Here is a 57,671-nt window from a genome sequence, read left to right on the forward strand (position 1 = left end):
CCTTCATGGTCATCATGTCCTTCATGGTCATCATGTCCTTCATGGTCATCATGTCCTTCATGATCATCATGTCCTTCATGGTCATCATGTCCTTCTTCAGAAAATTCTATCGGGTCTATACTTTCACCAATTTCAATTAGAATATCCTGGGATTTGGCTGAATTTTCTAGCAGTTCTACTAGACTTGTTGATTCATATTTCAATCCAACATAAAAAATTAGATCTGCATCTGCAATTTTTTTTGCATCTTGTGGGGAAGCCTCAAAACCATGTGGATCGACAGAATAAGGCATCAAAATATTTAGGTCAATATTATCATTACCTACCTGCTTAACGTATTCACCAATCATAGGTGTAGTCGCTAAAACGTTTAGTTTTTCTAATTCTTCGCTTTCAATTACAACTTCTGTACTATCATCTGGTGATACAACATCGGTTATTGCCTCTTCTGCACTTTCACATGCGAAAAAGATCATAACTGAAATGCTGATCAATGCTAGCTTTGATAGATGTTTAAGAAACATTTATTTTTCCTCCATAACTAAAATCTTTGGTAATTGATACTTTGTATCAAATGTTTTTTCAATTTATATTATTATAAACAAGTTTAAGGTGCTAAATATATAAAATTTATATCAATAATTTTTGATATGTAATATCAATAAATATAATAGCAACCTGTCAATTATACATTATTAATTTTTGATTTGCATAATTAATAATAATGATATTATGTATCAATTAAATTTACTATACATACATTGATTCCAAGATAGTAATATGATTTATAAATGAATTTGAAGTTACACATTATTGATACCTAGTCTCAAATATTATCAGTCTTGAATGTTTCTAATAATATCCTCTGGATTCATCTTTAATTGAATTATATACAAACCAAATTGTGTCTAGAGCTCTTACTTGACCTGGTCTATTGAACAATCTTTGTAGAAACCCTCCATCTGTGTCTTGATCTGGGAAAAATAATACTATCATAGGCGCTTCATTAGGATTATTAGCTGAGTTTCCGTTTGCAACACTTGCAATTGATACTTCAACTTCTCTCATACCATTGCACTCAGCTTTAGCATACCCTATTCCATTTTCACCATATTCATAACCTGTCATAACGCTATTTACATTTGATCTAAAAGACTCTTTTATCCAGCTAATATCCGTTATAGTTGTTCCAACAGGACATATCAAAATATATATTTCATCAAGTATATTACCATCACCATCAAAATCTATTACAGGGAATCCTTTTTCTAAGCTGAAAGTAGGGGCATCGCCAATACTTGGATCAATTAAGGTTTGAGAATATGTTGTATAGGCCCAATTTTCAATAATTGCTATAGCAGTAGGTGTAGCAGTAGCAGTAGGTGTAGCAGTAGCAGTAGGTGTAGGTATAGGCGTAGAAGTCATGGTAGCATTTGGTTGGGGTGTAGGAGTCATAGTGGGAGTAGGAGTCATAGTAGGAGTAGGAGTCATAGTAGGAGTAGGAGTTATAGTAGGTGTAGGTGTCATAGTGGGTGTAGGTGTCATAGTGGGGGTAGGTGTTGGTGTTGGTATAACAACGTCACAACTCACTTTATCTGACCAGCAGACTGGTCCAAGTCCTCTTATGTCATTTATCGGATTATCTTCTATTTTTATAGATTTTAGGCTATTCAATGTAAATATTGGCCTTACATCTCCAATATTATTATCATTCGCAATTAAGATGCTTAGGTAATCTTTATTTGATAAGGCATAAATATTTGAAACTTGATTTTCAGAAAAATCTAGTAACTCTAATGAGTTAATATTTTCTAATGAAGAAATATCACTAATATAATTAGAATTTAAGTTTAACTGCTTTAGATTAAATAATCCTGACAGAGGTGCAATTGACCTAATATCGTTTTCAAATAAATTTAAGTTTGTTATTTTAGTTAGATTGCTCAATGGTGTCAGATTCAAGATTTGATTATTTGGTAGGTCTAAACTAGTGATATTGTAAGCAAATTCTATTCCAGTTAAGTCCGAAATTCCTCTTCCTGACCCAGATAAAGAGTTCAACTTTTGCATATCACTTTCTGTTATATTTCCATCTATTTTATTTATCTCAAATCGAATGATTTTTTCTAAATTAATGTCTGGTATAAATACATCAGGTGAAGTCGGAGTGGGTGTAGATGTTGGGGTGTTGTAGACATAAGCTTCTCTATATTTTGAAGAATCAGATGATTTACTTATGGTTGGCAAGATCTTTCTCTCAAAATTTCTAGTATTCTCTTTCTCTTCATCAATAATTTGAGTAGGAATTGGATTTTGAGATATAGGATCGAGAGGACTTTGAGTAGGTAAAATAATATTATCCACCATATTTGGTGATTGATTTTCAGCTTCGGCACATGCTGAGAGCACAATTATAGAAAGAATAAATATATATTTTTTCATTAAATTACTTTTTTTTAATTATAGGATTTTTTTTTGGTATTCCATTTCTTCTTGGATAACCTTTTGGCGTTTTGCTATTTTTTTTCCAAATTATAAAATTATCTTTTGGTAAATATTTGGGGGCTTCAATGAGAATGATATCAGTTTTTTTAATACCTAAAATTTTTGTAATATATTTAGACTGTTCAAGTTCAATCTTTGGGAATTCACCTTTTGCAGTTATTACAAATCCACCAACCCTTAATAAAGGAACTGATAGTTCAGCTAGAGTTGGAAGCTTAGCTAATGCCCTTGTTAGAACAATGTCATATTTTTCTCTTTCTTCAGAAACTCCCAACAATTCTGCTCTATTGCACTGTGTATTTATTTTTCTTAATTCCATTATCGAAATAATTTCTTCGATAAATTCGCATTTTTTTTCCGATGAATCAACAAGTTTTAAGTCTAAGTCTGGGTAGATAAACTTAATTGGTAATGAAGGAATTCCCGCACCAGTTCCTAAGTCTAATACATGTAAGTTTTCTTTCAGATATAAATTATTATTTTTATAATTCTTAATCGCTTTGATGTATCTAAATGACCTTATAAGTAAGAAGTCAACTATTTCATCAATACTTTTATATCCTGTAAGATTAAAATTTTTAGATGTTTCGAATAATTTATTACTAAAAAAAATTAATTTCTCTATTACTTCATTTGAAAAATCAATATCTAATTCAAGTAAACTTTTTTTTACTTTTTCCAATTTATCTTTCGTATAATATAACTAAAGTTATAATATATTACCTTCAATAAAATTGTTATGAAAATATGTGTTTGTATTAAAGAAGTACCTGATTCAGATGTTCCTTCAAATAAACTTAAGATAGATAATGAAAATCTAGAAATAAAGCCAACTGAAAATATTTCAAATATAGTAAACACATTTGATCTTAATGCAGTTGAACTGGCATTGAGGTTCTCTGAAAATTTTGAAAATTCTTCTATATCAATAATTTCGGTAGGTCACAATCTTACAAGTGATGTAATAAAAAAGCCTATAGCCATGGGAGCAGATGAAATAATTACTTGCGACGAAGAAGGCTTAAATAATCTCGATATTAATGCAATTTCTCATATTATTTCTAAAATTATTGAAAAAACAGGACCATATGATGTTATTTTTTCAGGTAGACACGCCTCAGACTTTGATATGGCAACTGTACCATTCGCACTTTCTGAAATTTTGTCAATTCCAATTGTGAATATCGTGAAAAGCATCAAGATTGAGGGTGAAAACCTAATTCTAGATAGAGTTATTACTGATGGCCTTCAAGTCATAGAAGCTAAATTACCATTAATTATTACTGCTGGGAATCAAGTAGGAGATCCAAGATATCCTACTCTAAAAGGTATAATGGCTGCATCCAAAAAAGAAATAAAAAACTTCACTTTAGATGATTTAGAAATTAGTAAAAATGAAATAAATTCTAAAGTAAATCTTGAGGAAATATATTTTCCAAAAAATGATAATCAAGTAGAAATTATTGAAGGAAAAGATAATAAAGAGAAAGCTGCAATCTTGATTTCTAAGTTGAGAGAAGAGGGAATAATATAAATGAATATATTATCGATAATTTTTAATGAAAATGATAAGTTTGATGATTCTTGTTTAGAGATATTTTCATTTATAGATATTTTAAGTTCTGATAGTAATATTTCATCACTATGTTTTGGTGGAGATAAAAAAATAATTTCTAAGTTGCCAACTGATGAAAATTTTTATATTGATATAAATTCTGAAACAGAAAACCCCTCTCATATCATTGATACTATTGAGAAATTTCTTGAAAATAAATCGTTTGATTATATATTGTTCCAAAAAGATGATTTTTCAAATTATATTGCACCTGCAATATCATACAGGAAAAAATTTCCCTATTTACCAGATGTAAAGGCTTTAATAAATAAAAATTCAGATTTGAAATTTATAAGACCAATTCATGGTGAGGCAGCCGAAGGTGTTTACAGCATAAGTCAAGAAACAACAATTGTTCTTAAGATAAGAAAAAGTTCCTTTGAGAAGAAAGAGTTGTTAGATACTTATAATGATGTTAAAGATATTATCCTTACTGAAGCCAAAAATAATACTTTTAGGATACTTGAAACACAAAGATCAAAACCTCAAGGTATTCAACTTGAGGAGGCCGAAATAGTCATTTCTGGAGGAAGGGGATTAGGTAGTAAAGATGGTTTTAACTACATTAGAGAACTTGCCTCGATATTGAATGGGGCAGTTGGGGCATCAAGAGCTGCTGTTGAGTCAGAATGGATAGAGCCTACTAATTTAGTAGGACTTACAGGTAAATGGATTAGCCCTTCGCTTTATATGACTTTTGGTATATCAGGGGCTAGTCAACATTTAGCAGGGTGTTCAAATTCAAAAAATATAATTTCAGTTAATACAGATCCTGATGCATCTATATTTAATCATTCTAGATTTGGTGTGGTTGCAGATTGCAATGAATTTATAAAAGAAATTATTGAAGAGTTGAAAAATTCAAATTAGTAAATTAAAAAATATTTTTATAAGTTTTCTAATTTCTGTAATTTTTCTTTTCTCAGGAGATCGTTCACATATCTCTTATGTTGATAAAATTACTTCTGGAGTTCAGTTTGATATTATTTCATGGGAATTTAAGAATTTTCCAAAAAAATATTTTACTATTTTTAGCTCTGCAGATCTTAAAGAGGATCAAGTTCGTAAAGCCCTTTTGGGTGATAATGAAATTAGTCTAAACGAAATTGAGTTATTTTTAGAAAAAGAAGTCTCAAAAAAAATAAAGAATAAACTAAATAAAAATTTTTTATTTCCACCTTTAGATTTTACTTTTCAAAAAACACCTAAAGTCTTAATTATTTCTCCAAGAGATAGGATTTATCAAGAATTTGCGATGTTAATTTCTCCTGAAATTACTTCTGAAAGAATTTCAGATATAGAAAGGAAAATTTATGAAAAAAATTTATCAGGAATTATAGTTAACACAGGTGGATTTGCTGCTTATCCTAGTCTCATAAAGAAAAGATCAGATTATGACTATATTGTTTCAACAATAGCTCACGAATGGCTCCATCAATACTTATTTTTTTCTCCTCTTGGTCAGTCATATTTCCAAGGAGGTGAAATGATATCTCTTAATGAATCTTTAGCTGATATTTTTGGAGAAGAAATATCAGGCTCCAATGAAAAAAATATTTTTTATCCCGATGATTTTTATAACAATTTCATGAAAGAAACAAGATTAGAAACAGATAGATTATTATCTAATAATCAAGTACAAGAAGCTGAAATTTATATGGAAAATAGAAGGCTTATGTTGAATAAAAATGGTTATAAAATAAGAAAAATTAATCAAGCCTATTTTGCATTCCATGGTAACTATGGATCTTCACCATCTTCAATTTCAGATTACGATCAAAAATTAAGATTATTAAGAACTGAATACAAATATCTAAATGATTATATTGATGATCTAAAAAAAATAGACTCAATTGAAGAATTTAACAGATTAATAATTCTAAAAACGACTGAAAATTAATAAAATAATATATAATTGTAATTATGGAATTTCTAAAGAGGACATTTGGTATTGCTAAATCATATAGACCCCCTTCAGGAGGAGGTCGTGAGGAATATGATATTTCCTTTCAAGAATTTTTTGATAATCTCAAAAAAAATATACCTTTCTTAAATAATTTACCCAATGGAAATAAATCGTATATTGTTATTGGATTAGTTATATTGTTAATTATTTGGGCAGCATCAGGAATATATACAGTTGGCCCTGATCAACAAGCAGCTACAAGAATGTTTGGAAAATTTCAGTCAATTCAAGGTAATGGATTGCATTGGTGGTGGCCTTCTCCTATAGGTAAAACAGATACAGTTGTTGTTACTGCTACCAGACAATTAGAACTAGGATTTAGATCCGAAGGCCAGGAAATAACTAAACCTGTCAGATATGAATCAATGATGATCACAGGTGATGAAAACCTTGTAGATGTTCAAACTGTAATTCAATATAAAATTATAGACTTAAGGAAATATTTATTCTTTGTTGATGACCCAGGAGAACAAGACCGTGATGTAAGCCCTGGAAGTCCAGATGGAGTTACATTACGAGATATAACTGAGACTGCTCTTAGACAAGTAGTAGGTAAGAGAAATATCGATGATGTTCTAACTACTCAAAAAGGTGAAGTTCAGGATGAAGTTCTCAGGCTAATGAAATCCCTTGCGGAAAATTACAATACAGGTCTTGAAATAATTGCAGTAAGATTACAAAATGTTAACCCACCTGTACAAGTTCAGGATGCTTTTGATGACGTAACCCGTGCTAGAGAAGAAAGAGATCGTATAATTAATTTGGCTCAAGCATATCAAGAATCAGAAATTCCAAAAGCTATCGGTGAAGCAGCTAAAATAACTGAGTCTGCAAATGCTTTCAAGCAAGGAAGGATTGCAAGAGCAGAAGGTGAAGCAGAAGGGTTTAAAAAACTGCTTGAAGCTTATGAAAAATCTCCAGATGTTACAAGGCAAAGACTTTATCTTGAAATGGTCGAAAGAGTCTTTCCAAATTTTAATAAGTACATCATTAATGATTCCAAAATTTTACCTCTATTAGATATAGAACCAAACTAATAAATTATGAAAAAAACAACTCCAATATTAATAGGATTAGCAATACTAGCAGTAGTAGGGTTTCAATCAATATTTACCGTTGATGAAACAGAAGTAGCTATCGTAACAACTTTTGGTGAGTTTAAGGCCTCATACACTGACCCTGGATTAAAAACAAAAGTTCCATTTATTGATTCTGTTACTAAATTTGATAAAAGGCTCCAGAGAGTTGATGTGCCACCTGAAACGATTCTAACAGAAGATAAAAAAAGAATTAGAGTCGACGCATATGCTAGATATAAGATCATAAACCCATTGCTATTTTTCAAAAATCTTACTAATGAAACTACAGCTGATTCTCGAATTGGAAGTATTGTTGCTTCTAGATTAAGAGAAGAAATTGCTCAAGATACACAAGATGAGGTAATTTCAGAAAAACGTGAATCTGTAATGAAAGCAGTTACAAATACATCTAATTTATTTGAAATTTCCGAGCCTGAAGCATTATCTATGGATAGCGGTTTGCAAAGTCCTGATTTGTCATTTTTTTCAAAATCACCTGGTGATAATTCTTTTAGTCCTGTAACCTCTGATATGAAGGCTGCTATCTTAAATAATACCTTAGATGCAACCATAGAGCTAAAATATTTTATCCCCTTGCAAGATGTATGGGGAGTTGAAATTATAGATGTAAGAATAAAACGAGCTGACTTCCCAGATGAAGTTGAAGCCTCAATATTCGAAAGAATGGTAGCTGAGAGATTTAGAAAGTCTAGTGCATTTAGAGCTGAAGGAGAACAACAAGATAAAGAAATTCGAGCTTTCGTTGATAGGGAAGTGGAAATAACACTTGAAACAGCAAATGGTCAAGCTGCTATAACTCGAGGTGAGGGTGAAGCTCTTGCTATTGAAGCATTAGCTGAAGCTTTGAAATCCGACCCAGAATTCTATGGATTTGTAAGATCTTTAGAAGCATATGAAAATTCTTTAGATGGATCAACAATTATTTTGGATCCAACAAGTGAATTATTTAAGTACTTAGAAACATATTCAAACACTAAATAGTTTTAGTCAAAACTTGTATTTCTATTAGCCTTGAGATCTTCCCAGACATCATTTATTGAAACCATATTAGTGCCTAACTGTTGACCTGTGGTTCTCTTTCCTCCAGCAGATTCAAGGAAACCATAAACTATACCAATAGCATATCCGTCCTTATCAAGTATAGGACCTCCTGAATCTCCGGGATCAGCAGCAGCATCAAAGACTACAATAGAAACTTTTGAATCAACTTCATCTCCCCTATAATATGATTTGCCTTTCTCAAATTGAAGTGTTGTATCAGCTAACTTTACATAACTTATAATACCTGAATGGCTTGAAGGTACCCCTGGGTTCCCAGCTGAGTATCCTAAAGTAAAAACATCTTTTCCAATATCTCTAACATCAACCTCTCTTGTTTTTATTGGTTCAATGCCATGATCTAATTTTATGGCAGCTAAATCTCTCTTCCTATCAACTCCAAATACATTACCTGCAAAGCTTGTATATCCTGCCGCTTCGCCAGACATTGGTATATGAACTATCACATTTTTATTTGAACCAACTACGTGTTCATTAGTTATAATCCATCCCTCTTCTATTACCCAGCCTGTTCCAGTGCTATTTCCAACCTCAATCATCAATACTTTTTCTCTATTCTTTTGATAAATATCATAAGCTGCATCGAAACTATATATACTTTGCGGAGTAGGTGTAGGTTGTGGGGTTGGCATAGGTGCTAGCTGAGGAACTACTTCTGGTATAAATTCTTCTATAATAAAATTATCTCTTTCTTTAGAAAACTCATTAACATCATTAGCATAAACTTCTGCAATCTCTTTTGCAATCTCCTTAACACTTTCTTCTTGAAAAGGTATAACTGTAGGTGTAGGCTGAGGAGTTGAAGTTGGTAATGGAGTCGGAATAGGTTGTGGGGTAGCTGTACTTATATTATTTATATTATCCATTGAAATTCTTAGTGCTCTTGCATCAATAGTAGCTTCTATATCAACTGCTTCACCACAGGAAAATGAAATTATAATAATTAAAAAAAATCTTTTCATAATTTCATTTTATTCAAATCTAAAATTATTGCTGAAATTAGTTGTGTCATTCTATACTCATTTAATTCATCAGATAATAATAGGTTGTTTAGTATCGCAATTGAAATATTTTGTTCAAATGAGCCTAATCCAACACAAGAAACTAATCCTGAATGACCAAAAGTCTCTGAGTTATCATTAGAACTTATATTTATTATCTTACTATTTAATCTTACTCCTAGGCCTAGTTTAGTAAACTTTAGTTCACTATTATAATCATTTCCTTCTATATGAGATCTCAAAATATTCTTTTTAAATTTTCTTCTTAACCATTTATTATTATTTATAAGTTCGTTATAGAATTTTGCTAAATCATAACTATTTGAAATACAAGTTCCTGAAATTAGTGGAATCTGATTCGCATAAAAAATATTAAATATTGTTGGAATAGTTGTAAGTTTCGAAGAGTTATGTCTAATTATTTTTTTTGGATATTTTTGTGTTCTTGAATTGAAAGATATGCTACTTAATCCCAGAGGATCTCCTACTAAATCTTTGAAATTTTCTTCAAATGTTTTATTGGTAACTCTATAAATGAGTTCTCCTAATATCCAACCATAAGTTACCTCATGATAAGCAATTCTTTCTCCAGGTTCTGATTCTGGAATGTAATTTTCTATCCATCTCGATACCCTATTTAAGTCTGTGTAATCTCTATCAGACAGACTTGAGGTTAGTGAGACTCCTGAAGAATGTGTGAGCACATGTTTTATAGTAATTTTATCTTTATTTTTCTTTCCAAATTCTGGCCAAAATTTACATATAGGATCGTTAAAATTTATAATTTCTTTTTCAACAAGCTTCCAAATTATTGCAGCTATTAATGGTTTTCCAGCAGAAAAAATATAAAAAGAACTGGTTTCACCTATTTTTTCAAACTCTTTTATAAATTTATTTTTACTAAATACAGATATAGATAAATCTTTAATAAAGCCCTTTTCAGTAAGTTCCTTTATTACTTTTTCAGTATTTATGGGAACCATTTATGATTTGAAAGGAATAGTTTGTGGACCCTCTGGTAAAACACATATTGAAGGATTACTAATTTTAGTTTTAATTTCTTCAATAATTTTTTCAACATTTTCTATTTTTGAAAGATGAGCTTCTGAAGTATCTAATTCATTAAGTTTTGAATATAAAAACACTTTATTTTTTTCTTGTAATTGAGCTTGAATTTGTAACTGCCATTGATCAGGCTCTAATGTGTCACTATTTCTTAGACGTTCAATATATTCTTCAGGATTATTTACAGATTTCAGTAATTTTTCATAAGGGCTATTAAATGGAATTCCATCTGAGCACTCTGAGATTGCAATTATGTATCCTCCCGGTTTTGTTATTTGGGAAGCAGCAGAAACACCCTTAATTGTTTGGTATAGATTTTGATCCAAAGGATATCCGGAATTTGAAGTAATAACTAAATCATACAGTTTTTTAGTTTCTATCATTGAATCTTTTCTTACTTCATTACAAGCAATACTATGTTCTGAAAATAAATCACCTGAAAAGATCCCAGTGATGTGGTTTTCTCTATTCAGAGTTAGATCAACTGAAAAATCAGGTTTTAATACTCTTGATATCTCACTTATTTCTTCATGAATAGGATTACCTTCAATAATTCCCCAAGAAGATTTGAGATTATTTATTCGATCATAATCATGTAAGTTCATAATTGTTTCTATTCCTGCAAGACCTGGAGCTGTCATTTTGGGACCCCCTGAAAATCCCGCAAAAAAATGTGGTTCTACGAATCCTGTTGTAATTCTTAAATCGCAGGAAATCCATTCTTTATTAATTAAAATAGGAGTTTTTTTTGATGTTTTACCTAAATTTTTAAGATTAGAGCTATCCTCTGAATCATGGATTATAATTGTAGTATTAGAAATTATTTCAGTATTAAATATTTCATTAATTTCTTCTTTTGTAGTTGCTCTATGGCTTCCAGTAGCAATGAATATTATTAGATCTTCTTTTCTTATACCATCAAAAGTTTTTAGTAAAGAATTAATTATTTCATTTCTAGGTTGAGCTCTAGTATGATCACAAACTGAAACCCCAACTTTCATTCCCTTTTTGTAAAGAGATCCTAATGGGAGTGAGTCAATAGGATTTTCTAGTGACTCAATAATTTTACTTACTGGATCAGATAATTTTTTTTTATGATTAGGTAATAAAACATCTGAATTATCAGGCAACTCAAAATACACACCCTCCTTACCATAATCCATCTTAATCTTCATTTTTACTCCGTTTAATTAAGATTCCTACATTATTAGATATTTTTAATGCCTCAGGTTTATTAATCTTTACTTCAACTTCCAATACCTTTTCATTTCTTAGGCATAGAAAAGCTATCTCTTTACCCATTGTTTCAATTAGTTCAAAATTATTTTTTTCAACTAATTCTTTGATTGAATAACTTATATTTTTATAATCTACAGTTTCTTCTATCTTATCTCTATTATTTTTCTTAATTTTTTCAATAAAAAGACTTAAGTCAATTATGACTGGCTGTTTTGTATTCTTTTCCCAATTATTTATTCCTATCACAGAATAAAATTTTAGACCCTCAATAAAAATCTTATCGTAGTTTTTCATAATCAATAAATATGCCTTCCTCCATCTAAGTAAATTTTTTCACCTGTAATAAAATCATTTTTTAGTAACATTTCGATACATTCATTTATTTCAGACATTTTTGCAATTCTTTGTATAGGTCCAAGATTGATTTTTTGAGGTATACGATCTGGCTCATCCGCAGGAGGCAACATAGCTCCAAAAGCTATTTCATTAACTTGGAAATTTGGTGCCATAGATACTGCTAAAGATTTAGTCAGTCCAAATATTCCTGATTTAGAGACTCCATATGAAAACCTATTAGTTCTTGCTGTTTTCCAGTCACTAATATTAATTATTTTTCCCTTACTTAGATTTTTATTTTTGAAAATATTTTGAGCTAAAATAAAAGGTGCCAATACATTTACAAAATAGTCTTCTCTTAACTCATTAATTGTAGTATTTTCTAAATTATTTTTTCTAAATGTTGATGCATTATTTATTAATATACTTATTGGTCCTAAAGATGCATTTACTTTTTTGTAGAGTTCTAAGCATTCAGACTCTACTGAAAGATTTGCATTAAAGATTTCTGATTCAACATTATTACTCATAACTTCATTTAAAGTTCTAATTGCATTTTCTTTAGAATTATTATAATGAATTGCTACATTAACCCCAAGTTTAGATAAATGAATTGCTATTTCTCTACCAATTCTATTCGCAGAACCCGTGATCAGGGCATATTTACCTTTAATTTCCAAAATAAAAGCCTTACCTTATTAAGTCAAGAAACTCGTTCCTTGTTCTACTATCTGACTTAAAACTTCCAAATAATGAGCTGGTTACCATTTCTGTTCCGGGCATTTTTACTCCCCTCATACTTGAGCATAAATGTTGAGCAGTAATTACAACACCTGCTCCTAAAGCATCAGTTTTTTCATAAATAGCCTCACCAATTTGTTCTGTCAATCTTTCTTGTACCTGTAATCTTCTTGCAAACATTAATGCAATTCTAGGCAATTTTGAAAGACCTATAACTCTATCTTTAGGCAAATATCCAATATGAATTTTTCCAAAAAAAGGTAAAAGATGGTGTTCGCATAAAGAGTAAAAACTTATATTTCTTACAGTTACTATTTGGTCATGTTTTACATCAAACAATGCATTATTAATAATTGAATCTATGTCAGCACTATAGCCTTCAAGAAGTTCTTCATACGCTTTTGCTACTCTCTTAGGTGTATCTTCAGTTCCTTTTTTATCAATATCATCTTTAAGACTATCTAAAATATTTTTAAAAGATTCTTCTATGATTTTTTTATCTACTTTACCTATTTTATCCTCCTGCAATAGATGGCAAAAAATGCACTTCTGTTTCTGGTTCTAGTTCTTGTAAAAGGCCTTTTCTTGTAGCAGAAAAACCACAAATGGCAGCTAAACCTGGCTTTATTCTCTCTTCTTCTACAAGATGCTCTTTAGTTCCAGGAAACATTTTTTCTAGATTATCTATAACTTCTCTTAAGGTTTTTCCTTGAACTTCTATGAAGTCTTGATTATTTGTAGCCTTTTTTAATTGGTAAGGCAAAAAAACTTTAGCCAATTTATAAAACCTCTAGAATTTTTCTTGGATTCATTGGTGTTTCAAATAATCTTTTCCCAATAGCATTATTAATTGCATTTCCAACAGCTGCTAATGGTGGAACTATAGGTACCTCTCCAACACCTCTTACACCAAAAGGATGAAGTGGATTAGGTACTTCTACAAGTATCACATCTATGTTTGGCATATCTAAAGCTGTTGGCATTCTATAATCTAAAAAACTAGTATTTGCCATACTTCCATCATTTTCAATATAGTACTCTTCATTTAAAGCCCATCCAATACCTTGAACAGCACCACCCTTAATTTGTCCTTCCACATAAGCAGGATAAATTGCTTTTCCAACATCTTGGATAGCTGTGTATTTAATGACATCTGTTTTTCCTGTTTGGGGATCAATTTCAATATCACAAATCCCTACCCCAAATCCGTTTCCTGCTACAGATAAATTAACTGAAGCAGTCGATGTTACTGGTCCTCCAGTAGGATTTATTTTTGATGCTAATTCTGAAATATCTATTTTTCTTTTTGAATCTTCAGAAATAAAAATACCTTTATCAAAAACAATTGCAGATTCAGGTTCTTCCCAAAGTATCGAAACTCTTCTTTTCATTTCTTCAATCAATTTATTTGCTGCTTGCCAACCTGCATATCCTGTTGCATATGTAGTTCTAGAACCACCAGTAGTTTGAGTAAATCCAATAGTATCAGTATCTGGAATTGATGGGTGTATACTTTCTGCGGGTATTCCAAGAGTCTCTGCAACTTGCATAGATATTGAAGTTCTTGATCCTCCGATATCAGCTGAACCTTCATTCAATGCTATATTACCGTCATCCTGAAGCATTAGATCTACAGTTGATCTACCTCCTCCATTATGCCAGTAACCACAAGAAAGCCCTCTACCATAAATCTTATTTTTATTTCTTTTATTAATTTTTGAATTCCAATGCTCACTATGTTTTGCGGCTTCTAAAGTTTGGATAAAACCTATCTTGTGAAATAGTACTCCATCAGGTTTTCTAGTTCCTTCTTTAGAAGCATTATTGATTCTAAAATCAATTTTATCCCAAGTCATTTTTTCGCATATTTCGTCTATAACACTTTCTACTGCAAATGATACTTGAGGTGAACCAGGAGCCCTATAAGCAGCAGATTTAGGTTTATTAACCAAAACGTCAAATGCATCTACTTGTATGTTAGGGATGTTATAGCATGCAAGGCAACAAACAGATCCGGCTGCTATTGCAGAACCTGGAAAGGCACCTGCTTCAAACTTTAGATCTACCAATCCAGACTGTATTTTTCCATCATTACTTACACCCATCTTAACTATGACTTTACCACCTGGAGCAGGACCTGATCCTTGAAACACTGATACTCTATCCATAATCATCTTTACCGGTCTATAACCTGATTTTTTTGATAAAATAGCCGCAATTGGAGGTAGGTATACTTTAGTTTTACCTCCAAATCCTCCTCCAATTTCAACTGGAAAGGTTGTCACTTTTGAAACTGATAAATCTAGAAACCCAGCTGTTAGATCTCTAACTGCAAATTGTCCTTGAGTACTAGACCATAATGATAAATGATCATTTTCGTCCCAATGAGCTGTAGCATTATGAGGTTCAATATATCCTTGATGAACCATTTTAAGATTGAATTCTCTTTCAATTATAAGATCGCTTTTTTCAAATCCATCTTTTATATTTCCTAATGCATGTCTAAAATGTTGAGCAATATTGCTGTTTCTAACTTTCTCTCCTAAATGATCAGATTCTAAATCTTCTAAGATTATTGGCGCATTTTTAGCTATGGCTTCATCTACATTTTTTACGGGATCTAAGACTTCATATTCAACTTTTATTAATTTACATGCTTCCTTAGCAGTATTTCTATCTTTTGCTGAAACTGCAGCAACTGCATGACCTTTATAAAGTACCTTTTTACTAGCTAAAATATTATCAGCGTCTCTTTTAATAGATTTATTTCCGTCAGGCTTTTGATTAATTGGTATATCTTTTGATGTAATCACAGAAAAAACACCTTCCATTTTTTCTGCCTTGGATGTATCTATTGAAATAATTTTTGCATGAGCATACGGACTTCTTAATGTTTCTGCCCAAATCAGATTAGGTAGCTTGACATCTGCTCCATATATAGCTCGCCCTGTAACCTTATCATAACCATCATGCCTAATAGGATTGGTACCAATTACCTTATAATCCTTTTTTGATTCAAAATTTATTGTCATACTTATTATGTTCCTTTCAAAAAAAAACCGTGATACTAAATTTTATAATTATGTTAATAAAACTCACAGATCACGGTTTTAATTTTCAATTTTTTTTTGTCTTGGGATTAGTCAGATATTTTCCCTAACACGTTTAGAATTTTTCCTGGTTTCATTGGTGCATCATAGAATCTTTTACCAAGAGCGTCGTGAAGAGCATTACCAATTGCTCCAACAGGAGGACAAATAGGTACTTCTCCCACACCTCTAACTCCAAACGGATGTCCTGGATTTGGTACTTCTACTATGATTGTTTCAATGTTTGGCAGGTCTAATGCTGTAGGCATTCTGTAATCTAGGTAAGAAGTATTAGCCTGAGACCCATCATCTTTCATATAATACTCTTCATTTAGAGCCCAACCTATTCCTTGTACTGCTCCACCAGCCATTTGACCTTTTACGTATGCAGGATAAATAGCTGTTCCAACATCTTGTACTACAGTATATCTTGCAATATCTGTTTTACCTGTTTCAGGGTCAACATCTATATCAACAATGTGAGTCCCGAATGCACCTCCAGCTGATTCAAGGTCTACGCTACCTGTTGATGAAGCGGGTCCTCCTGTATTATCAAGATTGGATGCTAGTTCTTTGAAAGAGAACTTCAATTCTGGATCTTTTGTTGCAAAAAATGTTCCATCTTCAAAGTCAATATCATTTTTATCTAGTGACCAAATTATTGAACATCTTTCTTTTAGAACTTCAATTAGATTTTCTGCTGCTTTGACAGCGGCAAACCCTGTAGCATAAGTTGTTCTTGATCCTCCTGTTACATCTGCATAACCAGCTGTATCTGTATCTCCAACTGATGGTATGAAATTCTCTACTCCTATACCTAAAACTTCAGCAGCTTGCATTGAGATTGATGTTCTTGTTCCTCCAATGTCAGTTGAACCTTCAACTAGTGCGACAGAACCATCATTATTCACTGTGAGTGAAACAGCAGATTTTAATCCTACATTAAACCAGTACCCTGAAGCTACTCCTCTTCCCCTTACTCTTCCTTGAGGGGGTGTACCTAAATCAGAATTCCAATGGTCACTTGATTTTGCTGCTTCTAATACTTCAACATTTCCTATTTTAGGGAATACGACTCCATCAGCTCTTCTAGTATCCTCTTTAGAAGCATTTCTGAGCCTAAAGTCAATTGGATCCATATTATGTAATCTGGCTAACTCATCAGAAACAGTTTCTGCAGCAAAAGCAGCTTGAGGTGAACCAGGTGCCCTGTATGCAGCTGATTTAGGTTTATTTACCACAATATCATATCCATCTATTCTAGTATTTGGAATATCATAAGGAGCAAAAATACATTGAACAGCAGCTCCTACCGCTGCTCCGGGGAAACCACCAGCTTCCAATTTTATTGAAGTTTCAGCAGCAATAATATTAGCATCTTTATCTGTTCCCATTTTTACAGTTATAGTTCCTCCTGGAGCAGGTCCTGAAGCTTGAAAAACGCTTGACCTCTCCATTACAGCTTTAACTGGTCTTTGAGATTTCTTTGACAGGATTGAAACAACAGGTTCCAAATAGACAGGTATCTTACCACCAAATCCTCCTCCAATTTCAAGGGGAGTTACCTTTATTCTTGATACATCCATGTCTAGTATAGCTGCCGTTGAAGTCCTTACAGGAAAAGCCCCTTGTGTAGACGTCCATACCTTAATTCTGTCATCTTCATCCCAATGAGCAGTTGCATTATGTGGCTCAATATAACCCTGGTGAACCATTTGGAGAGTAAATGTTTTTTCTACTACGTGGACAGCATCCTTAAATGCTTTATCTGGATCACCAAATTCATGCCTTGTTATAGAGGCAATATTAGTATTGCTTACTTTTTCACCGATATGGTCTCCTACAAGATCTTCTAGAAGAATTGGAGCATTTTCTTTAGTAGCATCTTCTACATTAGTTACAGACTCAAGTACTTCATATTCGACTTTAACTTTTGAAGCCGCATAATCAGCTACATATCTATCTACCGCTGCAACAGCTGCAACAGCATGACCTTTGTATAGAGCTTTTTTTGTTCCCATTATATTTTCTGAAGACCATGATATATTCTCGGTACCTTCACCATGATCAATCCAACTATCTGCTAACTTAGGTAGATCCTTACCAGTCATCACTGCAAAAACACCATCAACCTTTTCGGCTTCAGATGTATCTATATTTTTGATTACAGCATGTGCATGTGGACTTCTTACAATAGATGCCCAAATCAACCCTGGAAGCTTTATATCTGCTCCATAAATTGCTCTTCCAGTAACTTTATCGTATCCATCATGCCGTATTGGATTAGATCCAATTACTTTATAATTTTTTGAGTCTGATACATTTACCATAATATTCTCCTTTTATTATGAATTCTTTGCAGCCTTCTGAACTGCTTTAATTATATTTTCGTAACCTGTACATCGGCATAGATTGCCTGCAAGCCAATGTCTAATTCTTTCTTCACTAGGATCAGGTTCATTATCTAGCAATCCCTTTGCAGCTACTAAAAATCCAGGAGTACAAATTCCACACTGCAAAGCAGCTTCTTCTAGAAAAGCTTGTTGCAGAGGATGTAACCCTTCAGGTGTAGCCATTCCTTCAACTGTTTCAATATTTTGTCCATCAACTTCAGCTGCAAGCACTAAGCATGAATCAACGATTCTATCGTTTACTGATACTGTACATGCACCACAGTTACCATCCAAACATCCTTCTTTACTACCTGTAAGACCTACGATTTCTCTAAGTGCATCTAACAAGCTAACGTATGGATCAGTGAGAAATTCTTCGGGTCTACCATTTATAGTAGTTTTAACATGAATCTTTTCAGTGGCCATTCTATCCTCCTATTCTTTCTAGTGACTTAGTTAGAGTTCTTTTAGTTAGAACTTCAACCAAATGTTGTCTTTGTTCAACTGTACCTCTCATATCTTCAATAGGAGAACATTCAGTTTTAGCAATACTTGCAGCTTCACTGAAAGATGACTCATTAGCATCTTTTCCTATTAATGACTCAGAGGCTTTTTTTGCAAATACTGGAGTTGGACCAACTGAAGCTAATGCTATTCTTGCATCCTTAATCTTTCCATCTGACCCTAATAAAATACTTGATCCGACGGCTGCCACTGCAATGTCCATTTCGTTTCTTGGTATAAATCTTTCATAAGCAGAACCGAAGTTTTCTCCTTGATTAGGTATATCTATTGAAACTAACATTTCACCCTTACCTAGTGCATTAGCTCCAGGTCCTGTACAAAATTCTTCAACAGGAATATCTCTTCCACCAGAAGGCCCTTCAACATGTGCAACAGCTGAATGAACTATTAGTGGGCAAATACCATCAGCAGATGGGGTTGAATTACATAAATTTCCTCCGAATCCTGATCTAGACTGAATTTGTATGCCTCCAATTAATGAAGCGGCATCTATTAATCCCGGGAATAATTCACTAATTTCTTTATCTTCGTAAAGCATATGACAAGGGACAGCTCCACCAATTTTTAAGTTATCTTTGCTATTTTTTACCTCAGTCAATTCAGGTATCTTTTTTACATCAACTACAACATCTAAATCAAATCGTCCGCCTCTTACTTGAACCAATAGATCTGTTCCCCCTGCCATTGGCCTAGCTTTATCTCCATGTTTAGTTAATATCTCCACAGCCTCTTCCACTGTTGAGGGTGCAGCATATGCAAATGGTTGCATCATGACTCCTTTCGAGTTTTATCTCTAGTTTATCTCTTTCTTCTTCTTATTATTTTATAACTCTTTACTCAAGAATCAAAGAGTTATAAAAATTTTTTAAGGTTATTTAACTTTTCCTACTCTATTTAAAGAGCCAATCAAGAGTAATGCTCCCATAGCAATAATAATAAAACTCGTAAATCCTATAAACATAAAAGTGAAAGATATTGATATAAATTCTCCTAAATAACCTACTAATATTGCACCCAAAGCTACTGAACCCCAACTAAGTTGGCTAATACTCATTACCCTTCCTCTAAACTTTTCTTCAACATTTGATTGGATTATAGTTGAACTCATAGTATTAAATATTACTTTTGAAAATGAAAGTAAGGAAAATATTATAAATACGTTCTTTATACCAAAGCTTGTACCCAAAAGTATAAGAGAAATAGATAAGATTATTCCAAATAAAAAATAGAATATATACATATTTATTTTTTGGCCAAAAATAATCAAAAAAGTCGTTGATAATAAGCCTGAAATACCTCCAAATAGTAGTAGCTGTCCGTAGGTTTCAGAATTCCCATCTAATAAATCTGTCGTAAGCGCGGGTAGGAGGACTTCATTTGACCCAGCAGTTATGCCAACTAGTAAACCAATTAATGTTATGTTTCTTATAGTTTTGTTAGAAAATAAATATTTTGCCCCAGATATAAGATCATTTTTTATGCTTTGTCGACCCATATCTTTAGGTACGAAATGTAGAGAAGAATCCATTTTTAATAAAGTGATGAAAGTTAATATATAAGAGCTACCAATTATAAAAAAAAGTCCTTCTAGCCCTAGCTTCATAACAATTGGATGAAATAGAGAAGGACCAATTATTCCCGATACCCCAAATACTATTGAGTACATAGATATACCTACTGCAAGAGATTCTTTTTTTACTAATTTTGCAATCATGGATGCTCTTGATGGAATATCTATTGCTAGTAAGCAACCTGTAAAAAAACTAATAATAATCAAAATCAGTGGATTCATCAGATTTATAAAAATTATTATCCCTGTTAGAACGGTTAAGATAGCAAAAAAGAATCTAGTAGTTTGAAGAATTCTTAATCTATTATATTTGTCTGCTATTACTCCGCCAAAAATACTAAATAGTAATACAGGGGTTAAATTTGCACTTGATACTAGGCCTAGTAGCGCTTCTGAATCTGTCATGGTTCTCATTAGCCAAAGTCTTCCATAAATTAATGCCCACATTCCTATATTTGAAAATAATGCAGCTACCCAAAATAAAGAATATTCTCTAGAAAAAAATAATTCTACAAAAGGTTGATCTCTAATTATCATCTGGGTAAAGTCTTTTAGAGTGAAACTCTAAATCACCACCTAAGCTTTTGTTAATTAGGATTTTTTTTGTAAGTAAGTGTAAACCATAATCCCAAGTGAAACCAATAGCACCATGAAGTTGATGGGATAACCATGATAATTTATCTAGTTCGGTGTCACATTTGATTTTTGTCATAGATACTTTTTTTGAAAATTCCTTGGTATCTATGTTTTTTGATGTATTTCTAATTAATTCTCTAGTTTCATTAATTGAAATAAATATTTCTGAGCATTTATGTTGTAATGATTGGAATCCACCTATTTTTTTACCAAATGCCTCTCTGTTAGATATATATTCAATAGTTTTATCGAATATTTTTTGACTTAAACCTATTGATTCTGAGCATTGAGCAAGGAGTGATAAATTAAAAATTTGTTCTAAGATTTGTTCAGAGACATCGAAATCAATGATATGTTTTTTTTCTACTTCGTAATCATTGAAAACCAATTCAACAACTTTGTCTCCTATAAGACTTATTTTTTCATTTCTGGGAATTAATAAATTATTTGGAATAATAAATAACTTAATTTTGCTATTATTTTTTCCTACGATAATTGTATCTGTAGAATCATTAAAAAATTCTAAATTTACAATTTTTCCACTTAATATAAAATCATTATCTTTCATTTGAAAATTAATAAATTTCTTTGATTCAAACTGATTTGATATAGAGCTGGTGATAATTTTTTTAGATGAAGATAGTTTTTCGATTAGTTTTGAAGAATTTTGTTTGTCAATATTTTGAAGATTAAAAATACCTGAAATCAAGTTATTTATGATTGGTCCATTACATAGATAATATCCCCATTTTTCCATAAATAGGCAAAAGTCAAAAAAATCTAATCCAAATCCTCCGAATTTTTCATCTGTTAGCATACCTAAATAACCTAATTTTGAAACATCTTCATAACCATATCGATATTCATTTAAATTTTCAGCTTTTTGATTCAATTTTCTAAAGTCTACTTTGTCAGAAAATGCATTATCTAATGATTCTAAAATCATTTTTTGTGACTCATTTATATTGAAATCTATCATCTTGGTAGTCCTAATCCTCTTTGAGCGATTATATTTTTTTGAATTTCATTAGTTCCTCCAAGAATACCTCCTGAAACAAAAAAGAATCTATTTTTTATTATTCTTTCTGCAAATAAATCATTATTTTTAGTATCAAGAAAAATAGATTTGGATTTCAATAACTTGAATGCGTAATCATGAATATCAATATTTATTTCGGTTGCTAATATTTTGCTCATTGATGGTTCCATATGAATTTCGTTGCTTTGTTCTTTGATCCACAAGGCTTTATAGGTCATTATTTTCGCAGACTCTAAATTAGCCCTTAGTATTGCTAAGTTATTTTTAATTTCAGGATTTTCTATAAGATTATTTTTATAGCAATAATCTACAAGATCATCTAGGCATCTTTCAGCCCATCCAATGTAATCAATTCCAGATCTTTCAAAATTTAACAAATCTAGAGCAATCATCCATCCATCATGTAATTTACCGATAACATTATCTGCTGAAACTTTTACCCCTTTAAAAACGACTTCATTAAACGAAGATTTACCAGAGATATTCTTGATGGGGTTAACTTTTATTCCAGGGTCGTTCATATCTAATAAAAGTAATGATAGCCCTTTATGTCTTTTAGTATCTGGTTGAGTTCTAATTAATATGAACATTCTATTTGCTCGATGGGCGAGTGTGGTCCAAATTTTAGATCCATTAATAGTAATGGTATTTGACTCTTCATCATAATCACCTTTGGTTGTTATTGATGCTAAATCTGATCCTGAATTAGGTTCAGAATAACCTTGACACCATTGGGACTTACCCGATGTTATTTCTGTAAGAAATTTTTTCTTTTGATATTCAGAGCCATATTTCAATATCGTGGGCCCAATCATTCTAACGCCAAATCTATCATTGCCAGGAGCCATCCTATATGCCATTGTTTCTGAAAGTATTATTGACTTAGAAAAATCATCACCTAATCCACCATACTCTTTTGGCCAAGAAGGTGCTATCCATTTTTTTTTAGATAATGCATTCTTAATTTTATTAGATATATCCCAATGGCTATCTAAACTTTCATCAGGATAATTTTGCCAATTATTAGGCAAAAAGTTATCTAGCAAAGAGTTTAATTCTTTTTTGAATGATAAATCTTCTTCTGAAAACATTGAAATTCGAAATTATATTAAAATATTCTAATTATACTTTAAATTGGTATTTCATTATTCCTTTTTTCAAATTCGTCTATAGAATTTAGACGCTTAATTTTTTGCCTCGAAGCTAAATTTGATTTTATGATATTTTTTTCATCCTCAGACTTAGCGGATTCAAATCCAAATCTCTCGAAAGATAGTTGTGATTTTTTCTTTGGGTATTTTTGAAATGGGAACCCAGCAGTTCTTCCCAAAAGATTAAGGAGAGTTATAGATGCTCCTCTTGGTTTGTATTGACCTTGTTCCCATTCACTAATAGTTTGCTGCCTTACACCTAATTCATTGGCAAGCTTTGTCTGAGAGTTTCCAATATGATCTCTGAGTGCAAGAACTGTTTCAGAATTCCACTCAAAATTATTAATTTTATTGATGTTATTTATAACCATAGAAAAAGGTTATTTTAATTTTTTTATCATCGCATAGGATTTTTTAATCGAATTTTTATAACTTTAGAAATTAAAGAAATTTAATTTTAGCCAATTTTTGAATAACGTTAGAGATAGTTTAGTTTGTCATAAATGAATAAATATTTTTTCTTATGACATAAAATAATTATGATAGATGTTTCATCAGCAAAAAATATTTTATGAATCTTTTATATAAGAATAAATTTTATACTAATTATTATTTCGGATTGTTATTATTATTTTTATTTTCTTTTTTTATAAGAATAATAGGTCTAAATTGGGATGATGGGTTTCTTTTTCATCCTGATGAAAGAGCAATTCTTATGCATACATACGAGATTAGTTTCTCTTCTTTATCAAGGGGATTTGAAATTTTTGATGCAAGTAAAAGTTCTATAAATCCTCAATGGTTTAATTATGGTTCGTTACCTATATATTTCTTAAAATTATCTTCAATACTTATAGGTTTTTTTTATAACTTAGATATTTATGAACTAAGATATCCTGGTAGACTTTTTTCCATAATTATAGATTCATTATCAGTTGTTTTTATAACAATTTTATCTAGTTTTTTTGTTGGTAGAAAATGGAGCTTTTTATCAGGAATATTTCTTACTTTTTCAGTAATAAATATTCAAAATAGTCATTTTTATACTACTGATATTTTTATTACATTTTTCATAATTATTTTGATTATCACAAGTTATAAGAATATTGAAAATCCAACAACTAAGATATCAATTTTTCTTGCCCTATTTTTTTCAATGGGTTTGGCTTTCAAATTTTCTTTTTTACCATCTATTATTCCAATATTTTTTTCTTATTTTTTTGTTTACAGGTCAAATTATCTTTCTAGATATGAATTCCTAAAATTATTATTAATTTTCTTTTTTTCTGTAATATGCTTTTTGGCTATTTTTCAACCTTATATGTTTTTGGATTACTCTACCTATATTTCTCATATCTTAGAACAATCTAAGATGGTAAGAGGTATTTATGATTTTCCTTACACAAGGCAATACGAAAATACTTGGAATTATGTTTATCAATTTGATCAATTATTTAAATGGGGACTAGGACCTATACTTGGAACTATTTGTTATTTAGGATTTATTTATTTTATTTTTTATACTTACAAATATAAATCCAAATTAGGTTTCATGATCCTGTTATGGGTTATTATTTATGTAATTATAAATGGCAACTTTCAGGTGAAATTTATGAGATACTTTTTACCTGTAGTTCCTTTTTTAGTTCTTTTTGGAACGGTTTTATTAAGAGACCTAAATAAAAAAATATTACAATTCTCAAAAAAATATTTTTACGTAAGATATTTATTGTTATTGTTGTTACTGGTTCCAATAATTCACTTCTCAATCTCATTTATAAATGGAATATACCTTACTGATCATCCAGCTGTTTTAGCATCTAAGTGGTTAGAGGAAAATAATAGCTCTAAAATTTCTGTAGTTCAGGACCATTGGGAAGAATCTATTCCAAACTCTTCAAAAATAAATTTAGTTCACGAACGTTTGGAGTTATATAATATGGATTCTGAAGATAAGTTCGATAAAATTTTTTCAAATTTATCATCAGCAGATTATTATGTTATTTTTTCAAATAGGCTATATGGAACAATTCCTCGTTTAGAAGAAAGATATCCTGCCTCTTATTTATTTTATGAAAAATTATTTGATGGATCTTTAGGTTTTGAAATAGTTAATTTTCAAAAACAATCTATGAATTGGTTATCTATAAATTATTCAGAAAATTATTTTGAAAGGATAAATATTATTAAGCCTGAAAAAATTTCAAATTATGAGGATAAATTCCTAATAAATATAGATTTAGGATTTTCAGATGAAAGTTTTTCTGTTTATGACCATCCAAATGTGATAATTTTCAAAAATAATAAAAATTATACTAAGGAACAGCTATTTGAAATCTCCAATATTACAAATTCAAATGATAACTTCCAATTTAATTTTTTCTCTGAGGATTATTATAAAAAATACCCCAAAAATAATTCAATAAATGAAAAAAATATATTTAATTCCCAAATGTATCAAGATGGTAATACGGATATATTAAAGGTTATTTCATGGATAGTTATAATTAGTTTACTGGGATACTTGTCTGTGCCTATTTTTTATAAGTTATTTATAAATTTTCCGGATTTTGGTTTTTCTTTTTATAAATTTTTTGGATTACTATCTTTTTCTTACATTATTTGGATTCTTACATCCTATGATTTTATAGATTTTAAGCTTACTGATATTTTATTTGTATTAATGATTACATTTGTAATTTCTTTTTTCATTTATTTTAGAAATAAGCAAGAAATTAATTTTTATATAAAAAGATCCTATAAACAAATTCTTACAGTAGAGTTATTATTCTTATTATTAATTTCCTTAGGAATAATAATAAGAATCCTAAATCCTGATCTTTGGCATCCTCATAGAGGAGGTGAGAAGCCAATGGACTTAGCTTATTTGAATGCTATTGTAAGATCTTTTGATATGCCTCCTTTTGATCCATGGTTTTCAGGCTACTCCTTAAATTATTACTACTTTGGACAATTTATTGTTTCAGTCTTAGTTAAATTAACAGGAATACCAACTAATATTAGCTACAATTTAGCTATTCCAACTTTTTTTGCTTATACAGGTTCAATTATTTTTGGATTTTCTTCAGGTTTTGTATATCTTTACAAAAAAGCAAGGGGTATAGATGCTAATTGGTTTAAGACTCCTCTATATATTGGATTCTTTGCTCTTTTTTCTGTTCTTATCTTTGGAAATATTGATGGATTAATTCAGCTAATAAATATAATTTTTGATAGACAAGATTTCTTTGACTATTGGAGAAGTACTAGAATAATTTCTATGAATTCTTCTGGATTAGAAATAAATGAATTTCCTTTTTTTACATTTTTATTTGCAGATTTACATGCTCATTTGCTTAGTATACCTTTGTTAATTTCATTAATTACAGTTTCATTTATTTTTTATTATGAGTTTTTTAATAATAATTATGTGTATAAAAATTTAATCATTCTAAGTTACTTAGCTCTAATAACCGGATCAATTCAAGCAACAAATACTTGGGATTATCCAATTTCAATTACAATTGTTTTCATTTCTATAATATTTTCAACTTTATTTTCAGGAGCCCAGAAACTAGAAAAGTTTAGGTTTCTTGTTATTTATGGATCATTTTACTTTTTTATGACTAAAATACTTTTTTATGATTTTGAGAAAAATTTTATTATGCCAAATTTAGGTATTTCTTTTTCAAGCTGGCAAACACCAATTTTTTCAATATTTCAAATATCATATTTGCCTATAATTATAATATTTTTATTCTCTTTTATTTATCTAAAGAATTTATTTGGTAAGAGAATATTTTTTCCTAAAATAAACTTAAAATTTTTAAGATATAAAATTTTAGCTCTGTCTATTATTTTTATTCTATATTTTTCAATACTAATTATTCTTCAGCTTTTTACAATTCTGCTTTTTTCAATTTTAATTGTTTTCATTCTATCGATTGCAGTAATAAAGCTGGTTTTATTTGAAGGCGATTCAAAGTTATTTCTCTGGATAAGTTTGTTGATTTTTCTAGGATTATCTTTACCAATATTTACAGATATTTTTGTTATTAATGATGATATCAATAGGATGAATACTGTATTTAAGTTTCATTTCCAGTCTTGGATACTACTTAACTTAGGAGTATCTTTACTAATTCCTATTATTTTTCAGGAAATAGATAAAAAAGTAATTAAGAGTCTAACTTTATCACTTATTTCTGTTCTAGTTTTTGTAGGAATGATTTATCCTATTTATTCAATTAGGCCAAGAATTTTAGATAGATTTAATAATGATTATAAGGGTCTTGATGGAATAGATTATATGAAGACTTCTACTTACTTGCAAACTGGAAGTTCAATAGATTTATCTAGCACATATTTTGCTACACAATGGATTAATAATAATGTTCAAGGTAATCCAATAATTATAGAAGCTTCTAAGGATCTATATACCTGGTCCTCGAATATATCTATAAATACAGGACTCCCTTCTGTTTTAGGTTGGGATTGGCATCAAAAACAACAAAGATCCTTAAGTCCTGATATGGTAAATTTAAGAAAAAAGCAGATTGATGAATTTTATTCAACAAATTCCTTACAATACTTAGAAGACTTTTTAGATTATTACTCAGTAGAACTGATCATATTTGGACCTATTGAAAGAATACATTATCCAGATTTCAACATAAGATTTAATCAAAATATGAAGAATAAAATTAATGAAATTTATAACAGTAGTGATTATATAATTTATGAATATAAACAATAAGTCTATATTTTTTGATATTTATGGAACTCTCGCGGGTTTTTACCCTGAAAGAGAAAAAATACAAAGAAAAATTTTGAGTAAACATAATATTTTCTTATCTGAATCTCAAATCTTAAGTGGTTATAAAGAAGCTGATGAGTTTATGGTTTATCAAAAGAAGGTTAAGCCTCTTAGATTAATGAATAAAAATGAACTTCAGATATTTTTTTCCGCTTATGAAAGCAAAATATTAGAAAAAAATAATATATTTATTGATAAAAATAAAACTTTAGAAATATGGGATGAAATATCTAAAGAAAAGTATGAATTGAAAATTTTTTCAGATGTGTATGAGAACCTTGAGTATCTACGAGACAAAAAGATTATTTGTGCAGGAATTACTAACATGAATATATCAGGTAAAAAATTAATTCAGGACCTAAAACTTCAAAAACACTTAGAATTTATAATTACCTCTTATGATTGTAAATCAGAAAAACCTAATCCAAAGATTTTTGAATATTGTCTTAAAAAATCAGGAGCAAAGAAAAAAAATTCTTATTTAGTGGGAGATCAAATTGAATCTGACATAAAAGGAGCTAAAGATTTTGGAATTACTCCCATACTGATAGATAGGTATAATCACTACAAAGAGTTCAATTTATCAGAAAAGATTTCTAATCTTGATGGTCTAAAAAAAATATTTTAGACCATCAAGACAATAAATTTACGCGTCGAAAGATAGATAGAACTCATACGGATGAGGTCTTAATCTAACTGGATCAACATCATTTTCTCTCTTAAAATCAATCCATGATCTTATAATATCCTCTGTAAAGACTCCTCCCTTAAGTAGAAAGTCATGGTCTTCTTCTAGAGCATTTAAGGCTTCTTCAAGGCTTGAAGGTACCTGTGGTAACTTTGCTTGCTCTTCAGCTGGCATTTCAAATAAATCCTGTTCCAATGGATCGCCTGGATCGTAACCATTTTCAATACCATCTAAACCTGCTAATAACATCGCTGAGAAAGTTAGGTAAGGATTACAAGTAGGATCAGCTGATCTAAATTCAATTCTTTTTGCTGCAGGATTTTGGAAATACATAGGAACCCTACAAGCAGCCGATCTATTTCTAGCAGACAAAGCTAAAATAGTTGGAGCTTCGAAGCCTGGTGTAAGTCTTTTATAAGAATTAGTGGTTGGAGCAGCTAAAGCCATTAGTGCTTTTCCATGCTTTATTAATCCTCCCGTATAATTTAATCCTAATTGGGAAAATCCTCCATAAAGATCTCCAGCAAATAAAGGCTTTCCATCTTTCCAAATAGACTGATGTGTATGCATACCCGTACCATTATCTTCGAAAATTGGCTTAGGCATAAATGTTGCTACTTTTCCATGTCTTTTAGCAACATTTTTTACAACATACTTATATGCCATTACATTATCAGCTGTTTCTAGTAAAGTATTGTAAACTATATCAATTTCACCTTGACCACCTGTAGCAACTTCGTGGTGCTGTTTTTCAACTTTTATACCGAATGAATCCTGCATAACTCTTATCATTTCGTTTCTAATACCTTGTTGAGTATCAACAGGAGAAACAGGAAAATATCCACCCTTATGTCTAGGTCTATGAGATTTATTTAATGTAACTCCATCTAACATATGGCTTTCACCTGAATTCCATATTCCTTCATCAGAATCAACATGATGGAATCCATGATTAGGTCCATAATCGAAACTAGCAGAATCAAAAATAAAGAATTCAACTTCAGGACCCCAAAAGGAAGTATCTCCAATCCCAGTACTCTTGAGATATTCTTGGGCTTTCTTGGCTACATTTCTTGGATCTTTAGAGTAAAGCTCGCCAGATACTGGATCTTTAATATCAGCGATAACTGTAACCTGACCGTCAACAAATGGATCAATCTTTACTGTAGACTTATCTGGTACTAAAAGCATATCAGACTCATCAATGGATTGAAAACCTCTAATACTTGATCCGTCAAATCCTGTACCGTTAGCAAAAAGACTATCCGTAACTTCACTTATAGGAACGGAAACATGTTGCCATATACCTGGCAGATCGATAAATTTTATATCTAGTACATCGCATCCATTATCTTGCATTAATTTTAGTGCTTCTTTAGATTCATTAGCCATTTAGAAACTCCTGTCTTAAAATAATAATTGTTATTCTATAATAACTAGTATGTGTTACAAAATTGTAAATAAATATCAAACTAAATATCAAACTATGAATAAAGAAGAAAAAATCGTTAAATTAGGTAAGAATTATATAAATGATTGGATCAAGAAAAATCCTAACAAAAGATTTGATCTAAGTAACCTCTCATTTGAAGGTGTAGATTTTTCTGGATGGAGATTTTCAAAATCATCATTTAACAATTCAAAATTTATAAATTGTGATTTCTCTAATTCAGATTTATCAGAAGTATCTGCTTTAGGAGTTAATTTTACGGGTTCAATGTTTATCAAATCTGCTTTGTACAGAGCAAATTTATCAAGATCAATATGCATTGATGTAAACTTTGAAAATGCTTGGTTATATCGATGCGTATTTACAAATTCTAAAATTATAAACTGTAATTTTCATTTAGCTAAGATTCAAAAAGTTAGATGGCCAGTTGGATTTAGACTAGATTAGTTGACTGTTCTTTACGAAAAGATTTATTTTATTAGAGTCTTTTTGTTTATTTGATTCTACTCCTGAAGAAACATCTATCCCCCAAGGGTTATATTGATTTATAAATTTATTGATATTATTTGGATTTAGACCACCAGCTATTATTATGTTTTTGTTGAAAATTTTTTTATATTTAGACCAATCGAAAGTTTTTCCGGTGCCTCCTGCTGCAGTATCTGAATATGTATCCAAAATGATGAATTCTGAAACTTTTGAAAAAGATTCTATTTTTTCTCCTAATTTTTCTATGCTCATATTTTCTATAATATGAATCACTTTTATTACAGGTATCAATGATTTTGAAATATATTCAGTATTTTCATTCCCACATAGTTGTACTAGGTCTAGATTAAATTTTTTAGAAATTTCATTCATTTTTTCTACATTTTCATCAAGGAATAATCCAACTTTTTGAATTTTAGCTTTCTTTTCTTTTCTATATTTATCAATATATTTAGAAATAGATTTTGCTGTAAATTCATCTAAATATCTAATTGATTTTTTGATAAAGTTCAGTCCAATAAAATCCACATCTAAATCAATCAATAGTTTTGCTATATCATTATTTTTCACTCCACAAATCTTAATTTTTGGATTATTATCTTTCATTTATTTACGGATATTTCTGAAATTATTTTTCTAATATTATTTGATTTAATAATTGATTCTCCAATAAGCAAACCATTGGCTCCAGAATCTATCATTCTTTTGACATCTTGTGAGTTTTTTATTCCACTCTCTGCAATTTTATAAATACCAGTAGGAATATATTTAGAAATTTTTTCAAAATTCTCTAAATTAGTTGTGAGATTATCAAGATCTCGGTTATTTATACCTATAATATTGATATCAGTTTTTAATGCCATATTAAGCTCTTTTAGATTATGGACTTCTACAATAACACTCAATCCTATTTCTTTTGCTATTTCATAAAGTCTTAAGTATTCATTTTCATCAAGTATTCTTGCTATAAGTAGAATGCAATCTGCTCCTAAATATCTCGCCTCATAAATTTGATATTCATCAAAAATAAAATCTTTTTGTAAAACAGGAATTTCTTTTGGCTTTGATATTTCTAGAACATTAATTAGATCTTCATTGCTTCCTTCAAAATAATCTTCTTCAGTCAAAACAGATATAGCATCAGTGCCTGATTCAATATAAATTTTTGCTTGATTCTTGGGTATTAAGTCTTTATCTAAAACTCCTCCAGATGGTGATTTTCTTTTCATCTCTGAAATCAGGATATTTTTTTTTTGAAATATATTTTCTAGATTGTAGATTTCATCATAATTTGGACTTAAGCTTTGTAACTCAAGTAAGGATAAGACTTTTTTTTTGATTTCAAGCCTTTGTTTTTTCTTTTTAACTATTTCTTCTAATATTCCCATATTTATTTGTTAGTCAAATTGATAAGATTTTTGAGTTTAGTTTTTGCATTACCGTTTAGAACATTTTCTTTAGCTACGTAATAGCATTCTTCAATACTAGACTCAATATCAGCAAGATAAAGTGCAACAGAAGAGTTTATTAATATAGAATGGAGTACTGACTTTTCTTCTTCTTCTGAAGGCTCTTTAACTAATTCAAAGGTATTGATAATTTTTCTAGCTGATTCTTTTGGAGAATTAACTACTAAGTATTTTGATTCATATCCTTTTTGAAAATCTATTGTTTCTTCCTTGAAATTATTTCTTGAATCGTATAATTTTGTTACGTTATCTATTTCAATTTCATCTGCTCCTGAATCGCCACTAACAGTTATTACTCTTTCTGAATTTAGAATCTTAGCTGCTTCTGCTAATTTTTTTGCAATATTATTATTCGTAGTTCCAATGATCTGTTTTTTTACACCAGCAGGATTTGTCAAAGGCCCTAGAAAATTAAAAATTGTTCTGATACCTATCTCACGTCTTAATGGAGCAGCAAATTTCATTGAAGGATGGAATGATTGAGCAAATATAAAAGTCAGGTCTATTTCATGTAAACACTTTTCTACTTTTTCGCTATCAATAAGAATATTTACACCTAATTCTTCAAGAACATCCGCTGATCCTGAATTACCTGACATAGCTCTGTTCCCATGTTTTGCGACAGGTATTCCTAATGAAGATATTAGAATTGCTGAAGCTGTAGAAATATTAAACCATTTCAAACCACTGCCACCAGTACCACATACATCAATAGCATTTGGTTTGGATTTTATTTTTACAGAAAATTCTCTCATAATTGAGGCCATACCGGCTATTTCTTCAGAAGTCTCTCCTTTTATAGCCATAGATGACATTAAGGCCCCAAATTGCGAAGCAAGAATTTTACCTGACATTATCTCTTTCATGCAAAATTTAGATTCTTCAAAGGTTAGATTTTTATTAGATGAAACTTTTTTAATTAAATCTATAATATTCATTTTATAAACTTATGAAATTTTTGAGTATATCTTTCCCATTCTCAGTTTCGATTGATTCAGGGTGGAATTGAACGCCTTCTATTGAGAGCTTTTTATGCCTTATTCCTTGGATTATTCCTGACTCACTTCTTGCTGAAATATCAAATTCATCTGATAAGGTGGCTTCTTCAATAATTAGTGAATGATATCTTACAGCATTAAATGGATTAGGTATGTTCTTAAATATACCCTTCTCATCGTGAGTGATAGAAGATTTTTTACCATGCATTATTTCTTTTGATTGAACAATATTTGCTCCATAAGTATTTCCTATGCATTGATGTCCTAAACACACTCCTAAAACAGGTATTTTAGTTGAAAAAAACTCTATCGCTTCTTTCGAAATTCCTGCATTTTCAGGATTCGAAGGTCCTGGAGAAACGACTAAATGACTAGGGTTATAATCTTCTATTTTTTCCGCTGTTGTTTTATCGTTTCTAATTACTAAAACATTTTGATTAAGTTCACTCAGAAATTGATATAAGTTGTAAGTAAAAGAATCGTAATTATCTAATAATATAATCATTCTAAATTGCTTTCCGCTTCATTTACCGATTTTATTAATGCCATCATTTTATTTAACGTCTCTTCATACTCATTTTCTACTTGAGAATCTGCAACAATTCCTCCACCTGCTTGGATGTATACTGTGCTATCTTTTAATACAAGTGTTCTAATTGCTATACATGTATCCATATTTCCATTATATGAGAAATATCCTACTCCTCCTGAATATGGACCTCTTTTTTCAGGTTCTAGATCGGATATAAGTTGCATTGCTCTAACCTTTGGAGCTCCTGAAACTGTGCCAGCAGGGAAAGCGGCCCTTAAGACATCGAATTCATCTAAATCATCTTTTAGTTCGCCTGTAACATTAGATACTATGTGCATAATATGAGAATATTTTTCAATTTCCATTTTTTGATTTACACTTACAGATCCTGGTTTTGAAACTCTTCCAACATCATTTCTGCCTAAATCCAGCAGCATTAAGTGTTCTGCTAATTCTTTTTCATCATTAATAAGCTCTTCAGCAATTGATTCATCTTCTATTGAATCTGATCCTCTTGGTCTTGTACCTGCTATAGGGTGAACACTAATTTGTTTATTGGAAGACTTAACCAGCAATTCTGGAGACGCTCCTAAGATATGAAAATCATCAAGATTTAGTAGAAACATGTATGGTGAAGGGTTTATTGTTCTTAAACATCTGTATATTTCTATTGCAGACGCTTTAGTTTTCTTTGATAATCTTTGAGAAAACACAACTTGTATAATTTCGCCTGAGTAAATATTTTCTATACATTTTTCGATAGCACTTTTATATTCTTCTTTAGTCATATTTTTTTGATATTCATCAACTAATTCATTATTAGATTTATCGGATGAATTATTGATATTTGAAATGTTATTAAATTTATCTGTAATGGGCTTTCTAATTTTTACGTAGATATCATCAATTTTTTTTTGAGATTCTAAAAAAACTTTTTCTAGATCAGAATTTTCTTCTATTTTTGCGTAATTTACTATAAAAATAGTCTGCTTAACATGATCAAAAACAACTAAAGAATCAGTAATAAGAAAAATGGATTCTGGTACTTCTAAATTAGATTTTTTTTTCTTTGTAACAGTATCCTCAAAATATGAAACAGTTTCGTAAGATAAATAGCCTACTGCTCCACCAGTAAAGACAGGCAACTCTTCAATTTCAGGTACCTTAAATGACTTAATTTCTTCTTTAACTATTTCTAAGGGATCAATTTCTCCATATTTTTCATTCTTCCCAGTTTTTATAACTTTTCTTGGGTTAGTTCCAATAATTGAATATCTAGCTAGATTTTCTCCACCGGTGATAGATTCTAGTAAAAATGAGTACTTGTTATCTGATAGTTTTATATAAATAGATAAAGGAGTTTCAAGATCAGCTCTAATTTCTTGATAAACCGGAATAAGATTATATTTTTTTGATTTTTCTATAAAATCATTAAATTTTGGAGAGTCTAACATATCTACCAAACTTTTTTATACGATGAGATTTTCATTTTATCACGTACAAGTTCCATAGTTTCATTAGCGATAATTCTAGCGTTTGAAACTCCATTATCCAAAGCATCTTCTACAAGATTAATATTATTCTCAAAATGAGCTCTTTTTTCTCTAATTGGTTCCAAGAAATCATTAAGAGTATTTGACAAATAGTTCTTGATTTCTACGTCTCCAATATTTCCAGTAGTATATCTTTCTTTAAATTCTTCTACTTTTTTATCATTTTCTGTAAAAGCATCAAGATATTGAAAAACCGGATTGCCTTCTATTTTTCCAGGTATATCAGCTCTAATTCTATTTGGATCTGTATACATACTTCTTACTTTTTTTTCTACAGACTCTTTAGTATCGGAAAGTAGAATTACATTTCCTTGACTCTTACTCATTTTCCCTTTTCCATCGATTCCAGAGAGCCTTCCAACTTTTCCTATCAAAGTTTCAGGTTCAGGGAAAACATAACCATACATATTATTGAATTTTCTAGCTATTTCACGTGACATTTCCAAATGTGGTGCCTGATCTTCTCCAACTGGAACTAGATGAGCTCTGGGTAAAAGTATGTCTGCAACTTGACTGATTGGGTAATTAAAAAAACCAGCACTTCTTCTTTCAACTGGAAGAGAATCCAGTTCTCCTTTGAGTGTAGGGTTTCTTTCTAGCATTCCTAAAGGTGTTACAAAGGATAGAAGCATTGATAATTCTGCATGTTCTGGTACGTAACTTTGTATTACAAAGTTTGATTTATCAGGGTCTAATCCAACTGATAGCCAATCAAGAGTCACATCTATCACTGATTTTTTTATAAGTTCTATATCATTGAAATGGTCTCCTAAAGCTTGATAGTCGGCTATTAAAAAATTGCAATCATATTCATTTTGAAGCGAAATCCAGTTATGTAGAGCTCCAACATAATGACCTAAATGCAATGCTCCAGTAGGCCTAATTCCTGTAAGTATTCTTTTTTTATTTCCCATTGATAATTATTTCTAGGTATCGTTATGTTAATTGTCTCCAATTTTCATCTAATTTTTCAAATATATTTTCATACTCTTTTACGTTATTTTTGAATTTATCAATTTTTTCAGACATGAATTTTATATTTTCTCTAACATGAGATAAATTTTTTGAACCTATGATCAATACATGAATTTCATTTCTTAAGAGAGAAAATGCCATTGATAGACCTATGGTATCAATATTACTTAAGTTGATTTCTAGTCTATCGGACATACTTAGAGCTCTATTAAAGTATTCTTCGTAGGCGCTTCCAAATGATTCGTGAGTTGCATTATTTTTATGATTTTTCACTCCTAATAAAGCTGCATTTCCTATGGGTCTTTTTGCAATTACTCCTAAATTTCTTGATTTAGCTTCTGATAAAATATTTTTCGTACGAGCTCTTTGATCAGCAATACTATAGCTAGTTTGAAGAGTATCAAATAGGTTCGATTTTACAGCCCACTCTGCAGCTTCATTATCACCGGAGTATCCAATAAACTTAGTTTTACCTTCTACTTTACAGTCTTGCAAGGCCCTAATTACGTCTCCTTGTTCTAAAAGATGAGTTTCACATGAATGTAATTGAACTAAATCTATAATATCTGTTTTTAGATTTTTTAAGCTTTTCTCTACAGAAGTTTTAATTTTTTCATAAGTCCATTCTGAATCTGGAGAAGTAGTTCTTCCTGTACCTGCTTTGGTTGCTAAGAAATATTCATCTCTTCGATGCCCTACTGATTTTCCTACAATTGACTCACTGTCAATATACATAGCAGCAGTATCTAAAAAATTTATACCATTATCAAGACTAAAGTTTAATATACTATCAGCTTCTTTATATCCATCAAATCCTAGTTGAAATCCTACTTGAGCTAAGCCTAAACCAAGTTTACTTACACTTATATCGGTTTTTCCAAATATATTATTTTCCATTTTCAATTCCTTTTTTAAACAAAATTGCAAAAAAAACATCCGTTTTTTTTGCAATTTGTACTAAATAAAAATATGTAAATTTCATAAAAAAACTATGAGCTAAATACGGCTTTGCCAATAATGAAAATGTTTATTTCACAAATGAGGTGTATACCTTGATTAGCAGATTTACCATTTTTCATAGTAATTAATTAGAGGTAAGACTCAGTCTGTTCCCTATTACCTTTCATGCCAATAAGCTTCCATTTAAACCTTTGGATAATTAACCATTGGTTATTTATAGTTTATATACTATTTCAAACTAAAATACTACTTTAGTAAAGTAAATAAATTAAAATAAATGAACTAAGATTTTATAAATTTCATCTTTTTAATATAAATTTTGATCATATATGAAATATAATTTATGGTAATCAAGAGGATAAAAATTTGAGTAATACTGAATCTGCATTAATAGAAATTGAAGACCTAAGGCAAATTGCCTTCAGCGATTTGGACAATGTAACTAATAGTGATGACTTAGAATCTTGGAGAATCAATTATCTGGGTCGAAATGGTAAATTATCATCACTAATGAAAGTCTTAACAACTATAACCAATGAAGAGAAAAGATTAGTGGGACCCAAGATAAATGAATTAAAAGTTATTCTTAACCAAAAGTTTTCAGATAGAAAAAATAAACTTATTCAAAATCTTACTCCAAATGATAATTTTGATAATTCATTACCTGGATTACTATTAGAAATGGGAAATTATCATCCAACAACTCTAATAATTCGAGAGATTTGTAATGCATTTGGATCCATGGGATTTGAAATTTTAGAAGGTAAAGAAATTGAAACTGAAAAGTACAATTTTGATTTATTGAATATACCATCTGACCATCCAGCAAGAGATCAATGGGATACAATTTGGCTTAATGCTTCTACAAATGGTGAGAAGCATCTTCTTAGAACTCATACATCCCCTATGCAGGCTAGGATTATGGAAAGAAAAGACCCTCCTATAAGAGTAGTTGTTCCTGGTAAATGCTATAGGTATGAAGCAACAGACGCAACTCATGAGTGGGAATTTCATCAAATTGAAGGTTTAGCAATTGATAAAAATATTTCTTTTTCAGAACTCAAAGGAACTTTATTTGAGATGGCTAGAAAAATTTTTGGTTCTGATCAAAAAGTTAGATTTAGATGCGACTTTTTCCCATTTGTTGAACCTGGAGTAGATATGTCTATTTTTTGGGATGGGAAATGGATTGAAATTTTGGGAGCTGGTATGGTGCATCCTAAAGTTCTAACTGGCGTAGGCTATGACCCTAATGAATTTAGTGGGTTCGCTTTTGGAATAGGTCCTGAGAGAGTCGCTATGTTAAAAAATAAAATTAAAGATATTAGGCACTTTCATGTAAATGATCTTAGATTCCTAAGTCAATTTGTAAAATAAATTATGAAACTTCCAATTAGTTGGTTAAAACAATACATAACTTTTAATAAATCAGATGAAGAGATTTCTGAAAATCTAACTATGATCGGAAATGAAGTTGAATCAGTTGAAATCAGAGGAAATATCAAAGGAGTAGTTGTGGCTACTATAAAAAATATCCGCTCTCACCCTAATGCAGACAAGCTTCAATTAGCACAAGTTTTTGATGGTAAAAAAGATCTCCAAATAGTATGTGGAGCCCCTAATATACGAGAAGGTCAAAAAATATTCTTAGCTACCATGGGTACTAAACTACCAAATGGTAAAGATTCCTTTATAGAAATAAAGAGATCTAAAATTAGAGGAGAAATATCTGAGGGAATGATCTGCTCAGAAAAAGAACTTGGAATAAGTGAAAATGATGATGGAATAATGGTCTTAGAGGATGATTTTCTAGTTGGGGATTCTATATCAAAGTATTTTGCAGAAACAGTATTTGATATTGATGTGACTCCTAATAGGGTTGATTGTCTATCAATTGTTGGCTTGGCAAGAGATTTATCGGCAAAATTTTCTAGTAAGGTGAATTTTGAGTATAAGAATAGCTATAAAATTGATAACTCTAATGGAATAGTTAATATTTTAGATAAACAAATATGTTCTAGATATTCTGGAGTAATCATAGATTCAGTTAAGATATCTGAATCTCCAGATTGGTTAAAATCAAGGCTTTTATCTATTGGTGAGAGGCCAATAAATAATATTGTAGATATAACTAATTTTGTAATGTTTGAGATGGGGCAACCTCTGCATGCATTTGATTTGTCAAAAATATATGGAAATAAGATATATGTAAGAAAATCAAAAAGTAAAGAAAAAATTACAACACTTGATGGAGAAAATAGGGAGCTACCTGAAAATAGTATTGTAATTGCAGATGAAAAAAACTCAATAGGATTAGCCGGAATAATGGGGGGATCAAATTCTGAGATAGATGATAAAACTACTAGTATTTTTTTAGAGTCAGCAAATTTTAATCCAAGTTTAATTAGAAATACTTCAAAAAGACTAAATCTTTCTACTGAAGCTTCTATCAGATTTGAAAGAAACTTAAATCCAGAACTTACTGAATATGCATTATCTAGAGCTATTGACCTTATACTCAAAATAGCAGGTGGAAAAATTAGAAATCATATTGAAGATATATATAAATATCCAAAAAATAACGAATCTATTATTTTGAGTAAAGAAAAAATAAAAAATCATTTAGGGCTAGAAATAGATGATGAAAAAATTAGCCAAACACTAGAAAACTTAGATTTTCAATTTGAGATAAATTCTGATAAATCTAAATGGTATGTAAATAAGCCATTTTGGAGATCAGATATTAATATTTCAGAGGATCTTCATGAAGAAATTGCAAGAATTATAGGTTATGATGAAATCCCTTTGTCATTTTTATCTGGACAAATTCCTAAATGGGAGCCCAATTTAGAATATGATACAAAAATTTTTTTGCAAGATATTCTTGTTGGAATAGGGTTAAGTGAAACAATTTCATACTCAGCTACATCAGAAAAATTAATTAAATTAACACCAGATATTCATAATAATGGAGATTTTATTAAATTAGATAATCCTATTTCTAATGAGCATTCATACTTAAGACAAAGCTTAATTCCCTCATTATTACTTAATGCTTCAAGGAACACACATAATTGGAAAAAACCTATAAAATTATTTGAAATTGGTAATGTATTCTTCAAAAATAAATCTGAAGTACATGAAAAAACAATGGTCTCTGGAATTTTAACTGGATATAGGAATGAATTAAATTGGAATAAAAAAGAAGAATATGTTGATTACTATGATGTAAAAGGAATAGTTGAGTTTATATCTAAGAAATTTAATATAGATATACAGACTAAAGATTATGATAGTCAAATATTTCTAAATAATAGGTCAGCAAAACTTTATAATAAAAAAATTGGAAAAGATATAGGATTTATTGGTGAAATATCATCTGAATTATTAGAAGATTTGGACTTTAATTTTAAGAATGCTTCTATATTTGAAATTGATTTAGGATTGATAATTAAATCCAAATCTGAATATAAATATGAAGAGTTCTCTAGTTTTCCATATGCTCTAAGAGACCTGTCGTTGATTGTAGATAAAAAGGTTAAGTATGAAGAAATAAAGAATATAATCTTATTAGATAAATACGCAGTTGATACCGTAATTATAGATTCATATGAGGGTAATGAAATTCCTCAAAATAAGAAGAGCATTTCTATAAGAATTAGTTATCAATCTTTTGAAAATACTTTATCATCAAAAAATCTAGATAAAATTGAAGGAAATATACTCTCTAAATTAAATAAACATTTAGATGCATATATAAGAGAATAGTCATAATGAATAATAAAATAAGGAAATCCCACTATCATGCAGATATGCTTTCTGTAGAAGAAGCAAGAGATAAAATATTATCTAAATTTTCTACTCTTGAACCAAAAAATATAGATATATTAGAATCTTTAGGTTGTGTTGTTTCTAAAGATATTATTTCGGATATAAATGTTCCTCCCTGGGATAACTCAGCTATGGATGGATATGCAATAATCAAATCCGATGTTGAGAAAGCTAATGATAAAAATATTGTTTATTTGAAAGTAATTGAAGAAATACCTGCAGGTTCAATGCCTGAATTAACTTTATCATCTGGACAAGCTTCAAGAATAATGACAGGAGCCCCTATACCTAGTGGCTCAAATGCTGTAGTTCCATTTGAAGATACTACAGAGTTAGAAAATACTGATAAGAATTCAATCGGGATAAAAATTAAAGTAGAAAATAATGAAAATATAAGAAAAAAAAGTGAAGACATAAAAGAAGGAGATGTGATTATAAATAAAGGCTCAATAATAACATCAGCAACTATTGGAATGTTAGCATCTATCGGTCTAAGTAAGGTTTCTGTAATAAGAAAACCAGTTATTGGTATATTGTCTACAGGAGACGAGCTAATTGAGCCAGGTGAAAAGAATCAATTAGGAAAGATCTATAATTCTAATACTTATACGTTATCATCGTTAGTAAATGAATATGGAGGAATTCCTTTAATTCAAAAACATGCTAAAGATCAAGTTGAAGATCTTGAAAAAAAACTTTCAAAACTAAAAAATGTGGATTTAATTGTGACATCTGCAGGAGTATCAAAAGGTGACTACGATATTGTTAAGGATGTTTTAGATAAAAATGGAGATATAAATCTTTGGTCAGTTAATATGCGCCCTGCCAAACCTCTTGCATTTGGAATTATAGATATTGAAGGTAAAAAAATTCCACTTTTAGGGGTACCAGGTAATCCTGTTAGTGCTATGATAGCTTTTGAAAAATTTGGTAGATATGCTATTGATAAAATGAAAGGTAAAGAGGTTAGGGATAGACCTATTATAAAAGCTATTTTAGACTCAGATATTATAAATCATGACGGCAGAAGATTGTATGCAAGAGTGAAAGTCTTTGTTGATAAAAATTCTAAAAAAACTATAGCAGTTCCTATAACGAATCAAAGTTCTGGTGTGTTGACTTCTATGCATGAGGCCAATGGCTTTGGAATATGTCCATCAGATATTGATATAATTAAGAGAGGTGAAAAAGTCGATGTTGAAATGTTTACCTGGAATGATGAAATTTCAGAAATACTAAATAATAAGGATTAGATTATGACAATAAATAATGAAAGTGCAATTGGATTAGAAAAATATCAAATAAATATTGAAAAATTTGCAGATTCAAATCTATCTTTTAATTTTTTGGTGATAGAAAAATTTTTCAATAATAATAAGAAAAAAAAAGAATTAATGAATATGTCTACAGATCAGATATATGATGAAATTGCTAAAATACAAAATGATACTGATGATTCTCAAGAAGATTTTCTCTTGAAAAAGTTTGTTCTTCCAGGAACTTCTTTAATTGAAGCAGTTTTTAGAATATTAATACTTAATCATAATAATCCTATGAGTATATCTGAAATGGAACAAAGCTTGAAAAAAGCTTGGGCTACTGTTATATATCTAAAGTCTTATACTAATGAAACAATTAGTACCATGCTTAATGTTAGTAATGAGTATTTTATTTCTCAGGTTGATTAACCTTTATATTTTCTAGATTCCTTCGATTGTTTGTAAGACCACTTAAAAAACAACACTGTTAAGGTTGCTATAAATATAGTATTTCCTGGTATCCACATAATTAGACCACCTATTTTTTGATCTTCTATCGCTGAAATGTTTAATAATCTAGGAATGTCGTCTCCATAAATAACTGAATCAGAAAGAGTTATAAAGGCCGCAACAACTGCAGTTGGGGTAACAGCTAGAAGTAAATATACAATTCTCATAGGAATTGAAATTTTCTTCGCTCCAATACTCAATCCGATTACAGGCCACCAAAATAATATTCCACTAATGAAAAAAGATAAGTGTTCAAAGTTATGAACTACAGGATATTCTAGAGCATAATTAAAAAAAATAGGAAGATGCCAAGTCCAAAGTGAAATAATATAAAAAATCAGACCAAATTTAGGAGAAGTGATTATATTAAGAATTTTTCTAAAAATCTTTTTAGGTCTAAGAAAATCTGCAAATCCAATTCTAATTATTCTTGGGAAAAACCATAAATTTGCAGAAAATAAAAGCCCGCTTAATATCAGAGGAGGAACCAACATAATTAGTATTAAGTGTTGAATCATATGAATCCAAAATGTATCTTCAAAAGCTGATATTGGTCCCACAAGTGAAAATATTAGAAGAATATAACCTAAAAAACCTCTATAAAATTTTATTTTTTGAATTTTATTTTTTGAAATAGATAAAAGTCTTACTGAGCCAATTATGTATATAAGAAATATGATTATAAGAAAATAGAAAAAATAAGAGCTATAATCCCATGAAGTTATAAATTCTGAAAATCCTATTTCTTTATTCAAAATAATTTTGTTCGTTAGTTGCCAAAACCATGAAAAGCAGAAAGGAATAAAAATAGAGTAAATATTATGATTCCTATAATCATGCAAGTTACAAAAACTGTAGAATACATTTTATTATCAAATCTTAGATGCATAAAAAATGCAACAACAAGAATAAATTTTACTAAAGAAAATCCTAACATAGCTGGAACAAGTAGGTATTTCAATGCTTCAACATCAAACCACCACACTTCTATGAGCGTTATTACTGCTAATATACCTGCAATTGTCCAGTAGTAACCAGGACCAGCATGACCCTTACCAGAAGTGATATATGTAAGAAAGTTTTTAGTAAAATTAATTAATCCTCCAAAAGGATGTTCTCGTGGAGGGTTTGATTCAGCTTCTGCTGTTTTAGGAATTTTCCACCAACCATTTCCGTCATGATGAAATAAATCTTTTAGTAACGACACTTTTCTTCTCCTATTTAGTGCCCTCCAGTCCATGGAACTCCACCGGGTGGAACCCCATCACCGGCGGTGATTAGGTATAATAATCCAAAAATAATAATCCATACTATATCAACAAAATGCCAGTATAAACCAGCTAATTCTAGATCGATGGCATTTTCGCTTGTAAGGTTGCCATTATATTCATTATAAAGTAAGAATGCCAACCAAAGAATACCTAGACTTACATGGGCTCCATGAAGACTAGTTAATGTGAAAAAAGTAGATCCAAATAAATTAACTTGCGGAGTCATACCAATATGAGCAAAATGTGAAAATTCATAAACTTGAAATCCCATAAAAATACAGCCCATTATTATTACTAGCCAAAGCCACAATTTTGCTAATCCTATTTTAGATTCTTTCAAATAATGTAAAGCAAGAACTACTCCAAGTGAACTCATTAATAGTACAAATGTACTAACTGAAGTGATAGGAATATCTAATGTATCCTCAGGATATGGCCCCACCAAGCTTTTATTTCTATAAGCCATAAAAGTTCCAATAAATGTCCCAAAAAACATAACATCAGAACCTAAAAATGCCCACATTAATAATTTTTTATTACTGACTCCAGTTGAATTATTTATTTCTTCACCGTGGTGAACTGTTATTCCTTCGCTTGACATTTAATGCGCTCCCTCATGAGGTTCGTTTACAGGCTCTGTACTCCATCCGATAGATCCCCAAAAGACTAAAATTAATCCTATTGTCACTAATGCATAGGAGTAAAGAACTCCCAATGCAGCAATTGACAAGCCTACACCAATAAAAAAGGGATAATATGACAAATCTGGCAAATGTATTTTTGATTCGTCAACACCTGTAGTGTCCTCAACTTGAGCAGAAGGTAGATTAGTTTTTTTAGGGCTACCTTCTAATAGTTCAGGATACTTTTTATACCACCAATCATCAATATGTTCGACTTTTGGTAACTCTACAAAATTATAGTGTGGAGGTGGTGAAGAAATTGACCATTCCAAAGTTCTTGCATCCCATGGGTCTCCTCCTGCAATAATCTTTCTTCTACTAGAGATATAAACATTTGCTAAAAATACTAAAATAGAAACTGCTATAAGGAAACCACCTGTAGTAGCAGCTAAATTAGATAATTCCCATCCCATATTTTCTGCATATGTATATATTCTTCTAGGCATTCCATCTAGTCCAACCCAGTGCATTGGAGCAAATTGAAGATTAAAGCCTATAAGCATCAGCACGAAGTTAATTTTTCCTATTTTTTCATCAAGAAACCAGCCAGTAAATTTTGGCCACCAAAAATATATACCTGAAAAAATCGCAAAAATAGCTCCACCAAACAAAACGTAATGGAAATGTGCAACCACATAATATGTATCTTGTTGCTGTGCATCAGAAGGTGAGACTGCATGGGTAACTCCTGAAAGTCCACCAATGGTAAACATAGCAATAAAGCCGATAGAAAATAACATAGATGTCGTAAACTTAATTGATCCTCCCCATAAAGTTGCAATCCAGTTAAATATTTTTACACCAGTAGGCACTGCAATAAGCATTGTGGAAATAGTAAAAGCTGTATTTGCCGCTGGGCCTAATCCTACTGTAAACATATGATGACTCCATACAAACCACCCCATAAATCCAATAATAGCTCCAGAAAATACTATAAAAGTATATCCAAATAAAGGCTTCCTTGAAAATGTTGGCAAAACTTCTGAAACAATACCCATGGCTGGAAGTATTAATATATATACTTCAGGATGACCAAAAAGCCAAAATATATGCTGCCAGAAGATAGGATCTCCACCTGCTTCTGAATTAAAGAAATTTGTTCCATATACTCTGTCAGCAGTCATCTGTATTCCTGCTACACCAAGAACTGGCAATGCTAGTACTATTAATATAGATGTAATAAATGTCATCCATGTGAATACTGGCATTCTCATAAGAGTCATTCCAGGAGCTCTCATATTGATAATTGTTACTATGAAATTTAAACCTGCAGCTATAGATGCTATACCTAATACATTTAACCCTAATACCCAGAATGTCATACCATTTCCAGGATTGAACTGAACTGTAGAATTGGGTGGGTATCCAAACCAACCACCATTTGGAGCTTCACCTGTAAACCAGCTCACATTCATAAGGATTGAACCAAATACAAATACCCATAAACTTAGAGCATTTAGTCTTGGAAATGCTACATCTCTAGCTCCAATTTGCAAAGGTATAAGCCAATTAAAGAAAGCAGCAGATAGAGGCATAACAACCAAGAAAACCATAGTTGTGCCATGCATAGTAAAGAGCTGATTATATAATTCAGGACTTATAATAGAGGCTTCTGCATGTGATAATTGAACTCTAATAAGTAAAGCTTCTATACCTCCCATAATGAACCAAAAAAAAGAAACAATACCATACATTGTTCCAATTTTTTTATGGTCAACAGTTCCAAGCCAGTACCACAAACCGCTATGAGCAGAAGGTCTAGGAAAAATTCTAGGAATTTGAAATTGTTTTGGCCCGGTTATACTACTCATAATATCCTCTTTAATCCTTATTGTATGTCGCCATAGATTCATCTGATGGCTTTAGACTTAATAAATACTTTGCAATCTGTTCAATTTCAATATCTGAAAGTTTATTTTCAGTTGTATAAATAGCGGCATGATTTTTCATTCTTGTTCCAATTTTTATACTATCAGGATTTTCTATCCACTTAACAAGATTTTCATAATTATTTTCTTGAAGACCTGCTCCTAGAGTAATTCTTCCTCCAAAGTGGGTAAGATTCGGAGCAGAAACTATAGCAGAATTTTCTTTATCTTTTTTCCACTCTTCCCATCGGTTATATTGAGAGTTAAGCTCCTTATGATATGCTGCTTTTTTATAGGAATCATAAGTATGACACATACTACAATTTCCTACAAAAAGTTTCCTTCCTTCATCTTCATCAGAACCACTCACAAGCTGCTGAGGAGGAGTTCTCATATACTCTAACCAGTTTTGATAATCTTCATTTGTATGTACAATAACCCTAAATCTCATCATTGCATGCGCAACACCACAAAATTCTGCACATTGACCGTAGTATAAGCCAGGGTTATCAGCTTTAATCCAAAGTTGGTTTTCATGGTTAGGAACCATATCAACTTTACCTGCAATTTTAGGGATCCAAAATGAATGTAAGACATCTTGAGATTCAATTTTGACAATAATATCAGTATCTTCTGGAATGTGTAGCTCATTAGAAGTTACTACTTCTTCAGAAGGATAGTTGAACTCAAACCACCACTGGTGACCAACTGCATTTATAACTAGAGATTCATCTTCATCAGGCATTACTTGAGTTTGCCAAATACCAATAACAGTTGGTATAGCAATAATCACAATTATTATCGCAGGAATAATAGTCCAAGTAATTTCAAGTTTTAGGTTACCATGAGTTTGTACAGGAAGGTCATCATTTTTTCTTCTGTACCTGAAAGTAACAAAAAGTATTGCTCCTTCAACAACTACAAAAACAATTACAGCTATCCAAAATGTAAATAAAAAAAGATTTTTCTGGATTTCAGATACAGGACCTTGCGCATCAAAGGTTGACTGAGGTCCTTCGGGGTTACATGCCATAAGTAGGGCTGATAATGCCATTACTGCTGACAAACTGAATATAAGTCTTATTCTTTTACTCAACATAAATTAATTTATTTTTAAAATTATTCCTGAAAATTTTTTTATTAATTATAATTGTAATATTTTTTTATCTCATTTAGACAGGAAAAATTATAGCATTTATTATGAATTATTGTAATTAAGTAAAAAAATATATGAAAATTTTAGTCGCGACCACTAATAAAGGTAAAGTTAAGGAGTTTCAAGACATATTTAATTCAAAATTTTTTTTTGAGATAGTAACCTTAAATGATCTAAAAATCTCTTCCGATGTAGAAGAAACTGGATCTACTTTTGAAAGAAATGCCGAAATTAAGGCAAAATACTATAATAAAATTTCTTCCTTACCCACAATTTCTGAAGACTCTGGTCTGGTAATAGAATCTCTTAATGGAGAACCTGGGGTTTATTCTGCAAGATATGGAGGCGCATCATTGAATGATGATGAAAGGCTTGATCTTGTTCTTAGAAAAATGCACAAAATTCCCAAAAATAAACGATCTGCTAAGTTTGTTTCAGTTATATGTGGAGTTGGTTTTATGAAAAATAAATTATTTTTTTCTAGAGGGGAATTAAGAGGCTACATTTCTTTTGAAAGAAAAGGTAAAAATGGTTTTGGATATGATCCAATTTTTTGTGCAAATAAAGATAATCATACTTTGGCATCTAAAACAACTGAGTATAAAAATTCAATTTCTCATAGAAGAAAATCTATTGAAATATTCTTAAGTAAACTAATTAAGGATAAAATAATTTAATATAGTTCTATATGAATATGAACATGCCTTTAGATAAATTAAATAGACCTGTCAAAGACCTAAGAATATCTGTAACTGATAGATGTAATTTTCGATGTACATATTGTATGCCGAAAGAAGTCTATGGTGAATCTTTTAAGTTTTTACCTAAAGAAGAATTATTAGATTTTGATGAAATTTTTAGAATCGCAGAATGCTTTGCTAAGCTTGGTGTTAATAAAATCAGACTAACTGGAGGAGAGCCTCTCGTACGAAGAAACATTGATCAACTAATAAGTAAATTATCTACAATTGATGAAATTGATGATATTGCTATGACCACAAATGCTTATCTTTTAGAATCAAAGCTAGATGCCTTAATTGATGCAGGGCTCAAGAGACTTACTGTGTCTCTTGACTCTATTGATGATAAAACATTTAAGAAAATGAGTGGACAGGATTTTGATGTAAATAAGGTGCTATCAGCTATAAATCAAGCAAATAAAAAAGGCTTTAAGAAAATAAAAATAAATTGTGTAATACAAAAAAATGTAAATGAACATTCAATACTTGATCTGCTAGATTATTTTAGAGATTCCGGGAATATAGTAAGGTTTATTGAATATATGGATGTAGGCAATCTAAATGGCTGGGAACTAAGAGATGTTCTTTCAATTACAGAAATACTAAAAATAATTGAAAAAAAGTATAAAGTCAAAAAAATTCCTCCAAACTATCAAGGTGAAGTAGCTAAGAGATTTTACCTTGAAGAATATTCAACTGAATTTGGATTTATATCGTCAGTTTCTCAACCTTTTTGTTCAACATGTACACGTGCTAGAATCACCATGGATGGAAAGCTTGTGACATGTTTGTTTGCGAATGCAGGATTTGATTTAAGAGAATCTATAAGAAAAGGTTGTTCAGATGAAGAATTAAAAGAATTAATTCGAAATATTTGGATAAAAAGAAAAGATAAATATTCTGAAATTAGAAATGAGTTGACCAAATCTAATTATAAAAAAATAGAAATGTTTCAACTCGGAGGATAATTTATGAATAATCAAGTATTAATCTTTTCAGATGGATCTTCTATAGGCAATCCAGGCCCAGGAGGCTTTGGAGTTATTATGCGATGGAAAGACAAGCAAATAAAAATCTCTGAAGGTTTTAGAAAAACTACAAATAATAGAATGGAGCTATTGGGCCCAATAATTGCTCTCAAAAAATTAAAAAGACCACAAAATATACTCATCACAACCGATTCAAGGTATGTAATAGATGGTATTGAAAAAGGTTGGGCTAAAAAGTGGAAAAAAAATAATTGGATGAGAGATAAAAAGAATAAAGCACTAAATTCAGATTTATGGGAATTACTAATAGATCAATGTGATTATCATCTTAGTGTAAGATTTAAGTGGGTTAAGGGACACAAAGGTCATCTAGAAAATGAAGAATGTGATTTATTAGCTAAAGATGCTGCTATGTCCAGTAATCTAAAAATCGACGAAATTTTTGAAATGAAAGAATTGGAATAATGGAACATAAAAACTTCTCACACATAGATAATGATGGGTCTGCAAATATGGTTGATATATCTTCAAAAAAAATATCTAAAAGAGAAGCTATCGCCTCTTCTGAAATAATTTTTAATAATGAAACCTACCTTATGATAAAAGATAATCAGATGACAAAAGGAAATGTGATTAATATAGCTCAACTTGCTGGAATAACAGCAAGTAAAAAAACTCATGATCTAATTCCACTATGTCATCAAATTCCAATTAATAAAGTTGATTTATCATTTGAATTTGATGATGCTAATAATAAAATTTCAATTATTTCTTATGTATCATCTGATTGGAAAACTGGAGTTGAGATGGAAGCCTTGGTTGCTGTTTCAGTAGCGAGTTTGACAATATATGATATGTGTAAATCTTTGGATAAGTCTATAATAATCAATAAAATCCAATTAGAGAAAAAAACTGGAGGAAAGTCAGGAACTTATATTAGGGATTAGATACTAGTTTTTTCAAAGTTTTTTGAACTTTTCATTATGATAAAATTTAAGTTTCAAGGTTTACCGATTATGAAATGCTAAGTATTTTTCGGTAACAATTGGCTACGTAGCTCAGGGGTTAGAGCGAGCGCTTCATAAGCGTTAGGCCGGTGGTTCAATTCCACCCGTAGCCACCAAAATAATAAAAGGGAATATATTATGAGTAAACCAAAAGTTGTTGTTACTAGGAAACAATTTGATTCAGAAATGAATAGATTGAGAGAAGTTTCTGAATTAACTATTATTGAACAAGATTATCTTCCTACTCAAGAAGAATTGAAAAATAAAGTGAAAGGTGCAACTGCGATATTTGTTCACATTAATGATGATATTAATGGAGAAATAATGGATGCTGCAGGGGGTTCACTAAAAATAATAGGTCAATTTGGAGTTGGTTATGATAATGTCGATGTAGATGCAGCTAGCAAAAGAAATATAGCAGTTGCAAACACTCCTGGTGTGTTGACAGAAACTACAGCTTCTTTCGCATTTACTCTTATGCAAGCTGCTGCTAGAAGAATTGCAGAATGTGACAGATTTGTAAGAGATGGCAAATGGAAGTATTTTGAACCTCTTGATTTATTAGGCTTCGATTTATCATCTTCAGTACTTGGAATCATTGGATTTGGAAGAATTGGGTCATACTTAGCTAAAATAGCTTCTGAAAATAATATGAAAGTTCTTTACTTTAATAGATCAAACCCTAAAGAAACTTATGGTGCTCAAAAAATCGATACTATGAAAGAACTATTAGAAAAATCTGACGTTGTATCTATACATTGCCCTCTAACACCAGAAACAAATAATTTGATATCAAAAAAAGAATTATCGTATATGAAAAAAAACTCTACCCTTATTAATACTGCTAGAGGTCCAATAGTAAATTTAGATGATTTATATCAATCATTATCAAAAAATGAGATTGCATATGCTGCACTTGATGTAACAGATCCTGAACCAATTAATATGGATCATCCAATTCTTCATTTAAATAATCTTACAATATTACCTCACATAGCCTCAGCAACTGTTGAAACTAGAAGAAAAATGTCAAAAATGACGGTTGATAACATAATTGAAGGGTTAAATTCAAAATTACCTACCTATTGTGTTAATTCTGAAGAAATTTCTTGGTGAGTTAATTTTTCTGTACAATCTTAATAAAAAACTATTTGCGCCTGTAACTCAGATGGATAGAGTGCAGCCCTGCGACGGCTGAAGTCGTGAGTTCGAGTCTCGCCAGGCGCGCCAGTGGAGGGAATAATGTCAATAAAATCAATAGAAATACGTGAAGATAATCTATTAGAAAATGGTAAAACCTTTGGAAATATAGGTCAATATAGAGAAATTAAGGGAATAGCAAAATTTATACTTGATCCCAACGATGAATATAATAAAAAGATTACTGATATAGAAAATATTTCAACTAATAACCAAGGATTAGTGGAATTTTCTTCAGATATCCATATTATGCTTCCTTTAGATTCAAGTAAATCTAATAAAAAAATTATTTATGACGTAAATAATAGAGGCAACAAAGTTATGCTATCTCAATTTAACTCAGCCTCTAGAGGGGTTATGGTTGCAGGAGTAGCTCCAGAAGATGATATTGGGAATGAATTCTTGATGCTAGAAGGCTATACATTAGTTTGGTGCGGTTGGTCTCACGATGCTCCTCCCATTAATGGAAAGTTAAGACTTTTCTCTAGTGAAATTGCAAAAGATGGGGAGCCAATTAGAGGAAAAATTTATTCCCAATTTCAACCTATGAAAGATGTAGATCAAATTATGTTAAGTGATAGAATGCATACCCCATATCCAGCAGTAGATACCAATGAAAAAGAAGCTATTTTAAGTTTTAAGAAATATCCAGATGATGATCCGATAGTTATTCCTCGAGATAAATGGAGATTTGCTTGGAATGATGGAAATGAGATTATAGATAACCCAAATTTCATATATATGTCGGATAAATTTAAAGCAGGAATCATGTACCAAGTTTCATATAATGCTTATGGAGCAAAACCTACAGGATTAGGTTTAGCTGCAACTAGGGATCTTGTAGCTTATCTTAGGTATTCAGATAATCCTGATAATCCGACTAATGGAGATATTGAGCAGGCTTTTGCATTTGGAGTTTCTCAAAGTGGTAGATTCTTGAGGCAATTCATTTATCTAGATTTTAATTTTGATAATTTAGGCAGAGAAGTATTTGATGGAATTATGCCACATGTTGCAGGTGGAATGAGAGGAGAATTTAACCAAAGATTTGGTCAAGCTTCTAAAGATTTGCCCTCCGTAATATCTCAACTCTATCCTGCTGCATCAATTATTACAGATGATATAGAAGGATCGTCTCATGATGGCCTTATGGAAAAATTTAAAGAAAGAAAATCAAAATCAAAAGTTTTTTTTGTTAATACAGGTGCAGAATATTGGAGGGGAGATGCTTCATTAATTCACACTTCTGCAGATGGTAAAAAAGATTTAGAATCTAATGAAAACTCAAGGGTTTATCATCTTTCTTCTTGTATGCATGGACCAGGTGTATGGCCTCCTACGGATACTCAAGAAGCTGATGGCATGAGAGGTCAAAATTACTTAAATTCCATAGATTATACTCCCTTAATGAGAGCCCTTCTAATTAATTTAGATAAATGGGCTTCTGAAGGAGTAGAACCTCCTGATAGCTCTCATCCAAAAGTTAGTGACGGAACTGCTGTTGACCCTAATTCTCTTAGAGAAAAATATTCTAAAATTCCTATTAATTTTCCTGAACATTTTTCTTTTCCTAGAAAAATGAATTTTGGTTCAAATGAGGATATTATTGAAACAATTCCACCGACTCATGGTGAAAAATACTCATCAATTGTTTCAGATGTAGATGAAGATGGGAATGAAATTGCAGGAATAAGGCACCCAGATGTACAGGTGCCATTAGCAACTTCTACTCCTTGGAATCTCAGACATCCTGATGTAGGAGCTCCTTACCAAATAATTGGGTTAACTGGTGGCCCTCGAGGTGCTACTGTTCCTTTACCAAAAGAAAAAAAAGATGATGATTCAAGATTATCAATTTCTGAAAGATATTCTTCTAAGGACGATTATTTAGAAAAAATATCTAATTATTCTAAAGAATTAATAAAACAAAGATTTTTATTAGATTTTGATCTGGAGAATATTCTTAGTAGATCTGAAGAAAGATGGGATTATTTCAACAAATAATATCTAGATTAAAATATAATAAGTAGAGTAAATAATTTGAGGGAAATATGTGTGGTATTTTTGGTTGTGTAGGTGAAAAAGATGTTTCAAGTCTAATAATTAAGGGATTGAAACGACTAGAATATAGGGGTTATGACTCTGCAGGTTTATGTCTTGAGATAGATAGTGGTAATTTTGAGATATTAAAATCATCTAATTCAAATTATCCAGTGGATGTTCTTAATAAATCTTTAGAAAAATCAAAAATAAGCTCAAATGCTGGAATTGGGCACACACGATGGGCTACCCATGGTCCAATTAACAATATTAATACACATCCACATTTTTCTTACAGTAAAAATATTTCCATTGTTCATAACGGAATAGTAGAAAATTATGACTTTCTAAGTAAATTCTTAGTAAGAAAAGGGGTTGAAATAAACAGTCAGACTGATTCTGAATTAATTGCTCATTTGGTTGATTTAATGTTGTGTAGCAAGGGCGATTTACAATCGGCGATTTTTTCTGTTGCTAATATGCTTGAAGGAAATAATACAGTTGCGCTTATGAGTAAAGAAATCCCAAAAACTATTTTTGGCTTTACTACAAATTTGTCAGGTGGGTTAGTTGTTGGTGAAAAAGATAATTATCGCTTTCTAAGTAGTGACTCTTATGCTCTGGAAAATTTTTGTGATTCAGTCAGCTTTACTAGTAAAGATGATCTTGTAATTATTTCAAATAATACTCTAAAAATAATAGATCAAAATAATTTAGCTACCTCTCCTAAAAATATAAATCTAATTAAGGATAAGAAAGATAATAATCATGAAATTAAAGATTTACAAACAAATTTTATAATTGAAAAAGAGATATCAGAGCAAGATATTACCTTGAAAAAATTAATCACAAAAAGAATCCTAGATAAACCACAAGAAGCCTTCCCTGAAATAAACCGCCATAGATTATTATCATCAAGAAAAATAATTTTTACGGGTATGGGTTCTTCTTATCATGCTGCTCAATATGGGTCTTTACTTTTTGAAGATTTGCTTGAAATTGATACAAAGGTTGAATTTTCATCGGAGCTAAAAAATAAAAAAATAATTTCTCCAGACCAAACTACTGTTTTTGCTATTACTCAATCAGGAGAAACAGCAGATACCATTGAAGCCATAAGAAATGCTAAACATCAAGGTGCATATGTAGTTTCAATTGTTGAGGAATCAAATAGTAAAGCTGCTATTAATTCTGATTCATATTTACTTTTAGAAACTGGTAAAGAAATTTCAGTTGCTGCGACAAAAACTTTTTCTTCTACTTTATTAATGTGTAACTCTATTTGTATTTATCTTGCAAGCTTGTTAGACAAAAATAATAACCTTGTCACTAAACTTAAAGAAGATTTTATGAAGATAGATAGTAACATCCAAAAAGTTCTTGATTGTTGCGATTATGATTATCTCAAAGTCTCTAAATTTATTTCAGATAGTGAAAAGGTTTTTTTTATAGGAAAAAATTTATCTTTTCCAATAGTAAATGAAGGTTCATTGAAAATTCAAGAAATTTCTAAAATAAACTCTAACTCATTCATAGAAGGAGAGTTGAAACATGGCCCCAATGCTTTATTAGATAAAAAATCAACAATTATTTCTTTAATAGGCCCTGATGAAAATATTAAGAAATCTATAAGTTCTCTTAGAGAGATTGCTTCTAGAAACGCAAATATTATTACAATCAGTTTTGTTGAAAATAGTGAAATACAAGAGTTATCAAATTATAATTTTGTTATAGAAAACAACAATAAATATATATTTCCAATTTTATCTGTTATACCTTTGCAGAAATTAGCATTTATGTCAGCTTTGAATCTAGGATTAGATCCAGATAGACCTCAAAATCTGGCCAAAACAGTAACTGTTGAATAGATTTACCAATCTACATTAAAGTCTCTAACAGCATTTCTCCAAAAAATATCTTCAAGTTGATCATTACTTAATTCACAAATTATTGAAGCTTGTTTCATTGCAATTAATTGTTCATAAATACAAAGTATCGGCCTATTTTTTGTATGAGAAAAAGTAAGAGAAGGAAGATTATCCGTCTCAACCTGTTGGTGTGCATGACCATATGCTGTATAAGCTCCATGGAAAGACACAGATTCTACAGCATCACTTCCGTAGAAAATTCTTTTATGATCTTCATTATTAAATAGAGTAATATATGGCCTTATATCTGTAACTGCAGATAAGTCGTACCAAATATTTGGCAGATTCTTTAATGTGTCTACACCTTGTTGTATTGGTCTGTAGGTAAATGATCTTGCTATATGTGCAAGAATCCATTTAATATTAGGATATCTTTTTGTAGTAAACTCTGTTAAGTCATTTAGATTTTTTTCATCACCACCTCCGTCTTCTCTAGACAAATGTAATGTAACCCAAAGTCCCAGCTCATTTGCTAATTCTAATTGTTCATGAGGTAGATATTCTTCTATAGTGCAATTTGCCATATCACCTGTAACTGAATACATTCTATAAACTTTTAATCCTTGAAATCCTTTATTTTTTATATCGTATTCAATATCTTCTAAGGAATCAGAAGGAGTAGTTAGTCTATGCGATTTAGTAAATTTATTATCCTTAAGTTCATTAAATAACCAATCATTATATTCATTTATTCTTGTACCTAAAGCTGGTCTTCCTAAAATTAAGTTATTTACATCTCTATTTGGAAAAACGGTTTTTTGCCAACCTCTTATACCTTCAAAATCAGCATCAGGAAATACATCTTTATGCTCACTAGAATCGTCTATTAGGCTATTATTAAGCATATGAGCGTGACAATCATAGATTCTTTTTGGTACCCACTCTTCTAATTCTTCATACCAAAATTCTTTATCGTAATCTCTATAATCAATTAATTTTGAAGTCATAATTTTACCCTTATTTTACGATTTATTTAAAATTTTATTCCTAAATAAATATAAAACAACTAAACAAACAGTAATTATGCTTATGATTAGGATGATTATTCTTAAGCTAGATTCTTCTTGTTTTATTTCAAGACTTTCTTTTATGTCAGGTTTATCTTCAATGGAAGAAGTCTTTGAGTACCAAGATTGTATACCACTTGAACCTAATTCAACAGTATCTCCTGAAGAATATTTTCTATTGAAAATTTCTTTATATCCTACAGAAAAAACAAATCTACAATTTTTATTAGACTTAACTATAATTCGTGCACTTTTATGATTATAGTTTGTATCTTTATATGTGATTACCCTTATAAGATTCATTCTGCTATATGGTTCATAAAACCCAATTCTTTCATAAGATAAAAATTGCATTTCATCTTTAGATTCAGTTATAAGTCTTACTTCTGGTAGTTCTGTTGGAGAAAATATATTTTCTGGAGATTTATCTGGTATAAGAATGCTGAATTGTAAAATAGGTGCTGAAAAACCTTTCAGATCAAAAATTATTTCTTCTTGATCAGATAAAAATTCACCATAGTAGGCATGTGATACTGTTGCATCAGATAATTCTATAATTGTCTGATCTGTGGAGTTTTTTATTTCGTAGGGCTGATGAGCATAAATTTCATCAGTAGATACAATAAAAAAAGAAGTTAAAATTGCAGATACTATAAAAAATCTTTTCATTTTATTATTTTCTGGTGGGCGATGAGGGACTCGAACCCCCGACCCCCTCGGTGTAAACGAGGTGCTCTAGCCAACTGAGCTAATCGCCCTTAATAAATATAATTTTACCAGTAATAATTACATTTGAAGTGAGATAGCCAATATTTTTTCTAGAAATAATTTGTATTATAAATTTTCTAAAAAAACATTAAATCCTACTTAGTTAAGAACCAAGAAACAAAAATAACCAATAAAAATAAGGTAACTAAAATAATTAGAGCTTTGGCAATAGATTTATTCATCTATGTAATCGCAGCCGTAATTTGTTATTTCAATTATTTTTATTTTGAAAGAGCTATTTTTTGGTACTTCAAATGTGTCGCCAGATTTCATAGTTATCCATTCTGATGAATTAGAGATTAATACTTCTAGCTCTCCAGATATTATTTCCATTATTTCTTTTTGCTCTGTATTGAATTCATATTCACCTTTTTGCATAATACCTAAGGTTTTTTTCAAACCATTTGGCAGTGAAATTGACATACTCACAACCTTGCCTTCAAAGTATATATTA

53 protein-coding genes and 3 tRNA genes (1 of these 56 running past the window's edge) are annotated in these 57,671 nt (G+C 30.6%); 21 read left to right on the forward strand and 35 right to left on the reverse strand.

What is annotated here, in order from left to right; genetic code table 11:
- From MK083_03925 to rsmG, 3 genes are all read right to left on the reverse strand, one after another.
- The coding region (locus MK083_03925) for a metal ABC transporter substrate-binding protein (GenBank protein ID MCH2673602.1) at positions 1–524 on the reverse strand (524 nt) is incomplete at its 3' end.
- A gap of 328 nt (positions 525–852) precedes the next feature.
- On the reverse strand, positions 853–2,442 hold the full coding sequence (locus MK083_03930; protein MCH2673603.1) for a hypothetical protein: 1,590 nt from the start codon (positions 2,440–2,442) through the stop codon (positions 853–855).
- A 4-nt stretch (positions 2,443–2,446) separates the two neighbouring features.
- Positions 2,447–3,187, reverse strand: coding sequence for a 16S rRNA (guanine(527)-N(7))-methyltransferase RsmG (gene rsmG, locus MK083_03935; GenBank protein MCH2673604.1), 741 nt, complete (start codon positions 3,185–3,187; stop codon positions 2,447–2,449).
- A gap of 57 nt (positions 3,188–3,244) precedes the next feature.
- Here rsmG and MK083_03940 point away from each other — a divergent pair, with 57 nt between their 5' ends.
- From MK083_03940 to hflC, 5 genes are all read left to right on the forward strand, one after another.
- Positions 3,245–4,039: an electron transfer flavoprotein subunit beta/FixA family protein gene (locus MK083_03940; protein ID MCH2673605.1), complete on the forward strand. Its 795-nt coding sequence runs from the start codon at positions 3,245–3,247 to the stop codon at positions 4,037–4,039.
- Positions 4,040–4,990 carry an electron transfer flavoprotein subunit alpha/FixB family protein gene (locus tag MK083_03945; protein MCH2673606.1) on the forward strand — a complete coding sequence of 317 codons (951 nt, stop codon included), beginning with the start codon at positions 4,040–4,042 and terminating at the stop codon, positions 4,988–4,990.
- A 205-nt stretch (positions 4,991–5,195) separates the two neighbouring features.
- Positions 5,196–6,020, forward strand: a complete 825-nt coding sequence (locus MK083_03950; GenBank protein ID MCH2673607.1) for a hypothetical protein — start codon at positions 5,196–5,198, stop codon at positions 6,018–6,020.
- A gap of 23 nt (positions 6,021–6,043) precedes the next feature.
- Positions 6,044–7,123 carry an FtsH protease activity modulator HflK gene (hflK, locus tag MK083_03955; GenBank protein ID MCH2673608.1) on the forward strand — a complete coding sequence of 360 codons (1,080 nt, stop codon included), beginning with the start codon at positions 6,044–6,046 and terminating at the stop codon, positions 7,121–7,123.
- 6 nt (positions 7,124–7,129) lie between these two features.
- A complete protein-coding gene (gene hflC / locus MK083_03960) occupies positions 7,130–8,167 on the forward strand; it encodes a protease modulator HflC (protein MCH2673609.1) in 1,038 nt (345 codons plus the stop codon).
- Positions 8,168–8,169: 2 nt separating this feature from the next.
- Here the strand turns inward: hflC and MK083_03965 are convergent, their stop codons facing one another.
- The 15 genes from MK083_03965 to MK083_04035 all read right to left on the reverse strand — a co-directional run bounded on the left by MK083_03965 (position 8,170) and on the right by MK083_04035 (position 23,401).
- Positions 8,170–9,207, reverse strand: a complete 1,038-nt coding sequence (locus MK083_03965) for a trypsin-like peptidase domain-containing protein (GenBank protein ID MCH2673610.1) — start codon at positions 9,205–9,207, stop codon at positions 8,170–8,172.
- On the reverse strand, positions 9,204–10,229 hold the full coding sequence (locus MK083_03970) for a beta-lactamase family protein (GenBank protein ID MCH2673611.1): 1,026 nt from the start codon (positions 10,227–10,229) through the stop codon (positions 9,204–9,206). The genes MK083_03965 and MK083_03970 overlap by 4 nt, the downstream gene beginning before the upstream one ends.
- A complete protein-coding gene (larA, locus tag MK083_03975) occupies positions 10,230–11,486 on the reverse strand; it encodes a nickel-dependent lactate racemase (GenBank protein ID MCH2673612.1) in 1,257 nt (418 codons plus the stop codon). It lies immediately after the preceding gene.
- Positions 11,476–11,844, reverse strand: a complete 369-nt coding sequence (folB, locus tag MK083_03980) for a dihydroneopterin aldolase (GenBank protein ID MCH2673613.1) — start codon at positions 11,842–11,844, stop codon at positions 11,476–11,478. The genes larA and folB overlap by 11 nt, the downstream gene beginning before the upstream one ends.
- Positions 11,845–11,846: 2 nt before the next feature.
- A complete protein-coding gene (locus MK083_03985) occupies positions 11,847–12,566 on the reverse strand; it encodes an SDR family oxidoreductase (GenBank protein MCH2673614.1) in 720 nt (239 codons plus the stop codon).
- A 10-nt stretch (positions 12,567–12,576) separates the two neighbouring features.
- Positions 12,577–13,155 (reverse strand): GTP cyclohydrolase I FolE, encoded by a 579-nt coding sequence (gene folE / locus MK083_03990; GenBank protein ID MCH2673615.1) that lies wholly within the window; start codon positions 13,153–13,155, stop codon positions 12,577–12,579.
- Positions 13,142–13,405 (reverse strand): MoaD/ThiS family protein, encoded by a 264-nt coding sequence (locus MK083_03995; GenBank protein ID MCH2673616.1) that lies wholly within the window; start codon positions 13,403–13,405, stop codon positions 13,142–13,144. Before MK083_03995 ends, folE begins: the two co-directional genes overlap by 14 nt.
- A gap of 1 nt (position 13,406) precedes the next feature.
- Positions 13,407–15,659, reverse strand: a complete 2,253-nt coding sequence (locus tag MK083_04000; GenBank protein ID MCH2673617.1) for a xanthine dehydrogenase family protein molybdopterin-binding subunit — start codon at positions 15,657–15,659, stop codon at positions 13,407–13,409.
- A gap of 107 nt (positions 15,660–15,766) precedes the next feature.
- Positions 15,767–18,046 (reverse strand): xanthine dehydrogenase family protein molybdopterin-binding subunit, encoded by a 2,280-nt coding sequence (locus tag MK083_04005; GenBank protein ID MCH2673618.1) that lies wholly within the window; start codon positions 18,044–18,046, stop codon positions 15,767–15,769.
- 15 nt (positions 18,047–18,061) lie between these two features.
- Positions 18,062–18,535 carry a (2Fe-2S)-binding protein gene (locus MK083_04010; GenBank protein ID MCH2673619.1) on the reverse strand — a complete coding sequence of 158 codons (474 nt, stop codon included), beginning with the start codon at positions 18,533–18,535 and terminating at the stop codon, positions 18,062–18,064.
- A gap of 1 nt (position 18,536) precedes the next feature.
- Positions 18,537–19,406, reverse strand: a complete 870-nt coding sequence (locus MK083_04015; protein MCH2673620.1) for a xanthine dehydrogenase family protein subunit M — start codon at positions 19,404–19,406, stop codon at positions 18,537–18,539.
- Positions 19,407–19,505: 99 nt separating this feature from the next.
- Positions 19,506–20,741, reverse strand: a complete 1,236-nt coding sequence (locus tag MK083_04020) for an MFS transporter (GenBank protein MCH2673621.1) — start codon at positions 20,739–20,741, stop codon at positions 19,506–19,508.
- Complete coding sequence (locus MK083_04025; GenBank protein MCH2673622.1) at positions 20,731–21,819, reverse strand: acyl-CoA dehydrogenase family protein; 1,089 nt, start codon at positions 21,817–21,819, stop codon at positions 20,731–20,733. Before MK083_04025 ends, MK083_04020 begins: the two co-directional genes overlap by 11 nt.
- On the reverse strand, positions 21,816–22,970 hold the full coding sequence (locus tag MK083_04030) for an acyl-CoA dehydrogenase family protein (GenBank protein MCH2673623.1): 1,155 nt from the start codon (positions 22,968–22,970) through the stop codon (positions 21,816–21,818). Before MK083_04030 ends, MK083_04025 begins: the two co-directional genes overlap by 4 nt.
- 38 nt (positions 22,971–23,008) lie before the next feature.
- Positions 23,009–23,401 carry a helix-turn-helix domain-containing protein gene (locus MK083_04035; protein MCH2673624.1) on the reverse strand — a complete coding sequence of 131 codons (393 nt, stop codon included), beginning with the start codon at positions 23,399–23,401 and terminating at the stop codon, positions 23,009–23,011.
- A 200-nt stretch (positions 23,402–23,601) separates the two neighbouring features.
- Between MK083_04035 and MK083_04040 the strand changes: the two genes are divergently transcribed.
- Positions 23,602–27,786 (forward strand): DUF2298 domain-containing protein, encoded by a 4,185-nt coding sequence (locus MK083_04040; protein MCH2673625.1) that lies wholly within the window; start codon positions 23,602–23,604, stop codon positions 27,784–27,786.
- Complete coding sequence (locus MK083_04045) at positions 27,770–28,474, forward strand: HAD family hydrolase (GenBank protein MCH2673626.1); 705 nt, start codon at positions 27,770–27,772, stop codon at positions 28,472–28,474. Before MK083_04040 ends, MK083_04045 begins: the two co-directional genes overlap by 17 nt.
- A gap of 18 nt (positions 28,475–28,492) precedes the next feature.
- Here the strand turns inward: MK083_04045 and glnA are convergent, their stop codons facing one another.
- Positions 28,493–29,926: a type I glutamate--ammonia ligase gene (gene glnA / locus MK083_04050; protein MCH2673627.1), complete on the reverse strand. Its 1,434-nt coding sequence runs from the start codon at positions 29,924–29,926 to the stop codon at positions 28,493–28,495.
- Positions 29,927–30,020: 94 nt separating this feature from the next.
- Between glnA and MK083_04055 the strand changes: the two genes are divergently transcribed.
- The gene (locus MK083_04055; protein MCH2673628.1) at positions 30,021–30,431 is read left to right on the forward strand and encodes a pentapeptide repeat-containing protein; all 411 of its coding nucleotides are present in this window, start codon (positions 30,021–30,023) and stop codon (positions 30,429–30,431) included.
- Here MK083_04055 and MK083_04060 read toward each other — a convergent pair.
- From MK083_04060 to MK083_04090, 7 genes are read right to left on the reverse strand one after another with little or no spacing between them, the layout of a single operon-like run.
- Positions 30,423–31,079 carry a phosphoribosylanthranilate isomerase gene (locus MK083_04060; protein MCH2673629.1) on the reverse strand — a complete coding sequence of 219 codons (657 nt, stop codon included), beginning with the start codon at positions 31,077–31,079 and terminating at the stop codon, positions 30,423–30,425. The genes MK083_04055 and MK083_04060 overlap by 9 nt on opposite strands.
- Positions 31,076–31,861 (reverse strand): indole-3-glycerol phosphate synthase TrpC, encoded by a 786-nt coding sequence (trpC, locus tag MK083_04065; GenBank protein ID MCH2673630.1) that lies wholly within the window; start codon positions 31,859–31,861, stop codon positions 31,076–31,078. Before trpC ends, MK083_04060 begins: the two co-directional genes overlap by 4 nt.
- Positions 31,862–31,863: 2 nt before the next feature.
- Positions 31,864–32,880, reverse strand: a complete 1,017-nt coding sequence (gene trpD / locus MK083_04070; GenBank protein ID MCH2673631.1) for an anthranilate phosphoribosyltransferase — start codon at positions 32,878–32,880, stop codon at positions 31,864–31,866.
- A gap of 1 nt (position 32,881) precedes the next feature.
- Positions 32,882–33,445, reverse strand: coding sequence for an aminodeoxychorismate/anthranilate synthase component II (locus MK083_04075; GenBank protein MCH2673632.1), 564 nt, complete (start codon positions 33,443–33,445; stop codon positions 32,882–32,884).
- The gene (trpE, locus tag MK083_04080) at positions 33,442–34,926 is read right to left on the reverse strand and encodes an anthranilate synthase component I (GenBank protein ID MCH2673633.1); all 1,485 of its coding nucleotides are present in this window, start codon (positions 34,924–34,926) and stop codon (positions 33,442–33,444) included. Before trpE ends, MK083_04075 begins: the two co-directional genes overlap by 4 nt.
- A 2-nt stretch (positions 34,927–34,928) precedes the next feature.
- Entirely contained in the window at positions 34,929–35,939 is a 1,011-nt protein-coding gene (trpS, locus tag MK083_04085) for a tryptophan--tRNA ligase (GenBank protein ID MCH2673634.1), read from the reverse strand.
- Between the two features lie 22 nt (positions 35,940–35,961).
- Positions 35,962–36,897, reverse strand: a complete 936-nt coding sequence (locus MK083_04090; protein ID MCH2673635.1) for an aldo/keto reductase — start codon at positions 36,895–36,897, stop codon at positions 35,962–35,964.
- Positions 36,898–37,326: 429 nt separating this feature from the next.
- On the opposite strand from MK083_04090, the gene pheS reads away from it, so the two are divergent.
- From pheS to MK083_04110, 4 genes are read left to right on the forward strand one after another with little or no spacing between them, the layout of a single operon-like run.
- The gene (pheS, locus tag MK083_04095; GenBank protein MCH2673636.1) at positions 37,327–38,337 is read left to right on the forward strand and encodes a phenylalanine--tRNA ligase subunit alpha; all 1,011 of its coding nucleotides are present in this window, start codon (positions 37,327–37,329) and stop codon (positions 38,335–38,337) included.
- A 3-nt stretch (positions 38,338–38,340) separates the two neighbouring features.
- Entirely contained in the window at positions 38,341–40,728 is a 2,388-nt protein-coding gene (pheT, locus tag MK083_04100) for a phenylalanine--tRNA ligase subunit beta (GenBank protein MCH2673637.1), read from the forward strand.
- Positions 40,729–40,733: 5 nt separating this feature from the next.
- Positions 40,734–42,044 carry a molybdopterin molybdotransferase MoeA gene (locus tag MK083_04105; protein ID MCH2673638.1) on the forward strand — a complete coding sequence of 437 codons (1,311 nt, stop codon included), beginning with the start codon at positions 40,734–40,736 and terminating at the stop codon, positions 42,042–42,044.
- 3 nt (positions 42,045–42,047) lie between these two features.
- Positions 42,048–42,479, forward strand: coding sequence for a hypothetical protein (locus MK083_04110; protein ID MCH2673639.1), 432 nt, complete (start codon positions 42,048–42,050; stop codon positions 42,477–42,479).
- On the opposite strand, the gene MK083_04115 is transcribed toward MK083_04110, so the two are convergent.
- Genes MK083_04115 through coxB form a run of 5 tightly spaced genes read right to left on the reverse strand, consistent with a single transcriptional unit; the run spans position 42,476 to position 47,481 of the window.
- Positions 42,476–43,315 carry a cytochrome c oxidase assembly protein gene (locus MK083_04115; GenBank protein MCH2673640.1) on the reverse strand — a complete coding sequence of 280 codons (840 nt, stop codon included), beginning with the start codon at positions 43,313–43,315 and terminating at the stop codon, positions 42,476–42,478. The genes MK083_04110 and MK083_04115 overlap by 4 nt on opposite strands.
- A gap of 14 nt (positions 43,316–43,329) precedes the next feature.
- A complete protein-coding gene (locus MK083_04120; protein ID MCH2673641.1) occupies positions 43,330–43,767 on the reverse strand; it encodes a cytochrome C oxidase subunit IV family protein in 438 nt (145 codons plus the stop codon).
- A gap of 14 nt (positions 43,768–43,781) precedes the next feature.
- Positions 43,782–44,432, reverse strand: a complete 651-nt coding sequence (locus MK083_04125) for a cytochrome c oxidase subunit 3 (GenBank protein MCH2673642.1) — start codon at positions 44,430–44,432, stop codon at positions 43,782–43,784.
- Positions 44,433–46,325, reverse strand: a complete 1,893-nt coding sequence (gene ctaD, locus MK083_04130) for a cytochrome c oxidase subunit I (protein ID MCH2673643.1) — start codon at positions 46,323–46,325, stop codon at positions 44,433–44,435.
- Between the two features lie 10 nt (positions 46,326–46,335).
- On the reverse strand, positions 46,336–47,481 hold the full coding sequence (coxB, locus tag MK083_04135; GenBank protein ID MCH2673644.1) for a cytochrome c oxidase subunit II: 1,146 nt from the start codon (positions 47,479–47,481) through the stop codon (positions 46,336–46,338).
- 131 nt (positions 47,482–47,612) lie between these two features.
- On the opposite strand from coxB, the gene rdgB reads away from it, so the two are divergent.
- The 9 genes from rdgB (at position 47,613) to glmS (ending at position 55,382) form a co-directional block, all read left to right on the forward strand.
- On the forward strand, positions 47,613–48,215 hold the full coding sequence (gene rdgB / locus MK083_04140) for an RdgB/HAM1 family non-canonical purine NTP pyrophosphatase (GenBank protein MCH2673645.1): 603 nt from the start codon (positions 47,613–47,615) through the stop codon (positions 48,213–48,215).
- A gap of 17 nt (positions 48,216–48,232) precedes the next feature.
- Complete coding sequence (gene moaA / locus MK083_04145; GenBank protein ID MCH2673646.1) at positions 48,233–49,246, forward strand: GTP 3',8-cyclase MoaA; 1,014 nt, start codon at positions 48,233–48,235, stop codon at positions 49,244–49,246.
- A gap of 3 nt (positions 49,247–49,249) precedes the next feature.
- Positions 49,250–49,732: a ribonuclease HI gene (rnhA, locus tag MK083_04150; GenBank protein ID MCH2673647.1), complete on the forward strand. Its 483-nt coding sequence runs from the start codon at positions 49,250–49,252 to the stop codon at positions 49,730–49,732.
- On the forward strand, positions 49,732–50,214 hold the full coding sequence (moaC, locus tag MK083_04155; GenBank protein MCH2673648.1) for a cyclic pyranopterin monophosphate synthase MoaC: 483 nt from the start codon (positions 49,732–49,734) through the stop codon (positions 50,212–50,214). Before rnhA ends, moaC begins: the two co-directional genes overlap by 1 nt.
- Before the next feature lie 100 nt (positions 50,215–50,314).
- A tRNA-Met gene (locus tag MK083_04160) sits at positions 50,315–50,390 on the forward strand.
- A gap of 22 nt (positions 50,391–50,412) precedes the next feature.
- Positions 50,413–51,390, forward strand: coding sequence for a D-glycerate dehydrogenase (locus MK083_04165; protein ID MCH2673649.1), 978 nt, complete (start codon positions 50,413–50,415; stop codon positions 51,388–51,390).
- A gap of 37 nt (positions 51,391–51,427) precedes the next feature.
- Positions 51,428–51,504: transfer RNA gene (locus MK083_04170), tRNA-Arg, on the forward strand.
- 12 nt (positions 51,505–51,516) lie between these two features.
- Positions 51,517–53,478 (forward strand): hypothetical protein, encoded by a 1,962-nt coding sequence (locus MK083_04175; GenBank protein ID MCH2673650.1) that lies wholly within the window; start codon positions 51,517–51,519, stop codon positions 53,476–53,478.
- Between the two features lie 47 nt (positions 53,479–53,525).
- Complete coding sequence (gene glmS / locus MK083_04180; protein ID MCH2673651.1) at positions 53,526–55,382, forward strand: glutamine--fructose-6-phosphate transaminase (isomerizing); 1,857 nt, start codon at positions 53,526–53,528, stop codon at positions 55,380–55,382.
- A 2-nt stretch (positions 55,383–55,384) separates the two neighbouring features.
- Here the strand turns inward: glmS and MK083_04185 are convergent, their stop codons facing one another.
- From MK083_04185 to MK083_04200, 4 genes are all read right to left on the reverse strand, one after another.
- Complete coding sequence (locus tag MK083_04185; GenBank protein ID MCH2673652.1) at positions 55,385–56,389, reverse strand: amidohydrolase; 1,005 nt, start codon at positions 56,387–56,389, stop codon at positions 55,385–55,387.
- A gap of 15 nt (positions 56,390–56,404) precedes the next feature.
- Positions 56,405–57,118, reverse strand: coding sequence for a hypothetical protein (locus tag MK083_04190; protein MCH2673653.1), 714 nt, complete (start codon positions 57,116–57,118; stop codon positions 56,405–56,407).
- 12 nt (positions 57,119–57,130) lie between these two features.
- Positions 57,131–57,207: transfer RNA gene (locus MK083_04195), tRNA-Val, on the reverse strand.
- Positions 57,208–57,391: 184 nt separating this feature from the next.
- On the reverse strand, positions 57,392–57,671 hold the 3' portion of the coding sequence (locus MK083_04200; GenBank protein MCH2673654.1) for a pyrimidine/purine nucleoside phosphorylase. 38 nt of this gene lie beyond the right edge of the window; 280 of the gene's 318 nt are visible here — the last part of the coding sequence; the start codon falls outside the window, past its right edge; it ends in the stop codon at positions 57,392–57,394.

Source organism: Dehalococcoidia bacterium (assembly GCA_022451965.1).
In the GTDB taxonomy this organism is placed as follows: domain Bacteria; phylum Chloroflexota; class Dehalococcoidia; order Lucifugimonadales; family Lucifugimonadaceae; genus TMED-70.

Coding starts and splice junctions, on each gene's coding strand:
- MK083_03930 (MCH2673603.1), bottom strand. CDS start 2,442: ATGAAAAAATATATATTTATTCTTTCTATAATTGTGCTCTCAGCATGT.
- MK083_03940 (MCH2673605.1), top strand. CDS start 3,245: ATGAAAATATGTGTTTGTATTAAAGAAGTACCTGATTCAGATGTTCCT.
- MK083_03945 (MCH2673606.1), top strand. CDS start 4,040: ATGAATATATTATCGATAATTTTTAATGAAAATGATAAGTTTGATGAT.
- hflK (MCH2673608.1), top strand. CDS start 6,044: ATGGAATTTCTAAAGAGGACATTTGGTATTGCTAAATCATATAGACCC.
- hflC (MCH2673609.1), top strand. CDS start 7,130: ATGAAAAAAACAACTCCAATATTAATAGGATTAGCAATACTAGCAGTA.
- MK083_03965 (MCH2673610.1), bottom strand. CDS start 9,207: ATGAAAAGATTTTTTTTAATTATTATAATTTCATTTTCCTGTGGTGAA.
- MK083_03970 (MCH2673611.1), bottom strand. CDS start 10,229: ATGGTTCCCATAAATACTGAAAAAGTAATAAAGGAACTTACTGAAAAG.
- larA (MCH2673612.1), bottom strand. CDS start 11,486: ATGAAGATTAAGATGGATTATGGTAAGGAGGGTGTGTATTTTGAGTTG.
- folB (MCH2673613.1), bottom strand. CDS start 11,844: ATGAAAAACTACGATAAGATTTTTATTGAGGGTCTAAAATTTTATTCT.
- MK083_04000 (MCH2673617.1), bottom strand. CDS start 15,659: ATGACAATAAATTTTGAATCAAAAAAGGATTATAAGGTAATTGGTACC.
- MK083_04005 (MCH2673618.1), bottom strand. CDS start 18,046: ATGGTAAATGTATCAGACTCAAAAAATTATAAAGTAATTGGATCTAAT.
- MK083_04010 (MCH2673619.1), bottom strand. CDS start 18,535: ATGGCCACTGAAAAGATTCATGTTAAAACTACTATAAATGGTAGACCC.
- MK083_04015 (MCH2673620.1), bottom strand. CDS start 19,406: ATGATGCAACCATTTGCATATGCTGCACCCTCAACAGTGGAAGAGGCT.
- MK083_04020 (MCH2673621.1), bottom strand. CDS start 20,741: ATGATAATTAGAGATCAACCTTTTGTAGAATTATTTTTTTCTAGAGAA.
- MK083_04025 (MCH2673622.1), bottom strand. CDS start 21,819: ATGATAGATTTCAATATAAATGAGTCACAAAAAATGATTTTAGAATCA.
- MK083_04030 (MCH2673623.1), bottom strand. CDS start 22,970: ATGTTTTCAGAAGAAGATTTATCATTCAAAAAAGAATTAAACTCTTTG.
- MK083_04035 (MCH2673624.1), bottom strand. CDS start 23,401: ATGGTTATAAATAACATCAATAAAATTAATAATTTTGAGTGGAATTCT.
- MK083_04040 (MCH2673625.1), top strand. CDS start 23,602: ATGAATCTTTTATATAAGAATAAATTTTATACTAATTATTATTTCGGA.
- MK083_04045 (MCH2673626.1), top strand. CDS start 27,770: ATGAATATAAACAATAAGTCTATATTTTTTGATATTTATGGAACTCTC.
- glnA (MCH2673627.1), bottom strand. CDS start 29,926: ATGGCTAATGAATCTAAAGAAGCACTAAAATTAATGCAAGATAATGGA.
- MK083_04055 (MCH2673628.1), top strand. CDS start 30,021: ATGAATAAAGAAGAAAAAATCGTTAAATTAGGTAAGAATTATATAAAT.
- MK083_04060 (MCH2673629.1), bottom strand. CDS start 31,079: ATGAAAGATAATAATCCAAAAATTAAGATTTGTGGAGTGAAAAATAAT.
- trpC (MCH2673630.1), bottom strand. CDS start 31,861: ATGGGAATATTAGAAGAAATAGTTAAAAAGAAAAAACAAAGGCTTGAA.
- trpD (MCH2673631.1), bottom strand. CDS start 32,880: ATGAATATTATAGATTTAATTAAAAAAGTTTCATCTAATAAAAATCTA.
- MK083_04075 (MCH2673632.1), bottom strand. CDS start 33,445: ATGATTATATTATTAGATAATTACGATTCTTTTACTTACAACTTATAT.
- trpE (MCH2673633.1), bottom strand. CDS start 34,926: ATGTTAGACTCTCCAAAATTTAATGATTTTATAGAAAAATCAAAAAAA.
- trpS (MCH2673634.1), bottom strand. CDS start 35,939: ATGGGAAATAAAAAAAGAATACTTACAGGAATTAGGCCTACTGGAGCA.
- MK083_04090 (MCH2673635.1), bottom strand. CDS start 36,897: ATGGAAAATAATATATTTGGAAAAACCGATATAAGTGTAAGTAAACTT.
- pheT (MCH2673637.1), top strand. CDS start 38,341: ATGAAACTTCCAATTAGTTGGTTAAAACAATACATAACTTTTAATAAA.
- MK083_04105 (MCH2673638.1), top strand. CDS start 40,734: ATGAATAATAAAATAAGGAAATCCCACTATCATGCAGATATGCTTTCT.
- MK083_04110 (MCH2673639.1), top strand. CDS start 42,048: ATGACAATAAATAATGAAAGTGCAATTGGATTAGAAAAATATCAAATA.
- MK083_04125 (MCH2673642.1), bottom strand. CDS start 44,432: ATGTCAAGCGAAGGAATAACAGTTCACCACGGTGAAGAAATAAATAAT.
- ctaD (MCH2673643.1), bottom strand. CDS start 46,325: ATGAGTAGTATAACCGGGCCAAAACAATTTCAAATTCCTAGAATTTTT.
- coxB (MCH2673644.1), bottom strand. CDS start 47,481: ATGTTGAGTAAAAGAATAAGACTTATATTCAGTTTGTCAGCAGTAATG.
- rdgB (MCH2673645.1), top strand. CDS start 47,613: ATGAAAATTTTAGTCGCGACCACTAATAAAGGTAAAGTTAAGGAGTTT.
- moaA (MCH2673646.1), top strand. CDS start 48,233: ATGAACATGCCTTTAGATAAATTAAATAGACCTGTCAAAGACCTAAGA.
- rnhA (MCH2673647.1), top strand. CDS start 49,250: ATGAATAATCAAGTATTAATCTTTTCAGATGGATCTTCTATAGGCAAT.
- moaC (MCH2673648.1), top strand. CDS start 49,732: ATGGAACATAAAAACTTCTCACACATAGATAATGATGGGTCTGCAAAT.
- MK083_04165 (MCH2673649.1), top strand. CDS start 50,413: ATGAGTAAACCAAAAGTTGTTGTTACTAGGAAACAATTTGATTCAGAA.
- MK083_04175 (MCH2673650.1), top strand. CDS start 51,517: ATGTCAATAAAATCAATAGAAATACGTGAAGATAATCTATTAGAAAAT.
- glmS (MCH2673651.1), top strand. CDS start 53,526: ATGTGTGGTATTTTTGGTTGTGTAGGTGAAAAAGATGTTTCAAGTCTA.
- MK083_04185 (MCH2673652.1), bottom strand. CDS start 56,389: ATGACTTCAAAATTAATTGATTATAGAGATTACGATAAAGAATTTTGG.
- MK083_04190 (MCH2673653.1), bottom strand. CDS start 57,118: ATGAAAAGATTTTTTATAGTATCTGCAATTTTAACTTCTTTTTTTATT.